Raw genomic sequence first — 57,671 nt, 5'->3', positions numbered from 1 at the left:
GGCACAAAGGGGGTTCGGGGCTTGGACTGTCCATCGTAAAACACCTTATGGTGTTATACGGAGCAGAAGTATATCTGTTAGAAAGCTCTCCAGACGGGAGCACGTTTATATTGGAATTTCCACTTTGATTCTAGGCCCGTACATTCCCTTCGTTAACCTTCGTACCTTGCTTGGTTTAGCCGTTTCAGCGGAATCGCTCATCGTTGCTTCCTTCGTTTATCATTTCATAGATGGCGGCCATATCGACATGTTTGCGGACATGGTCGGCGAGCCGGTCGAAGCTTAGCTCTCGCAGCCTGCCGAACGGCGTTTCCTCTCCGGATAACGGCAATCCTTTGCTTTGCCGCGCATCGTTCAACCAATTGTGACGAAATCTGTCGTTATGAAAAATATGATGGATATACGTGCCCCATATCCGGCCGTCCCGCGATACGACTCCATCCGGGTGATACGATTCCGGCTCGTCTTTCAGACGGCTCGGCCGGATGCGAAACGGCTGCGCGACAGACTCCGTAAAAGCCGTTCTGCCCATATGAATTTCATAGCCTTCCACTGCTGCCGCTTCGCCAAAACCTGTCATGACGCTCCCGGTTACCCGCTCCGTCGTCTTCTCCTTAGCGAACATCGTCTCCATCGGAAAAAGAGCCAGCCCGGCAAGCTCCGGCAAGTCCGATTCGACTCCGTCCGGATCCAGCAGCCTCTCGCCCATCATCTGATAGCCTGCGCAGATACCAGCCGCTCTGCCGCCTGCTTTAATGTGCTTGAGCAGTAACGCCTCAAGACCGGATTCCCTCAGAAACAGCAAATCTTCCACCGTGTTTTTGCTGCCGGGTATAAGGACGATGTCCGGTTCTCCCCACTCACGCACATCGCGCACATAACGGAGGACGACGCCAGGCTCCTGCTGCAGGGGGTCGAAATCAGTAAAGTTCGAGATGCGGGGCAGCCGGATAACGGCAATATCCAGCTCATCGTTCGCAGCTGCGCGCGTGCGGCGGCCTCTGGCATCCAGCGACGCTCCGTCTTCGTCTTCCAGCTGCAGCCCTTCCAAATAAGGCACGACACCAAGCACCGGCTTGCCGATCCGACGCTCCAGCCATTCCAGCCCTGGCGTCAGCAGAGAGACATCTCCGCGAAACTTATTAATAATGATGCCTTTCACCCGGTCCCGCTCTCCCGGCTCCAATATTTCCATCGTGCCGACGACCGATGCGAACACGCCCCCCCGGTCGATATCGGCGACAAGCAGCACAGGAGCGTCGGCCCAGCCGGCAAGACGCATGTTGACGATGTCCCGGTCCTTCAAGTTCACTTCAGCTGGACTGCCCGCTCCTTCAAGCACCACGACGTCATAGGAGTCCCGGAGCCGGGCAAGCGCCTCACGCACAATTACGCCCGCCTTGGGCAAATAGCGCTCCCGGTATTCTCTCGCGTCAAAGTCGGCAAACGGTTTGCCGTGTACGACGACCTGCGACACCATATCCTTCTTCGGCTTCAGCAAGATCGGGTTCATGTCGGTCGTCGCCGCAATGCCGCAAGCGTCAGCCTGCATCCCCTGCGCCCTGCCGATCTCTTTGCCATCGGGCGTCACATAAGAGTTGAGAGACATGTTTTGAGATTTGAACGGAGCGACCCGCTTGCCGTCCTGCTTCAAAATCCGGCAAAACGCCGCCGTAAGCAAGCTTTTGCCGACATCGGACGCCGTTCCCTGCAACATCATCGTTGCCGCAGGACGACGAACGCCTGCACCTGCGCTTCCGCGGGCTGCTCCATATTCGTTGTCGTTCATCACAAAGATCCTCCTTGTTAAAGCAAAATTTGCGGTCTTCGGTTTATAATAGAAAAACAAGCCATTAATCTTCCGTTCTTTTCTTCTACGTCAAAATCATTTCGACTCTTCCCATTAAAACCCTTCTTTATTTTGCAAAATCTAATGAAAGCTAAGCATCTCCGTTGATTCATACAAACAGCAAAAATTCTAAATCCAAGCTTCATAAGGCACGCGGAGCGCTTTGCTGCAAATAATACAGAAAGACCACCGGTTAAGGCGGTCTTTTTGCTCCTGCGTATGGAGGCTTGAAAACTCTTTATTCTAGTTTCATGTAATACAGATTCGTAACGCTATCTTTTGTAATCGTATGTGCTCCCGGCGCAAGAGATACGCTAACAATGCCATTCGTCATCGGATAGCTTGTTCCGTCAATCTTGATTTTGGTGCCGTCTGCCGTATTGAACACCAATGTTAAGGTCGAAGCTTGAGTAGCGGTAAACGAAATGCTGGTCGCACTCTCGATTTTTAAACATTGCGTCAAAGTTAAACCGTTATAGGACACAGTCCCCTTCGATGTAGAAAGGCTCCCTTGAATATTGAAGAAGTCGCTTGCCGTTCCATCTGCGGTAAAGTTATGAATCCGTCCTCCGGTTGTCGGAGTTCCTGTCGGAACCGGCGTTGCCGTAGGCGTTGGAGTCGCTGTCGGCGCAGGTGTCGCCGACGGAGTTGGTGTCGGTGTCGGTTCTGTCGGGATTGAATTTCCCCCAACGGATACAAGCCGAGTGGCGTAGCTGCTTATTTTGGACATCAGCGCTGCATTAAGCGCATACGACGTATCATCAACGGAGTCATTAAACGTCCATGTGAAGTCTCCGTTATTCAGGCGTCCGGCTTCTGCCGTAACCACTTGTTCAACAGCGTTTACGCTATCCATGTTGGATACGTTTACTCCCGTATTGACGCTCGTATCAAAGTTATTATAAGCGGTTCCGCCTACTAATGCTTTGTAAGAGCTTGGAACGGTTTCATTTCTCGATGAAGCTAAGTACGCATCAAATGAGGTTGCATGGGCAGGGGCTGTTCCGGCATTGGAGTTGGCATAGATTAGACTGTCGGCATCGACAATCATGTTGTTATAGGCTTTAATCATGCCTCCGTTCTCGCCCGAGAACGCGCCTTCCCCTAATGCGTCCGTACCCTGCAAGGAGCTCATCATTGGGAACTTGGCATGTCTGAAATAATTAGACTCGACAAAGGCCGAACCTCCTGTTGTAATGCCAACGCCATATTTGGAAATTCCATCAAAGAAGTTATTGTAGATATGAGCGGATGCCACTCTTATACGCGGATGACGGGAGTCCGAATGATCAAACCAGTTATGGTGGAAGGAAACAAAAAATTCAGCCGACTCGCTCAAACCGACAAGCGAAGCTTTTCCTGAATCCCAGTAGTGATTGTACGAGATGGTAATGTAAGTCGATCCCTTTTTTAGGTCTGTGGAGCCATCGCCTTTTGCTTGGTCCGCATCTCCCCCGGCAGTTCCATAGAAAATATCATTGTTATGCACCCATACATTCACATTGCCGGTATCCATGGAGAGTCCATCGTCAGGGAATAACATCAACCCCAGATTTCTTACTTCCAGATTGCCGACATAGCGAAGAAGCAGTCCCCAGCCATACGCATAAGCATCGTCTCCGATCCCTTCGATCGTCGTATTCATTTCCGAGTAATTGCTGTTCCCTTTAACCTCAAGATATCCGCTGCCGTTAAGTTGTCCACTCATGTCATCGTCGGTGATTTGTCCAATCATTCGAATGGCGAGCGGTGTTTTATCGTAACCTTTTTGTCTAAGTACCATAATTTCGCCTAGACCAACAGCTGTTTGCACAGCGCCTGAGCTATTGATTTTCACGTCTAGAGTGACGGTTTGCGCCGTATCCGATGTTACATAGATGACTTGAGCGCCATTCTTGAGCGTTCCATTATCGGTATAAGCGCCCGAACCCGTACCATATTGCGAGTTTGGCGAAAAAGCAAATCCGGATCGGTCGTATGCCGTTACGGATAACGTACTTGTCACAGCGCTTTCCCTTGAACCGCCTGGCAGCATCGCCTCAACCTTTAGGACATAATTGCCGGCTGCCAGTCCTACGGCATCCGCTCTCCAATTGGATGGGTATTTCCGGATTAATTCAGTGTCGATTTGTTGGTACCCAGCATCCGATGCGCTTGCGGGCTTCACGTAAACATTATATCCCTGCGCATTGCTTACAGGCGTCCATTCCACGTATGCCGTTTCATTCCAGCCTCCGCTGCCCGTTATCGCAAGACCGGCAGCATGTACGGTCGGATTGGGTAACCCGCCCACCCATAAGGATACTGCGAGAGAAAACAACAAAACCATACTCGTTACGCTTGCCATTCTTTTCTTCAATTTAGTCCCTCCCATTTTTCACTTGCCGCTCACATGCTTGAAACCGTCTGCAAACAGCTGCATAGCTTCACTATTCACCTCCTCGTATAATCATGTTCCAAAACAACAGCAATTCTCAAACAACCTCAGTATATCTGACTCGAAAACGATTCCGAAACAATCATTTGCTCATATCGCTCTCATCCCGCGGCGTTACTGAGCTAATGATTATGTCGGACGAAATGAATGACACTATTAGCTCCCTAATGTCGTTCCATACAAAGCAAAGGACACCCTCTCGGGTGTCCTTTGCTTTCTACTCAAAACAATCTTAGTCGGCATGACCAATGGCACCGTCCCCCTCGTAAGCCCAGCCTTATTCCTTCACGGCGCCCAGCATAATGCCGGATACGAAGTACTTTTGCAGGAAAGGATATACGATCAACATCGGCACCATGGCGATAAACACCTTGGCCGCATTCAGCGTTCGGTTGGACAGCTCCGACAGCTTCTTATATTGCTCGGGGGTCAGATTGGTGCCGACCGGAATGTTGACGACAAGCTGCTGGATATAGGTCTGGAGCGGATAATTAGCGGAAGTGTTCATCAACACCAACCCGTTAAAGAACTCGTTCCAGTGATACACGCTAATGAACAACGCCACTGCGGCAAGTACGGGAATGGAGCAGGGGATGTACACGCGAAACAGGACCGACCAAGGACCGGCACCGTCGACCACGGCCGCCTCGTTCAGCTCCTTCGGCAAATTGCGGAAGAAGTTCATGATCAGGATCACGTCGAATACCGGTACTCCTCCGCCAAGCACCAACGCCCAGATCGTATCGATCAAATGATAGTTTTGAATGGTGAGATACCACGGGATCAGCCCTCCGTTAAACAGCATGCAGAAGACAAGGATCCACATGAACGTATTGCGCATTTTGAAATCCTTCTTGGGCCTTGCCAGCGGGTAAGCCATTAATACGATCATTAACAAGGAGAACGATGTGCCGAGCACGGTGCGCTGGATGGAAATCCAGAACGCGTTAAAGAACAGGCTGTCGCTGATAATCTCCTTATACGACGACAAGGAGAAGCCGATGGGAAATATCGTAACCAAGCCGGCATTAGCGGCCGATTTCTCGGAGATCGATACACAGAAGGTGTACCAAAGCGGGTATATGCAGCTAACGAGCAGAAGACCGAGGACGATGATATTGGCAATTTCAAACGTCCGCGAGCCTAACGTTATATTTCTGACCAATGCAGCGCCCTCCTTCAGAATACCGTGTAATCGGCATAGCGATACGCCAGTCGATAGGATATGAATATCAATACAAAGCTAATGACCGATTTGAACAATCCGGCCGCCGTCGCGAGCGAGTATTGCAGATTTTGCAGGCCCAGCCGGTACACCCATGTATCCAGAATATCTCCGGTTGAATACACAAGCGGGTTATACAGGTTGTACACTTGGTCGAAGCCGGCGTTCAGCACGTTGCCTAGACTTAAAACGCCCAGCAAAACAACCGTGGTCGACAGCGCAGGCAGCGTGACGTGCCGGATCAACTGCCAGCGATTAGCCCCGTCAATGGCGGCCGCCTCGTACAGATTAAGATTAATGCCCGTTAACGCCGCAAGATAAATAATCGCGCTAAAGCCGAATTCCTTCCACACGTCGGTGCCGATGACGAGCTGCCGGAATATGCCCGCATCCGCCATGAATAGTTTAGGATCGAAGCCGAACATTCCAATAACCGTATTGACAACGCCATAATAGCCGAAGATTCCGATTACGATCGTCGACATAATAACCCACGACAGAAAGTGCGGCAGATAAACGACGGTCTGCACCAGCTTTTTGTAGCGCAAGCTGCGTAGCTCGTTCAGCAGAATGGCAAAGACGAGCGGAACAAGCAAATTGAGCGCGATTTTGCCGACAGCGATGATTAAAGTATTGATGATAACCGTCTTGCTGTCATTAAGCTGAAACATATACTTGAAGTTTTCGAGTCCCACCCAATCGGATTTGAACAGCCCCGCTCCCGGATTGAAATTTTGAAAAGCCATCACAATTCCCGACATTGGCACAATACTGAACATCACAAGCCAGACCATACCCGGCAGCAGCATCAAATAATAGTGTTTCTGATGGCCTATTTTCCTCATTTCGGCTAACCTCCCGTCTTCCGAGAGCAAAGCTTGAGGAAGACACTTAAAACCGCCAGTGCCTTCCGCAAGCTTTCCCAAGGTTATTTCTTCAAGAGCTCTGCGACTTCCGCCGTAATCTCGTCTCCGCCTTGAGCCTTCCAGTCCTTCACGAATTTATCGAAGGAGTCGATGGACGCTTGGCCAAGGATGATTTTCATAACGGTCTCGTCCTCCATCTTCTTCAGGTTGGCCCATTTCGTTTCCATTGTCGGGGTCTGGTTGTAGGTTACGCTAAACACCTTCTTATCGATCGGAATCGTCGTGAACGGACGATCGCCGATCATGATGGAGTACAAGCGCTGGAAGTCGCCGAAGTTAGCTGTGTTGAAGTTGCTGACGTTCAAATCGTCGTACGGAGGCTTAATGACGTCCTTCACCTTTTTCGCATCCGCATACATCAGCTTGTACAGGCTGTTCGGCTTGTTATAATCCTCTGGATCGGTCTCGCCTTTCAGTACTTTCAGAAGCTCGACATACTCGTATTCCGTCTCATTGGCCGCGGCCATAACGTTGCGAAGCGGATACCAGCCCACGGCAACCGACAAATCAAAGGTCGCTTCGTCGCGTACAAGGGCATTATTCATGATCATGATGGCTTTGACGACATCCGGCTTGGCGTTTTTGCTAATAATGGTGTAGGTGCTGCCCGTCGTCTTCATATGCACATTCCACTTGTTATCGTCGGAATAAACCGGATACGCCTGCCAATTGGCAGTCGGATCGTTCTTGAAGGAATCCCCGTTGCCGTAGCCGCCATTCCACCATGGACCGAAGAAAATACCCGTCTGATTGGCATTGATCGGATCTCCTACGTTGTCACGGGTGCCTACCTCGGGATCGATAAGCCCTTTTTTGTACCAGTCAGCCAGCAAAGCCAATGTCTTTTTCGTATTGTCCGACGTCGTTCCATACGATACCGATCCGTCGCCATTATCAAGCCAGTAGCCCGGATATGCATCCATCGCGCCAAAAATCGGATCAAATCCTCCCATATTGTTGGAGGAAACGAGGAAGGTGGAATAAGGGAACGTATTTTTGGAAGGACCGGCAATACCGATCGTTTTGTCCCCGCCAAGCTTGTTGTCGATAAACGCTTTCGCAGCCTTTTCGACATCCGACACCGTTTTCGGCACCGGCAGCTGCAGCTTATCGAGCCAATCTTTGCGAATCCATAAGACATGAACGCCATCGGTATCCACCGTAATGTTCGGAAGCGCAACCATCTTGCCCTCGTAGCTGGCGTTCTCCAATGCACGGCCTTCGGTGCTCGCCATAATGTCCTTCACCTGCGAGGACTGATATTGCTGGAATATATCGGTGATGTCATACAGCAGTCCCGAGCTGGCCGCTTTGGTCATGAAGGAGCGGTCGTCGACGACCATGCCGTCCGGCAGCTTGCCCGATGCGATCGTCAGGCTCACCTTCTGCTTGAAATCGTTGCCGGTAGCCGCGGTCCAATCCACAATGACGTTGATGTTGTACTTTTCCTTGAGGTAACGCGTGTACTGGTTGTTGCTTACGCTGTCGCCTTCCGGCAGCGTTTTGTCCGTCGGGTCCACCACCATGCCGATATGAACATCGACAGGCTCCGGAAATCTGGAGAAGGCCAGGTCATCTCCCGAAAGCGCCGGGCTTTCAGCGTTCGAGTCCGGAGTTGAAGGCGCTTTCAAATTATTCGATGAATCATTGGAAGAAGTACATGCTGTCAAACTTAGACCAAGCAATACGACGGCAAGCAGCAATGCCATATTCCTTTTCATCTAATCCCTCCTTAAAAGAATTGCCAAGCCATTCTTACTTCGTAAGCAATTGCTTCGTTTCTTGCCTCCTCATTGTACATTGGAAGCGGAGAAAAGAAGTCAGACGGATGTGCCGTGTTTTGTGACGGATACGGGGCTGAGGTAGATATTTGTTCGATAATTTGCAATCATTCATCCACCTTGTGGAACTGGGCCCGAAATTCGGAGGGCAAGAGACGGGTCTGTTCATAGAAGAGGTGGGAGAAATACTTGGAGTCGTTGTAGCCTACGGCATGCGCAACCCACGCGATCGACTGATTGGTTTCGCACAGCAGGCGCTCGGCCGCTCTTATCCGCTCTTGCCTTAAGTAATCATTGAACGTCGAACCGGTCAGCTTCTTAAAGCATTGGCAAAAATAGCTTCGGCTCATGTGCACATGATCGGCGACGTTCTCGGCATGCAGCGTATTCGAGGCCTGCTCGCGAATGAACAGCACGGCCTTTAGGATGCTGGTCGTCGTATTGGTAAAATCGGGGGATGCCGCAACCTGCGCATAAACGCGTTTCCTGTAATCGCGCAGCCATTCAACCGCGGACCGGACGTCATTGGCATCAGACGGGAGCTCGGCAGCAAGTAGAATAACGGTCTCCATTTGCGACAACACGCGCATAAACAGCCCTTCCAGACGGCGAAAAGAAACCTTGGCTTCTACGGTCCGTTTGCATAAGCGCTGGAAGACCGATTCATTATATAGCCAGTAGTGCGAGCGCCACTCCTGCTCCAGTCTGCACCACTCTTCTTCCTCCCGTGAGCAGTCGTTTTGCTCGGGGGCAGGCTCAGGCGCGGATAACGCAGGAGGCTTGGCTGAATGATGCGGCATTTCTCCTGTCATTTGCTGCTGGATTCGTTTCAATATTTGCTCGTCGTCCTCGGATTCCAGGCGCACCTTGGATATATAATCGAGCACGCCCATGCGATAAGCCGATTGCACACTCTCGAACTCCTCGTGAAAAGATAAAATAACGGAACGAAGGCTCGGAAATCTTTGCCGCGCGACTTGAAGCAGCTCCATTCCCGACATGACGGGCATCGAGAGATCCACGAACATGAGATCCACCTCATGCCTTTCCATAAACTCCAGCGCCTTCGCGCCGTTCGCCGCTTCTCCAACAACAATCATATCGTGATTGGACCAAGGCATAATCGATATCAATCCTTTGCGGGCAAGCTTGTCATCGTCAACGATTAGTACACGAATCATATCGCTCACTCCTTTCTAGGATGGAGAAAAGGAAGGGTTAACGTAACCGTTGTGCCTTGATTCGGAGTGCTTTCTATACTCATACGGGCTTTATGGCCATAAAATGATTCCAGCATGGATCGAACGTAACGAAGTCCAATCCCCCAGCCTGTCTGCTGCTGATCCGGCGTGTCGCGCTGCAGCAAGGCTAGCGTCTCATAGCTCAGCCCTTTGCCATCGTCGCGGATCACGATGCGCACCATCTGCGCCGTTTCATCAGGCGTAATAGATATTTCCAGCTTTCCGTGATCGTCAAGGCCATGGCACACGGCATTTTCTACGATGGGCTGCAGGATGAACCTCGCGACGGGAGTATCGAGATAGGTCCCTTCCGCAATATCCAGATTCACCTCAAAATCATGACGCATCTGCTGCAGTTCCAGATAAGTTTGCATGACCTCTATTTCCGACCTGAAGGTAGCCGTTTCCTCGGATTTGCCCAAGTTATAGCTCAGCAAAAAAATCAACGAGGAAACGAACTTCTCGATCTCCGCCTGCTTATGCATAACCGCCAGCCACCGTACCGAATTGAGCGTATTCATCAGAAAATGCGGGTTGATCTGGTACGCAAGCTTTTCGATCTCCAGCTGATGACGGCGCTTTTCCTTCTGCTCCACATCCATAATCAGCCGCTGAATTTGCCGCTTCATAATATTAAACTGACCGAATATCCGGTCGAATTCATCGATCCCCGTATGATATCGGCTGTTGCCCATGTATCCCTTGCCAAACGTCCTCATTTCCTTCTCGATCAAACGAAACGGCCTGTTAATGAGCCTCCGCAATACTAGAGTGAGCATAAACATCATCAGGAGGGCAATGGCGAGAATCCAATACATATGGTTTTTCCACGTATAGAGCTCGTGATTGTAATAGGAGACGGGGAGAAGCAGCGTGATGCCGTAGCCGTAATCGCCTGTCGTTCGGTTCCATACGTAATCACGGGTCATACCCGATTCTCCGCTTAGCATGAGACTTTGGCCGGCCGCAAAAGCAGTTGAATTGCTGCTATAGGTTACCAAGCCCGCCGTATCGGTGAAAACAAGCGTATAGGGCATATACAAGCTTTCTGTAAGCGAATTCATATCCGTGGTGATATCCGACTTGGCTTCAACATAAACGACTAGCCGCGTTCCGTCCGAAAATCTAACCTCCCGTGTTACCGACACAACCAAATCATCGCTGAATCGGCATAAAGATTTATGCGGGGACTGGTATTTCAGCTCCCCGATTCCGGCGACGCTCGGCAAAGATTGCAGCGTGAAGTCGCCGCGCAGCGGCAAATTCGAATAAGAAGCTTTCCCGCTTGCGGGATCATAATACATCACCAGCTCCATAGCCGGATTCGAAAACGTAATTAATCCGATATTGTAGGAAATATCGCGCGAAAGAAGACGCTGACTATAAGCGCCCTCGGCAGAGATATACGTCTCCATCAGGTTGCCCACCGTGCCTTCCGGCGTCATCTGCTGCGTAACCTGAAGCAAGTTATTGTACATCTGATTCAACTTTGACGTTTGCTGGTACAGATCAAAAGCCATGGAGGTCTTGATTTTATCGCGCTGCATCGTGTAGATCGCATTGTAGGAAACAGACGCCATTAAGACGGCGCATCCCACAAAGCCAACGGTCAGAAATGCCATAATTCGTTTGCGAAGAGAGGAGAAAAAAAAACGATTGCGCAGCATAGACATGAAGCTGATCTTCCTGCTTGTGGACTTTGTAGATTTCATCGGGCGATTGCCGTTCACCTCCACCACCTCACAACAAGTATGGAACAATATTCGCTGTCTAACAGGTTTATCCTCCCTTGTAAGGAGGAAAGCTACTTTGCACACGAGCAAATAACGATCCGAGAAAAAGCAAAAACCACATCCTTATGCGGATATGGTTTACATTTTGGTGGAGCAGTACATGATCAAACAACTAGGAGGGACGAAAGGATTGTCTTCTCATCCACATCGTTGCAACCCACTTTTCCCCTTTGATCACTGGTGTACCTGCATGCAAGGTGAAATCGTTTAATTCATGACTACTGTAAAAATATTCGAAGTAGACCGCCATGCCTTTGTTAGGAAAAATAGAAATATCAAGCAAAGGGAACGCCGTTTCTCCGCCTTCCTCAACATCATTCAAATACATGATGAGCGTACTAATTCGATTATTGGCACTTGCTCGACTCGTTTCCGCGAAGAAATCATAATGAGGACGATACTCTTGGCCAGGGGTATAAAGCAGAACTTGCAAGCTATCGCCATGCTCGATTGGAATATTCATAATTTGAGAGAATCGCTTCTCGATTCTTGTAATCATCTCATTCTCCTCACAGAACACTCCGCTGCTCGTTCTAATATCATTAACTGCATGATCTCCGCCTATTTTTGAACGTTGCAATTGTTCCCTAGAATGATTAATCAGCTCTTCGCATTCCTCATCGCTAAGCACATTCCCTAATACGACAACCAGAGGTGCCTCATACTTCGCAAGAATTCGAATCTCTCGATCATCCGTCTTAATCGTATTTCCAATATGATCAAATATCGTCTGTTCTTTCTCTGTCGTATTCTCTATCATCCTTATACAGCCCCTAAATTAAGACATCCATCATATAAACATACTATAAAACGGAATCGATTGCTCTACTAAATTCAGAAAAATCAAAATAATCAAACTTCCTGATAACAATAGGATGAGAAAACAAGAGAAGCCCAGTAGTCAAATGGGCTACTGGGTTTCTTAAAAATTGTAATCTAATCTTAAGTTAGCGACTACAGGGCTAAGAAAAACCCCGACCTCTTGCGGTCGGGGCCCATCCATGGTAGAGGCGAGGGGATTTGAACCCCTGTCCCTCACTTTTCGCCGTGTACTCGAATGAATCGAATAACTCGACGACTGTATTTCATTATTGCTGATTAACACAGTGTTCGCCATTAGTTCTGTTTTTCCTTCGGACAAATCGAACAATACGAGCGTTCGCCGTCCGTCCGGTAATAAAGACAGCATGTCTTGCGAATCCGAAGCGGCTGCTCGTATGCGGGAAGCTTCACTTTGGGCGAGTCAAACTTGATCAGCGGATTCGACTTTTCCCCGAACAGGTCGCCGGGCGCCGACAGCAAATAATCGTAATCTTCGCGGATGCGCGCTTGCCTTTTCGGATCGGCAGTCACGTTGATTCCCTTTTCATACAGCCAAAAGACATTAACTGCCGTATTCTCCCACAAAGTAGCGGACGAAATGCGGTTGGCCTTCGAAAGCGAACGCCACAGCCTGGCGATGTTGCCAGCGAACAAGCTCCGAAGAATGTTGTCGCGCCATTCACGGCGGCCATTCTCCGAAGCTTCGCTCACGCTCCAATCGGTCAGCCGGAGCTTCGGCAGCCAGACTCCATCGTCCCTGAGCATGGACTCCACGCTGCAGTTTTCAAGGGCCGCATCCAACCCTTTGCCATACATCGTCATGGCGTAGAGCACCGGCGTTACGGTTAAGTAACTGTACCGTTTGGCGAACAGCGACCCGCCGACCGATCTCTCGGTAGCGCCGAACAACCCGGATACCCGATCGATATAACCGGTACATTCCTGTTCGTCCAGCAGCCGTACAGGTGCTATAGAGTGATTCTTGTCCACCGATGACTCAGAAGTTAACCGGAAATGAGCGGACAATGGTTCAAGCTCTTCTTGCGTAAACGAGGATTGCAAGGCGGTTGGCATATCGTAAGTTCTCCTTTATGGCTTATTGATGGCGGCTGCGGTACAACAGATAAATAAAGAACGGTGCCCCGATGCCTGATACGAACACGCCTGCCGGTATGTCCAACGGCAGAAAGGCGGTTCGCGCCACGACATCCGCCAAAGCCACCATCATGCTGCCGATCAGTGCCGAGACGGGCACTAGGTAACCGAACGCCCGGCCGACCAGCTTCCTGGCTATATGAGGCGCAATGAGGCCGACAAAGCCGATCCCTCCCGCAAACGCAACAGCCGCACCAGCCAGTGCAACACTGATCGTCAGCATGCCGATACGATGCAATTGTATTCTGACGCCCAAGCCCGCTGCCGTCTCGTCGCCCGTCTCCAGAACATTGGCCGATTTCGCGAACAGAAGCGACAGCGGAACGAGCAGCGCGACCCAGGGCAGCAGCGAATAGACATCGCTCCACTTGGCGCCGTATACGCTGCCTGTCATCCATAAATAAGCGCGAGTCGTCGAATATTCGTCGTTCAAGACGATCATCATCGTCGTTAACGCTCCCGTGCACGCCGACAGGCCGATTCCGACCAGCACAAGGCGTACGGGCGTTACGCCTTTTCGCCACGCCAAAGCATAGATAAGAGCAGAGACGGCTGCCGCGCCGACTATGGCCGCGATCGGAAGCCACTTGATGCTGACGCTGCCAGCCAGACGGGTTAAAAAAAACACGGCGGCGAAGGAGGCTCCGCCCGTCACGCCGATGATATCCGGCGAACCCAGCGGATTTCGGACCACTCCCTGCATAATCAATCCCGCGACGCCAAGCGCGGCACCGGCCAGCATGGCCAGAAGCATGCGCGGAAGGCGCAGCGTATGGATGACGAAATTATGTTCGCCGCTTCCCGCTCCGGTAAGATGCTTGACGACATCAAGCGGATTCAGAACTGTACTTCCGGCCGACAGGCCGGCAATAAACAGAATCGCCGACAGGAGGATCAACGTGAATATAACCGTTAACGCTTTCTTTCGCAGTAATTCAGACACCATTTCCGAACGGGTGAAGTGTTTATGCTGAATGTCATTGCTCATATGCGGCCGGACCTCCTCCGTGCAATATAAATAAAGAACGGAGTCCCGATTAATGCCGTCATTACTCCGATCGGCATTTCCTGCGGCATGATTACGAACCTGGCCGCCACGTCGGCAAGCAGCAGCAGACTGCCTCCCAGCAAAGCGCAATACGGGATGATCCACCGATAGTCGATTCCGACCAGCCCGCGCGCGATGTGCGGAATGACCAATCCGACAAAGCCGATAGAACCGCCTACCGCAACGGATCCTCCGGCCAGCAGCACTATGACGGCGATCATGGCTGTTTTGACCCAGAGCGTTTTTTGGCCCAGTCCTTTCGCCACCTCTTCGCCCGATGTCAAAATATTGACCGAGTGACCAAGCAAAAAGGCGGCAATCCATCCTCCCGCCATAAACGGCAAAATCGGCAGCAGCATCTCGACCGTTCTTCCGGCTACGGAGCCGGCCAGCCAGAACAAGACGCTTTGCAGACTTTGCTCGCTCGTCACCAGCACGCCTTGGGTCAACGACACAAATAAGGCAGAGATGGCAGCGCCCGCCAGCACAAACTTCATCGGCGACATTCCGCCTCTGCCGGTCGAACCGAGAGCATAAACCATCAGAGCGGCTGCAGCAGCCCCCGCAAAGGCTATCCACATATATTGTATTAACGAACTGACCGAAAAAAAGGCAGCCGCTGCCACGATAAAAAAGATCGCCCCGGAATTAATGCCGAATATACTGGGAGAAGCCAGCTGATTTTTCGTTAACGCCTGAAGGAGCGCCCCGGCAATAGCCAGGCTCGCTCCAATGACTGCGGCGATAAGCGCACGCGAAAGACGTGATGTCGTAATAATGACATGCTCCTGAACGGAAGCGTCATAACGGAACAAGGCTTCCCAGACCGTTCCCGGTTTGATCTGCGTCTGGCCGAAAGCCAGACTTGCGGCAAAGGCGGCCGCAAAGATGAGCAGCGTCAACGCCAAGCCTGCCCATTTGTAAGCTGTCCGGCGGAAAAGATGCGTCATTATTATTTCTCCAGTTCAAAATGCTCGTACAGTTGATCCAGCATGAGGTGAGCGGACTTGTAGCCGCCGCCCAAATTCCATACGACTTCGTCGATCTGGTAAACCTGATTGGCTTTGACGGCGTCAAGACTTTGCCACAGCGGGTGATTCGTCCATTCCTCGTACGTTTTTTGTACCGCTTCTTCGTTGCTTGGATCGGACAGGAAGACGAAGAATACGTCCCCGTTCATGCTTGGAATGCTTTCTTTATCCGTAAGTTTTACGACGACTGTTCCTTTAGCAGCTTCTTCTTGCTGGTACTCGGATTGGACGAAGCCGAGCTCGTGCAGAATATCTCCGGCGTAACCCGTCACGTAAATGCGCGCATGATCCGCTCTAAAGTTCAGCACCGATGTTTCGATCGGCCATTGATCGCCCAGTTTAGCCGCTATTTTTTGCTTGAAGTCGGCCACGCGAGTATCCCAACCGGCAAGAAGCTTAGTTGCTTCGGCTTCCTTGTTCAGCGCTTGCCCCATCAGTTGAACCGTATCTTTGAATTTAAACACGGTCTCGTGCGTAACCGTCGGAGCGATTTGGGACAGCTGCTCATAAACCTCTTCATGACGAAGCTTGGATGCGATAATTAAGTCCGGTTTCAGCTTCGCGATTTCCTCGAGGTTCGGCTGCGTCTCCTCGCCGACGAGCGGAACGCCGTCCAGATCCGCTTTCAAATATTCGTAAACCGGTAATTCTGCCCACGATTCAACAATGCCGACAGGCTTGACGCCCAGAGCGACAGCCACATCGGTCGCTCCTTGATACAACGTGACGACTCTTTGCGGCGTACCGGTAATCTTGGTTGTACCCATGGCATGCTCGATGACTCGTTCCTGGTTTTCTTGCGATTCGGCATTGTTTCCGCTGCCTGCTTGACTTTCGTTTCCGCCGGAATTCTGCTCTTGCTGCTGATTAGATTGTTCTTCCGGCTGGCTTGCTCCGCAACCGGAGATAATGAGTGCGAACATCAGCACAAATGCCGTTACCGCCATAAGCTTTTTTGACTTGAACATCCTGATTTTCTCCCCTTCTTGATTCCTGTATAAGTATTATCGATAATAATCATTCTCATTATTGCCTGAAAACAAACTCGAATCCGTCTAGGATACGAGTTATTCGTGTGATAATGATTATCATTACAAGAATGATGTTAGTCGAGATCAACCCGGATGTCAAGCTTATTCGAGAAAAAACAAGGCAGAAACATAGATCTTGCTTCTTCATCGGCTATGTAGAAAAAATGATTAACATAATGAACCTAATAATAACCTTATCTTAAAGCAACATGTGTCGACAAAGCAAAAACCACATCCTCATGCGGATGTGGTTTACATTTGGTGGAGGCGAGGGGATTTGAACCCCTGTCCGAAGATCACGCCACACAGGCTTCTACGGGTGTAGTCACGGTATTGATGTCACCCGAGCGTCGTCCCGTAACCGACTACGCGTTGGGTCAGCCTGATTATCTTCTTCCGTCGACCCCAGGCGGAGACCGAAGCGGCGTATCCCACTACTTGTTAGCCCCTAGTCTAGTCACATGGGCGATGCTAGGTAGGAGCACGCTCACAGGTTATTAAGCTGCGAAAGCGTAAGTTTGTTGTTGTTTGCCATTTAATAGGCTTTAGCGTTGATGAAGCAGACGACTCCCTGCTACCCGCAACCCGCGCTCGTACTATCCCCGTCGAATCCAAGAACGCCCCCATTTTGGCATAAACACTAGGCCGTTGATAATTATCAACCCCGATGTTTAGCGTCAATGAAGCTTCAGGATTAGCGAGCAACAACAGCTGATGAATGTCCAGCAGGCTTGTTATTGTTCAGTTGAGCTTGCGTTGTATTGCCTTTGCTACTGCTTTAGTATAACACGAATGTTCGGCTAATGCTCGTCATTGTTGTTGGCAACAATGGCTTATACCATCCATGGAAATGCTGCATCTATCTGGCGACCTTCTGTTTCTCGCGCAGCGCACGCTGAATATCGCGCTGTGCATCGCGCTTAGCAGCCGTATCGCGCTTATCGTATTGCTTCTTACCTTTGCCCAGTCCAATAAGCAGCTTTGCGTAACCGTTGCGCACATAAATCTTAAGCGGCACGATTGCATAGCCCTCTTGCTTGGACAGACCATACAGCTTATGAATCTGAGACTTATGCAACAGCAGCTTGCGCGCTCGCGTCGGATCGGTTGGATTATGAATATTGCCTTGCTCGAACGGGCTGATATGCATATTATGAATGAATATTTCACCATGCCGGATCGTTGCGAAAGCATCGCTTATATTCGCTCTGCCATTGCGCAGCGACTTGATCTCTGTGCCCGTTAGAACCATTCCCGCTTCAAAGGTATCCTCGATGAAGTAGTCATGGGAAGCTTTCTTGTTCTGGGCTAATTGCTTGCCGTCGGCTTTCTTGCCCATGCCGGTCACCTCAACTTTGCAGCGTAAAATGTTTATATCCAGAAATTTATTGTAACAACTTTGTATGGGGAAAGCAAGAAGCCCCCAGTCCCTATATACACAAAAACCGCCCTTAGCCCTAGGGGCTAAGGACGGTTCCGTTCAACGAGTAAGCTATTACAGCTTAACTACGTTTTCTGCTTGTGGTCCACGGTTGCCTTGAACAACGTTGAACTCAACGCGTTGGCCTTCTTCAAGAGTTTTGAAGCCTTCGCCAGTGATTGCGGAGAAGTGAACGAATACGTCGTTTCCGCCTTCAACTTCGATGAAGCCAAAACCTTTCTCTGCGTTAAACCATTTAACTGTACCTTGTTGCATGTGTAAAAACCTCCAAAAAAATAATATTAATATGCGCCTGGTTTGTCTTTAAACAAAAAATTCACACATTGGAAAGGGTTTCATGACTATAATGATACCCTTTTCAATATGTGAATTCAGGTTCATATCATCGATTGACTTGAGTATACTATTCCCACCATTAAAAAGCAAGCGACAAGCCCAAATATAAATATAATTTCCCATTTTGTCCAATACACGGCGCATTCCTTAGGACTCCTGATCGAATGCGCCGCAATCACCCTAAGCGCTTATTTACGCTTCTTCCGGACAAAGGCTGCGGTCGCGTTGCCGCCTCCGCCGCCACCCTTCTTCTTGCGTTTCTTCTTGCCCTCGCCTGCGCCGGCAGCATCGGCTCCAGGCTGACCGCCGCCGGAACGATTGGCATTGAATACTCCGCCAGGCGTCGCGTTTTTCCGTTTGCCGCCTCCTTGGCCGCCGCCGCCGTTCCGGCTAAAACCGACCGAATGCCCGGTGTTAGGGGCCGAGCTGCTGCGTCCGCCTCGGATCGGCAATCCCCACATATCGGTTTGCTGCCCTTTGCCGGCTTCGCCGCCTTCTGCAGAATCGGCTCGCGGCCCAGCGTCCCCATGATCGTTTCCAGGCCCATCGGCGAGCTTCCACGATGCCCGCTCCTCGCGCGCTTGCTCGCTGCCCGTTGCGACAGCACCAGCAGCCCCCGCACCGTTACCGCCGCGGCCACGCCGCTTGCTGCCCTGGCCAGCTACTGCGCCGCCGCTCGGAAGCCACGGGTTCCCCCCGTGGCCACTGCCGCCGGCTTCGCCTCCGCGGCCCGCGCCGCTGCCGCCGGCGCGACCCCCGCGACCGCCCGCTGCGCCCGGTCGGTCACCGCCACGCCCGCGACCGCCCGCTCCGCCTGGGCGGTCTCCGCCGCGGCCGCCGTCCGCGCGCGCGGCAAAGCCGCCGCGCTTCTTGCCGCCGCGACCGCCGACGCCGAATCCCGCGTCGGCAATGCCTTTCATCGCGCCGCCTCGCGGCTTCATATCGACAAGTTCGAAGTCGATTGTATGATCCGCCATGTCCACCCGCGCGATTCGAATCTTCGCTTCGTCGCCGATGCGATAGATCTTCGACGTACGCTCGCCGATAAGCACCATATGCTGCTCATGGAAGTGGTAATAATCGTCGGACATATCGCTTAGACGAATCAGTCCCTCGACCGTATTTTCCAGCTCGATGAACATCCCGAAGCTTGTTACGCTGCTAATAATACCTTCGAACTCTTCGCCGACTTTATCGAGCATCAGCTCGCATTTCTTAAGCTGCTCCGTATCGCGTTCTGCATCGACAGCCACCCGCTCGCGCTCGGACGAGTGCTGCGCGATCTCCGGCATCCTAGCCGTCAGCGCCTCGTGACGCGACTCCGTCAAATGTCCGCCGCCCTCAAGCACCTCGCGAATGACGCGATGAATGACAAGATCGGGGTAACGGCGGATTGGCGACGTGAAATGGGAGTAGAATTCAGCTGCGAGACCAAAGTGGCCAAGGCTTTCCGAGTCATACTTCGCCTGCTTCATGGAGCGCAGCATCATCGTCGAGATGACCGTCGCTTCCTTCGTTCCTTGAATCTCCTCCAACAGCGTCTGCAGCGCCCGCGGATGAACGGAATTGCCCTTGCCCTTCACCACATAGCCGAAGTTGGACGCGAACTGCATGAACGTCAGCAGCTTCTCCTGATTGGGGTCTTCATGAATCCGGTACAAGAACGGCACGCGCAGCCAATGGAAATGCTCGGCCACCGTCTCGTTCGCCACGAGCATGAATTCCTCGATGATCTGCTCCGCAACTGAACGTTCGCGTTTAACGATATCGACCGCTTTGCCCGTTTCGTCGACGATAACCTTCGACTCCACGAAGTCGAAGTCGATCGCGCCGCGCTTCATCCGCTTCGAGCGAAGCCGCATCGCAAGCTGCTCCATTAGCGCGAACATATCGAGCAGATCCGTGTAACGCTCCTTCAGTTCCGTCTGCGGCTCTTCTTCCGTCGCCGTCAGAATCTTACGAACGTTCGTGTAAGTCATGCGCTCCTTCGTGCGGATGACGCTCGTGAACACATCATGCCTCACGCGCTTCAGCGTCTTCGCATCGAACTCCATCTCGCACGACAGCGTCAGCCGGTCGACCTTCGGATGAAGCGAGCATATGCCGTTCGACAAACGATGCGGCAGCATCGGGATAACCCGGTCCACCAAGTAGACGCTGCAACCGCGTCGGTATGCTTCCTGATCAAGCTCGGACTTCTCGCGCACATAGTATCCGACGTCGGCAATGTGTACGCCAAGCAGGAAGTTGCCGTTCTCCAGCCGCTTCACATGAACCGCATCGTCCAAGTCCTTCGCATCTTCGCCGTCGATCGTCACGATGACTTCGCCGCGCAGATCGCGTCTGCCCTGCTCGATTATTTCTTCCTCCGTAATCTCGTCCGGCGCGGCTTCCGCCTCCGCCATCACCTCGTCCGGGAAACTTTCCGGCAATTGATGCTTGCGAATAATCGACAAAATATCGACGCCCGGGTCATCCTTATGCCCCAATACTTCGACAATTTCCCCTTCCGCGGCGGAGCGGCCTTCCGGATACGACACAATGCGCACCACGACCTTCTGTCCCGAAACCGCCCCTTCGAATCCGCCTTTAGGGATAAAAATATCCCGATTAATCCGTTTGTCATCCGGTACGACGAACGCATAGGACTCGTGGTTCTCGAACGTGCCGACGATCTGCGTAACCGCCCGCTGAACGATCCGAACGACCTCGCCCTCCATCCGTCCGCCGCCTTCGCTCTTGGACGTAATACGAACAAGCAAAATATCGCCGTTCATCGCGCTTTTCAGGTCGTTGGCGTGAATATATACGTCCGGGTGATCCTTCTCGTCGGGCAACAGGAATCCGAAGCCCTTCGCATGAGCCTGCAGCTTGCCGCGCAGCAGATTCATCCGTTCCGGCACGCCGTACAGCTCATTGCGCGTCCGTACGATCTTCCCTTCATCCTCAAGCTGATTGAGCAGCTTCAGAAATTGCTTGAATTCCGCTGCGCCTTCAATGCCGAAGTGCTTCTCAAGCTCCTGATAGGTCATCGGCTTATACGCCGTCTCCCTCATGAAATCAAGCAGTTCCTGCTCGTGATTTATCATTATCGCTATTTCTCCTCATACACCAACTGCCTTATTCTAGTATGATCTGCAGAAGGCTGATAGATTATCATATACCATGTAGTATACACGAAATAGCAGTCAAGCATCCGCGACAAGGAGCAGAAAAAACAAAAAAAGCAGGGAAAATTCCCCTGCTTTCTGCATGTATTCATTATTGTTGGACGAAATAAGAAACGACTAGTGACAGAACAAAAAATCCGACTGCCAATATGATCGTCAGGCGCTGCAAGAACAAATCCAGACCGCGCGCTTTTTGTTTGCCGAACAAGTGCTCCGCACCGCCCGTGATTGCTCCGGACAAGCCTGCGCTCTTACCCTTTTGCAGCAAAACGACGCCGATAAGGCCAATTGCGAATATAACAAGCACAATTTTCAAAGCGATTTCCATTTATTCCACCTCCAGCGTAGGTGCTCCGTAAAAACACATAAGCTGATTTTATCATAGCTGGGCACAGATTACAATAGGACAACCCAGCGCCCGCTTACTGAACGTAACCCAATTTTCGGAAATAGTCGTAATTGTTCTGCGCGCTCTCAAACGAACTTACCGCGAATTGCTCCTGCTCCGCGAAAATATACCGAATGCCGGCGCTGTCCGCCGTCTGGATCAGCTTGTCATAACCGACCTTTCCCCGCCCGATCTCCGTATCTTTGCGCCCATGGTCGAAGTCCCTCGCATGAATCATAGTGATTCGATCTTTGTATTTGTGGATGTAAACTTCCGGTTCGTACCCCGCCATATGCACCCACCCCAAATTGAGCTCCAACGTCATCAGTTCCTTCGGCACTTGCTGCATTAGATGATCGAGCACGGTCTTCCCTTCGATCAGCTTAAATTCATCCTCGTGATTATGAAAGCCGTATTTCATCCCCATCTCCTGGGCTTTCTCGGCGCATTTGGTAAGTACATCGACGAGATGCTTCACATCCTCCATTGCCGGCTCCTCCGGCAGCGGTACCCATGGGGTAATGATGAAGTCAATCTCCGCCTCCTTCGCGTACTCCAGTTGCGCGACGAACCTAGGGAGCAAATTTTGCATATCGTTGAAGTGAAGCGAAATATGCGCCGAAGGCGCCGCCAGACCAAGTTGATTCAGCTTACTCCTTAGCTCCTTGGCCGGCACGTTGAAGAAACCGGTCAGTTCTACCGCCTTGTAGCCAATCTTCGCGACCTCTTCCAACGTCCCCAGTAAATCGATCTCCGCCTGATCGCGCAGCGAATACATTTGCATACCGATAATCGGCTTGTCCAATTCCATCTGCGTCTCTATTCCCATCTCCTGCCCCCCTGCACATTCACATATGGATATGGGATTAGACTCCCCCTCTCCAACGTCGTTCATAACCTACAATCGCCCACCATCCGGGCAAAAAAAAAAAGGACGGCACCAGGCCGTCCTCCCTCATACGCTTACGTAACTTGCTTTAAGCGTCTTATTTGAAGTTTTTCAAGTTGTAGAATGCTGCTTTGCCGCCGTATTGAGCAGTCGAACCAAGCTGGTCCTCAATGCGAAGCAATTGGTTGTATTTCGCAACGCGGTCCGTACGGGACGGAGCGCCTGTTTTGATTTGGCCGGCGTTCGTTGCAACGGCGATGTCAGCGATTGTGCTGTCTTCGCTCTCGCCGGAACGGTGGGAGATAACCGCTGTGTAACCAGCGCGTTTTGCCATTTCGATCGCGTCGAACGTTTCAGTAAGCGTACCGATTTGGTTAACTTTAACCAAGATCGAGTTGCCTACGCCTTTCTCGATACCGTCGGACAGACGCTCCGTGTTCGTTACGAACAAGTCGTCGCCAACGAGTTGAACTTTGCTTCCGATCTTCTCAGTGAGCAATTTCCAACCTTCCCAGTCGTCTTCGGAGCAGCCGTCTTCGATCGATACGATCGGGTACTTGACTACCCACGAAGCAAGCAGGTCTACGAACTCGGATGGCGAGAACGATTTGCCTTCGCCGGCAAGCACGTATTTGCCGTCTTTGAAGAATTCGGTCGAAGCAACGTCCATACCGAGGAATACGTCAACGCCCGGCTTGTAGCCTGCGCGCTCGATAGCGGAGATGATCGTAGTGATTGCTTCTTCGTTCGAACCAAGGTTAGGAGCAAAGCCGCCTTCGTCGCCTACAGCCGTGTTAAGGCCTTTGTCATGCAATACGGCTTTCAGGTTGTGGAAGATTTCAGCGCCGATACGAAGCGCTTCTTTGAAGCTTTCGGCACCGACAGGAAGAACCATGAATTCTTGAACGTCGATGTTGTTGTCGGCATGCTCGCCGCCGTTGATGATGTTCATCATCGGTACAGGAAGCGTCTTAGCGTTGAATCCGCCAAGGTAAGTATAAAGAGGTACATCTAAAGCGTCAGCCGCAGCGCGAGCTACTGCCATTGATACGGCAAGGATTGCGTTAGCGCCAAGCTTCGCTTTGTTAGGAGTACCGTCAAGTTGGATCATTTTACGGTCGATTGCGACTTGATCAAGAGCGTCCAGACCGATTACTTCAGGAGCGATGATTGTGTTCACGTTCTCAACGGCTTTCAGAACGCCTTTGCCGAGGTAACGGGATTTGTCGCCGTCACGAAGCTCAACAGCTTCGTAAGCGCCGGTCGATGCGCCGGATGGCACGATCGCGCGGCCTTTGCCGCCGGACTCAAGGGATACTTCTACTTCAACAGTCGGGTTGCCGCGGGAGTCAAGAACTTCGCGTGCGTATACGTCAACGATAATAGACATGGATAAAACACTCCTTTTTATTTGTTGGATTTCATTGCTGGCATTACTTGTTGATTAAAGTCAAGCCCGTCATCTCAGCAGGCTGATTCAGCTCGCTCAGATCCAGGAACGTCGGCGCGATGTCGGCCAGGATGCCGCCTTCGCGAAGCGTTGCGCCCGCTTTCGTCACGATCAGCGGAACCGGATTCGTCGTATGCGCCGTAAACGGACGGCCATTCTCGTCGAATACCATATCCGCGTTGCCATGGTCGGCCGTAATGATGCATACGCCGCCTTGCGCCAGCACGGCTTCTACGACTTTGCCCAGGCATTCGTCCGTCGCTTCAACCGCTTTGATCGTCGGCTCCAGCATGCCGGAGTGACCGACCATGTCGGGGTTGGCGAAGTTCAGAATAATCGCGTCGTGTACACCGGATTCGATCTCGCGAACCGTCGATTCCGCAAGCTCGTAAGCGCTCATCTCAGGCTTCAGATCGTACGTTGCGACCTTCGGCGAGTTGATCAGCACGCGCGTCTCGCCCGGAAGCTCCGCGTCGCGTCCGCCGCTGAAGAAGAACGTGACATGCGGATATTTCTCGGTCTCGGCCGTACGAAGCTGCTTCTTGTTGTTCTGCGCGAGCACTTCGCCAAGCGTGTTGTCGAGGTTCTTCGGTGAATACGCAACGTAGCCGCCTACGGTTTCGCTGAACAACGTCAAGCAGACGAAGTACAGGTTAACCGGGTGGCTCGCGCCGCGATCGAAGCCGCGGAAGTCCTCGTTCGTAAATACTTGCGACAATTGGATCGCGCGGTCGGGACGGAAGTTGAAGAATATAACGGCATCTTCGGACTCTACCAGACCGACCGGCTTATTGCCTTCGCTTACGATAACCGTTGGCATAACGAATTCATCATAAACCGATTTCTCGTACGATTCAACTACCGCCTTAATCGGATCCGTATATTGAGGTCCTTCGCCGTAAACCATGGCGCGGTAAGACTTCTCCGTACGCTCCCAGCGCTTGTCGCGGTCCATCGCGTAGTAACGGCCTTGAACCGTTGCGATGCGGCCAACGCCGACTTCCTCGATCTTCGCCTGCAGCCGCTCCAGGTAACCCTTCGCGCTGTCCGGCGATACGTCGCGTCCGTCGAGGAACGCGTGGATGTATACCTCTTCGAGCTCTTCTTTCTTCGCCAGCTCAAGCAAGGCGAACAAGTGCTCAATATGGCTATGAACGCCGCCGTCGGAGAGAAGACCGTACAGATGAAGCTTCTTGCCGTTTGCTTTTACATGGCGGACGGCGCCAAGAATCGTCTCATTGTCGAAAAACTCGCGGTCGCGAATCGACTTGCTGATCCGGGTCAAATCCTGGTAAACGATTCGTCCAGCGCCGATGTTCAAGTGGCCAACCTCTGAGTTGCCCATTTGACCTTCCGGCAGGCCGACCGCTTCGCCGGAAGCCGTCAATGTCGTGTGCGGGTAAGTCGACCAGTAACGGTCGTAGTTCGGCTTGTTCGCTTGGGCAACCGCATTGCCGGTTACGTCGTCGCGAAGGCCGAAGCCGTCAAGAATGATTAACGCTACAGGTTTCGGAGCAGCCATCTTACTTGGCCCCCTCGACCAAAGCGATATAGGAAGCAGGCTCAAGGCTTGCGCCGCCTACAAGAGCACCGTCGATGTCCGCTTGGCCCATGTATTCCGCTACGTTGTTCGGCTTCACGCTGCCGCCGTATTGGATGCGAACCGCATCAGCAGTTGCTTGGTCATACAGAGCGGATACAACGTCGCGGATATATCCGATAACGTCTTGCGCGTCTTCGGAAGTCGACGATTTGCCGGTTCCGATCGCCCAGATCGGCTCGTATGCGATAACGACTTCAGCCGCTTTCGAAGCCGACAGCCCTTGGAATACCGCTTCGGTTTGCACTTTGCACACGTCTTTCGTTTGTCCGGCTTCGCGCTCTTCGAGCTTCTCGCCTACGCAGACGATCGGCAGCAAGCCGTTTTTGAACGAAGCATGAACCTTTTTATTAACGATCTCATCCGATTCCGCGAAGTAAGCGCGGCGCTCGGAGTGGCCGATAATAACGTATTTCACGCCAAGATCCTTCAGCATGACGCCGCTGATCTCGCCCGTGAATGCGCCGTTGTCTTCGAAGTGAACGTTTTGCGCGCCAATAGCGATCGACGTGCCTTTCGCCGCTTCAATAAGGGCAGGAAGCGTTGTGAATGGAGCGCAGATCACGCTCTCCACGCCGTCTACTTCCGCTTTGCCTTTCACTTCGGAGAAGAAGGATACCGCTTCGGAAACGGTTTTGAACATTTTCCAGTTGCCCGCAATAATCGGTTTTCTGCTCATGCTATTACCTCCTAATGGAATTCTTATTTATCGTTAAGGGCTACAACGCCCGGGAGTACTTTGCCTTCCATGAACTCAAGGGAAGCGCCGCCGCCAGTCGAGATGAAGTCCATTTTGTCAGCCAGGTGGAATTTCTCGGCTGCCGCAGCCGAGTCGCCGCCGCCGATAACCGTATAGCCGGACGTTTCCGCACATGCGCGAGCTACTGCTTGCGTTCCGTGGGAGAAAGGCTCGATTTCGAATACGCCCATCGGTCCGTTCCATACAACGAGCTTGGAGTTTTTGATAACGTCTGCATACAGCTCGCGAGTCTTAGGTCCGATGTCGATGCCTTCCCATTCGGCAGGAATGCCGTCTACGTCAACGATTTGCGTATTAGCGTTCGCGCTGAAGTCGTCTGTTACAACGATATCAACAGGGATCAGGAAGTTTTTGCCGAGCTTCTTCGCTTTCTCTATGAACTCAAGCGCCAGATCAAGCTTGCTGTTGTCTACGAGCGATTTGCCGATTTCATGGCCTTGCGCCTTGAAGAATGTGTAGGACAAGCCGCCGCCGATGATGATGTTGTCGGCAATTTCAAGCATTTTGTCAATAACCGCGATTTTGTCTTTTACTTTCGAACCGCCTACGATCGCCGTGAAAGGACGCTCAGGGTTGTTCAATGCTTTGCCTAGAACTTCAAGCTCTCTCTCCATCAGAAGACCGGATACGGCCGGCAGCAAGTGCGCAATGCCTTCCGTCGAAGCATGCGCGCGGTGAGCAGCGCCGAATGCGTCGTTGACGAACAGATCAGCCAGTTTGGCGAAAGCTTTCGCCAGCTCGGGATCGTTCTTTTCTTCGCCTTCGTAGAAGCGTACGTTCTCAAGGAGCAATACGTCGCCGTTGTTTAGAGCCGCTACTTGCGCTTCTACGGCTTCGCCGATAGCTTCGTTAGCCTTTGTTACCGGTTTACCCAGAAGCTCGGACAGACGCGCTGCGGAAGCCGTATGACGAAGCTCTTCTACCACTTGACCGTTTGGACGGCCAAGGTGAGACGCAAGAATCACTTTAGCGCCTTTGTCGATCAGGAAGTTGATCGTTGGAAGCGTCTCGCGGATCCGTTTGTCATCCGTAATTTTTCCGTTCTCGAGCGGCACGTTGAAATCAACGCGTACAAATACCCGTTTGCCTGCCAGTTCAGCTACGTCGCGTACACTTTTCTTGTTCATCGAAAAAAACCTCCCAGAAATTCTCAAAGTAAGCTAGCCGTATGCATCTATCACATTGATGAAGTAAGTAGTAATTATTGAAAAAAAGAAAAGAGCGTTCCTTCGTCAAGAAGAAACGCCCTCATGGTCCAAGTCCCCAAAAGGGCGCGAACTTAAGAGCCGAAGCGCCCAGCGGAGCAGGGTGCCTCGGCCCGTTCGCCTTCTTTTCTTACAGACCTTTGCTTGCGATATATGCAGCAAGATCAACTACGCGGTTCGAGTAGCCCCACTCGTTGTCGTACCAGGAAATAACTTTCACCATGTTGCCTTCGACAACCATCGTCGACAGACCGTCGATAGTGGAGGAAGCAGGGTCGCTATTGTAATCGCTCGATACAAGCGGCAATTCGTTGTAGTTCAAGATGCCTTTCAAAGCGCCTTCGGAAGCATCTTTAAGCGCTGCGTTAACTTCTTCAACCGTAACGTTGACTTTCAGTTCTGCAACAAGGTCAGTAACCGAAACGTTAGGTGTAGGTACGCGCATAGCCATACCGTTCAATTTGCCTTTCAGCTCAGGCAATACGAGGGAAACGGCTTTCGCAGCGCCAGTCGACGAAGGGATGATGTTTTCTGCGGCAGCGCGAGCGCGGCGCAGGTCTTTGTGTGGAACGTCAAGTACGGATTGGTCGTTTGTGTACGAGTGAATCGTCGTCATCATACCTTTAACGATACCGAATTTGTCGTTCAATACTTTTGCGAATGGTGCTAGGCAGTTCGTTGTGCAAGAAGCGTTGGAGATAATCGTGTGCGCGGATGCATCGTATTTATCTTCGTTAACGCCCATAACAACCGTGATGTCTTCGTTAGTAGCCGGTGCGGAGATGATAACTTTTTTAGCGCCGCCTTGAAGGTGAAGCTCGGCTTTTTCTTTCGCCGTGAAGATACCAGTCGATTCGACTACGATTTCAGCGCCTACGGAAGCCCAAGGAAGGTCAGCCGGGTTACGCTCAGCGAACACTTTGATTTCAACGCCGTTTACGATCAAAGCGCCTTCTTTAGCTTCTACTGTTGCGTCAAGAGTGCCGTGAGTCGTGTCATATTTAAGAAGGTGAGCCAGTGTGTTCGTGTCCGTAAGATCGTTCACTGCCACGATTTGTACATCAGGGTTGTTCAGTGCTGCGCGGAATACGTTACGGCCGATACGACCAAAACCATTAATACCTACTTTAACCATTGTTAATTCCTCCTAAGCATTTTTGGGATAAGGCAATTTATTTCAAGACGTCTTGCCTGCGGCAGGTTGCCCTGTCCGGCAATAACGTCATGACCACTACATTAAGTAACTTTTTGCTCTTGTTCAATTATAGCTACGATCTCTAGCGCGGCAGCTTCGTCCGTCACAAGCACATCGTTATGACCGAATCGCATCACGGCTGCGATCGCTTCGCCTTTGCTCTTGCCTCCGGCAACGCCTATAACAACTTCAGTCTTTACAATATCCTCGAGCCGTAATCCTACCGTTTGCATTTTGTGCACCACAGCGCCGTTTCGGTCAAAATAAAATCCGAACGACTCCGCCAATGCCCCTTCTGCCGCCATTTCATCAATGACGTCCTGCTCCAGCCGTCTTCGCCTAGCCATAACCATCGCATCCCCGATACCGTGGACGACGATTCTGGCGCTTCGGATGACATCTACAATCTCGCGAATGTTAGGCTCTTGCATAATCGACGAGAAAGCTTCCTCGCCCAGATGATCCGGGACATGAAGCAAGCGGTATTGCGCGCCCGTGCGCTTCGCCATCGTCGAAGCGATCGTATTCGCCTGGTAGTCGAGGCTCTCGCCCAGCCCGCCCCTGGCAGGCACGAACCAATTCGTCTTGAGCGCGGTAGAGGTTGATAAATGATTCGCGACTTGGGCAATCGTTGTTCCGCCGGTTACGGCAACGACATCATTAGGCTGCATCAGCTTGCGAAGTACTTGCGCGCTAGCACGGCCGAGCTCCCGCTTCGTCTGTGCCGAGCTTTCGGAATCCCCGGCAACGATAACAACTTGCGATAACCCAAAGCGAGTGCGGATTCGATCTTCAAGCTCCGACAGACCGAACATCGTCTTATAGACCGGTTCCAACTGCTCCAGAAGCTCTCTGCCAGCATCCGTAATGCGGATGCCGCTCGAATGAACATCGAGTAAGCCTTGTGCCTTCAGAAACTCGATCTCCGTGCGCAGCACGCGTTCCGTCAGCGATAACGCCGAGGCGAGCGTACGGCGTCCGATAAGCTCTGTCAGCATGACCTGGTGCAGAATCGAATACCTCTTTCTCATTACATCCAGAAGATCCGGCACAAGCTGCTGCTGCAGTTCAATGATCTGACGCATCTTATCCTTCACTCCACCCGTTATATGAGACTTCAGCTTCTTTACCTGGGACACGAAACGTCCCTCTATAACATTTGTAGTCCCACCTCCTATATTATCGGAAATTCGAGATGGCCGCAAGAGCTTAAAACCTACTGAAAGCGATTACTGTCACGATTTTCACAAATTTAATTTAAGGAAGTCGCTTGCTTTCTAGCCGCTATTGTCATATAATCACCTTTGCTACTGTTTTTTGCGCCCGTGGTCCAATGGATATGACGTAGGCCTCCGGAGCCTGAGATCTAGGTTCGATTCCTAGCGGGCGCGCCACTTACCTTTTCCAAGCACTACATAACGCATACCTATTAAGGCCATCCCGATGATGTTGAATCGGAATGGCCTTTTTTATTGAATTCGTTCACCTTCAGCACTGATGTAACGGCATTTCGGGAAATTAAATTCGCATACTCGGCCAGCATTGGCTCATTAGCGTCATTTCGGGAAACTAATTTGACTCTCATTGCCTCACCGGGCGTTAATGGATCATTTAGTTCGACGAAATCGAACTATAAGGGCAACTTTGTTACCTTTCCCTATCTGCTCGCTGTGCAATCAATGCTCATTATTACTTCTGGTGTCAGATCCGCCACCGCGAACGCAACACTACACATAGCTTGCCCCGTATCTCAATTGGGCCAAAACCTTGATAAAGCGGCCTCTTATTCCTTGTCCGATAATTAGTCAGACAATTTGTCTGACTATCTTTGACTTTTGAGTTTCCATCCGTTATTATGAGAATACGATTTAACCATTTTCGTTCATGTTGAAGGAGGGGGCTTGCGTTGGATATGAATTTCGTTCCTATGGTTATTGAGCAAAGCAATCGCGGAGAGCGTGCCTATGACATTTACTCTCGGTTGTTGAAGGATCGCATTATTTTTCTTGGATCAGGTGTAAACGACGTGGTGGCTAATTCCATCATCGCGCAAATGCTGTTCCTTGCGGCGGATGATCCCGAGAAGGACATATCTCTTTACATTAACAGCCCAGGCGGCTCGATTACGGCCGGCATGGCGATCTATGATACGATGCAATACATTAAGCCGGACGTATCGACTATCTGCGTCGGTATGGCCGCTTCGATGGGTGCATTCCTGCTGACGGCAGGCGCGATAGGCAAGCGTTATGCGCTTCCGAACAGCGAAGTAATGATTCACCAGCCGCTTGGCGGCGCTGAGGGACAAGCGAGCGACATCGAGATTCGCGCGCGTCGCATTATCAAGATGCGCGATCATCTCAATGGCATTCTTGCCGAGCGCAGCGGTCAGCCGCTTAGCCGTATCGAGCAAGACACCGATCGCGACTACTTCATGAGCGCAGCGGAAGCGAAGGAATACGGCCTTGTTGACAAAGTAATCGAGAAGGTTGTCTAATAATAACCTTCCAAGAAATTAGAAAAGGCGGCACAAGGACAATCCTTGTGCCGCCTTTTTTCGTTGCCGCTAAACGGCTATATTGGACTTTTGCATTATAGAAAGTCACTTTGAAGTCAATGAAACGGCTATATTGGATTTTCGCAGCAACTTCGCTCTCGAATAGTCACCAGACGCTCCCACCGTGGAGAGTTAGTGCAGATATCCAACATAGGTTTAGAATCCCCTTAAATCTGCCGAAGTTAATGCCATTATCCAATGTAGCTATTTCCACTCTCCCTAAGCCAGCCATTCATCGCTTCATAGGTCGCCTCTTCTTCACCCTTTACTCATTATCTATCCACATTCCACCTCCGCAAAACCTTTTATCCACATAGTTATCAACATTCTATTCACATTTATCCACAATTGGTCTAATAACTTTCTATTCAAACCTGCCGAAATGCAAAAAAGCCTACCCGATCTTACGATCGAAATAGACTTCTTTCATCGATAATCAATGAATTATTGATTTTCAAGTTCCTCTTTGCTAACAAGAGCGACTAAAGCGTTTACAGCCTGCTCCGCGTCCGAACCTTCTGCACTTATGGATACTTCAGTGCCGGAGCTGATCGCGAGACTCATAATGCCCATGATCGATTTCGCATTAACTTTTTTGTCGTCTTTCTCTACAAATACCTCGGAGGAAAATTTGTTCGCTTCTTGTACGAATAACGCTGCAGGTCTTGCATGAAGCCCCGTCTTCAGACGAACGACAACCGGAAGCCTTGTCATGGAAACCATACCCCCTATATTATACTCATTCATAAGCGTCGGACTGCTCAGCCAACGACCGCGAAGGCAAGCAACGTTCAACGCAGAAATATAAGCTTGTATAAGATTTAGACTTATACTTCTTATCTTTGGTGATTAGATCATTTTGCATTATTATAACATTATACCAGCGGTTGCACTAGGTGAAAAGCTAACTGCCGCGTATTTTTTCCGCAAGTTCGTCGATTTTGCGCAAACGATGGTTGACGCCCGACTTACTTACCTTGCCTCTAAGCATTTCGCCGACCTCTGTCAGATTCATATCGGGATGCTGCAGCCGGATTTCGGCTACTTCCTTCAGCTTCTCAGGGAGACTGTCGAGGCCGATCTCTTTCTGCAGCAGCTTGATATTATCGATCTGACGGACGGCCGCTCCGATCGTCTTGTTCAGATTCGCCGTCTCGCAATTGACGATCCGGTTGACGGAGTTGCGCATATCGCGCATAATCCGTACATCCTCGAACTTGAACAACGCCTGATGCGCGCCGATAATGTTGAGCAGCTCAATGATTTTCTCGCCTTCCTTGATATACAGGATGAAGCCTTTTTTCCGTTCAATGCATCTCGCATTTAGGTCGAACTTATTGGCCAGCTCCACAAGCGCCGTGCAATGCTCCTCATACAGTGTTGCAATTTCCAGATGATAAGATGAGCCCTCCGGATTGTTGACCGAGCCTCCGGCCAGGAAAGCGCCTCTCAGGTAAGACCGTTTGCAGCACGGCTTGCGAATGATCTCCTTATCGATGCCGTTATTGAACATGAAGCCCTCCGACACGATTCCGAGCTCGCTTAGTATTTCCTGTACTCCCGAAGGAATCCGAACGATATACACATTGTTTTTCTTCAGGCGCATTTTCTTGCGCACAAGCAGCTCAATATGCATATCGTAATGCTTCTTAAGCAGAGAGTAGATTCTTCTGGCGATTGCCGCATTTTCAGTCGAGATGTCGAGGACGACCTTGCGGCTGGATACGCTGACCGAGCCGTTCATCCGTAATAGCGCGGACAGCTCTGCACGCTCACAGCAGCTATCGGCTTCAATTAGGGTTAGCTCTTTTTTTGTTTGTGCCGCAAAAGACATCGTTCATCACCTCTTTCTAAGCATCCAGTTCTCTACCAGTTTATAGATATGATGGCTCAAACGTTCGGCATCATGCCGCAAAAAAGTCCGGAACAGCACAAGGCGATCCGCTATGACCTGATAACCGCGGCGCGTTACCTCGTCCAAGTCGAGATGAACGGCCTTAGAGCCCATCTCCGCGTACTTGCTTTCAATCTGCGGCGGAATCTCTCCGTCGTTGACGATGACATAATCGAACAAATGATGACCGATATGCCGATGTACGGCTTCCAAGTGATCGCTAACCGAATAGTTGTCCGTCTCGCCCGGCTGCGTCATTACATTGCATACAAACAGCTTCACTGCATTTGATCCAATGATCGCTTCTGCGAGCTTCGGGACGAGCAGGTTCGGAATAATGCTCGTGTACAAGCTTCCCGGACCGAACAGGATCGCGTCTGCCTGCTCAATCGCTTCTACCGCCTCAGGCAAAGCTTCCACATCGCTCGGTTCGATAAATACCCGCTTAATGGCCTGGCCGGCCTTGGGTATCATCGATTCACCCGTTACAATTGAGCCGTCGGCCATTTCCGCCTTCAGCACGATCGCCTGATTGGCGGCGGGCAGCACCCGTCCTCGAACGGCCAGAACGCGGCTTAGCTCACGCACGCCAGTTACGAAGTCGCCGGAAATATCCGTCATGGCCGCTAGCATTAGGTTGCCTAAACTATGCCCGGCTAATCCTGTTCCGCTATTAAATCGGTACTGAAGCACCTCGGTAAGCAGCGGCTCGGCGTCCGCAAGCGCCATAAGCACGTTGCGTATGTCGCCGGGCGGCGGAATTTGAAGCTCATTGCGCAAAATGCCGGAGCTCCCCCCGTCGTCGGCAACCGTTACGATAGCCGTAATGTCGAGCGGCTTCTCCTTCAATCCTCGCAGCATGACAGAAAGCCCCGTACCGCCGCCGATTACGACGATTTTAGGGCGTCTTAAAATTTTATGCCTTGTTTGCATCGTCTCACCCCGTCAATGCTTGTCACGATCGGCATCGCGATGGCTGACACGAATGCGTTCCGTATCGCTGCTGCCGAGCATGCGTCCCAAATATTCGGCGATCGCGACAGAGCGATGCTTGCCGCCCGTACAGCCGATCCCGATGACAACCTGGCTTTTCCCTTCCTTGCGGTAGAGAGGAATAAGGAATTGCAGCATGTCGAGCAGCTTGGTTAGAAATTGTTGTGTTTCGGGCCACTTCATCACATATTCGTAGACATCCGGATTTTGTCCCGTATTCGGACGCAGATGTTCGATATAATGCGGGTTCGGAAGGAAACGAACGTCGTAGATGAGGTCGGCATCGATAGGTATGCCGTACTTGAAGCCGAAGGAGGTTACGTTCACGGAGAGACTGTTCTGTTCCAAATTCGTAAACCGCGATATAATACGTTCCTTCAGCTGGCCCGGTTTCAATATGGTCGTATCGATCACCTGCGAGGCCGAGCCCTTCAGATCCTCCAGCATCCGGCGTTCGTTGCGGATACCTTCCAGCGGCATGCCCTCCGGCGCAAGCGGATGACGGCGGCGACTCTCCTTGTAACGCTGAACGAGCACCTCGTCCGTTGCGTCCAGGAACAGAATCTCGCAGTCGATCGTGTAATGATCCTTGATGAATGCCAGCGATTCCGCCAAGGCATCGAAAAACTCGCGCCCCCTCAGGTCGATCACGAGCGCGACCTTGCCGATCTTGCCGTTCGACTGATCGATCAACTCGGCGAACTTCGGAATAAGCACCGGCGGCAGGTTGTCGACGCAGAAGAAGCCGAGATCCTCGAGGCTCTGCACGGCAATCGTTTTGCCCGCGCCCGACATTCCTGTAATAATGACAAGCTTCGCAACTGTAACGGCCGTCTCCATGTTGGACCAACCTCCTTAAAGGTTTTGCGAATGCAAAACCTACTTCGTAAGCATAAGCTAAGGTTTTGCGAATGCAAAACCTACTTCTACCATAACTGGCTGTAGCCGCCCGTAGGCGGCGCAGCTCATGTTGCTTCTTAATAAGTAAAGACTAGCCTCTAAGAATAAGTCCGGCAGCGCCTACAACGCCAGCGTTATTGCCGAGTGTAGCCGCAACGATCTTCACGTTTTCTTTCGCTTGATCTTGCGTGTATTTCTCGAATACTTCGCGGATTTGATCGAACAGGAAGTCGCCCGCCTTCGATACGCCGCCGCCAATAATAAAGTATTGCGGATTAAGGATGATCGCCATCATTGCCATCGACTTGCCCAAGTAGTAAGCAGCACGGCTTACGATGCGGGAAGCGACCTCATCGCCCGCTTTGGCAGCATCGATAACGTCCTTCGCCATGATGTTTTCAACATGCGACAGATTCGTGCGGTCGCCGCGTTCTACGGCGTCCTTCGCCATGCGAATGATGCCCGTTGCGGAAGATACCGTCTCGAGACAGCCCATCTTGCCGCAGCCGCACCCAATCGCTTCCAGATCGGGAACGATGGACATATGACCGAGTTCGCCCGCCATGCCTGCGAAACCTTCTACGATTTTACCATTTATAATAATACCGCCGCCAACGCCGGTGCCGAGCGTATAGCATACGCATTGGTCGATGCCTTTGCCTGCTCCGCCCCATGCTTCGCCAAGCGCAGCTACGTTCGCGTCGTTATTGACTTTGACTGTTTTGTTCAGTTGTTTCTCCAAATAAGACTTCAAATCGACATTTTCGATTTTCAAGTTAGGAGCGAATTTAATAATGCCGTTAGGAATATCAAGAAAACCGGCGATGCCAACGCCTACGCCGTCAACTTGTTCCCACTCATAAGACGATTCGTCTACAATGGCGCGTGCATAGGTCGCGATATTATGAAGGATAGTGTCCGTTCCTTTACTTGTCTCTGTCGGGCCCTCATATGTCTGGAGCAGCTGTCCCTCCGCGTTGCAAATTCCTACTTTAATTGCAGTACCGCCGACATCGACGCCAACGTAAATCTTCTCAGACATCACTAGTCCACCTCATCAATAATGTTAAACTTCTCTGTACCCACTATAAGCGTTGTTCATGCTGTCGTCAACAATGTAGAATGCTGGTAAAACAAGCTGTTCAAGCACTTATCAAGCTCTTTGCGTGCACCGATTCCATCATAACCCGTATGCAGTCACCGTTAAATGAATTTTCCCTCATAATCGAATATTTCGAGGCGAGCTATGTTGGATATTTGAACCACGCAGCATAGTCCCGATATGAAATAAAAAGAGCTGCACCTGCTAAACATCGCTTAGCCGATACAGCCCCTATTCACTTTAACGATTAAACCGACTTGCTCCAGTCATGCGTAATGCTGCCTTCGAGGAAACGTTCGCAGTCGAGCGCCGCCATACAGCCGCTTCCCGCAGCCGTGATCGCTTGGCGGTACTTGCTGTCCTGTACGTCCCCGCATGCGAATACGCCTGCTATGTTCGTCTCGGAGCTGCCCGGCTTCACCTTAATGTAGCCATGCTCGTCCGTATCGATCTGGCCGTTCAGGAACTTCGTATTCGGCGTATGGCCGATCGCGATGAAGATACCGTCCGTCTCGATAACGTCCTCTTGGCCTGTTGCGTTATCGCGAACCTTCAAGCCGGTAACGCCCATGCCGCTTGCGACTACCTCAATCGGCGTGCGATTCAGGCTCCAGCTTATTTTCTCGTTCTCGCGAGCGCGGTCCTGCATAATCTTCGATGCGCGAAGCTCATCGCGGCGGTTGACCAGCTCGACGTTCGACGCGAAGCGAGTCAGGAAGTTAGCTTCCTCCATCGCCGAATCGCCGCCGCCGACCACGATAATCTTTTTGCCGCGGAAGAAGAAGCCGTCGCATGTCGCGCAAGTGCTGACGCCGCGTCCGACATTGTCTTTCTCGCCCGGAATGCCGAGGTACTTCGCCGATGCGCCGGTCGAGATTATGACGCTCTCGCCAATCAGCTCTCCGTGACCTTCTACTTGTAGCTTGAACGGACGTTCCGACAGGTCGACGCTGTTGACCCAGCCCGTAATAAATTTGGCGCCGAAGCGCTCCGCTTGCTTGCGCATATTTTCCATAAGCTCCGGTCCCATGATGCCTTCCGGGAATCCGGGGAAGTTCTCGACTTCCGTCGTCGTCGTCAGTTGGCCGCCAGGCTCCGGTCCTTCGATAATAAGCGGCTCCATATTGGCGCGAGCCAAGTAAATAGCTGCAGTCAGTCCGGCAGGGCCGGTACCGATAATAATCGATTTGTACATATATATCACCTCATCTATAGTTTGTCTCGCTCGATTCTACATACGGTTAAAGCCTATTCATCCGTAGAATTCGAAGAAAACACCGAGCTTACCGACTTCATCTTTTCCTTAATGCCGCACACGCCGTCGATCGTCTTCACGTTCTTGCTTACCGTAGCAATCGATGTGCCGTAACGCATAGAAACTTCATGGTACGAGATCGCGCGGCGATGCATCTTGGCCGTCAAATATTCCAGTGCCGCTGCCCAGCCCTCCGGCTTGCTCAGCTTCGGTACATCCGGATACACCCGCGACAAAAATTCGACCCACAGCGTCATGAGGTCATGCTGCTGGACAAGGTCATACTGCTTATTCATACGATTCATCGCCATCTCGACGACGGCCTGCCATTTCTCATCCCACACAGGCAGACGCGAAGGCACCCGGTTCGGCTCAATGACCGTATCCTTACTTTCCAATACCGCATGCAGCGGCTCTTGAACGCCGATCGTCCGCAATACGAATATCGCGATCCGCTTCAAATAGTCGTCTTCGTCCCGCTCCAGCAGAAAAGCGCGCAGCACATCCTTTACTTCGCTGTCGGCAATCATGCCGAGCGCTTGAATGACCTGCAGCTTCGTATGCTGATCGCCATGGCGCAGCGCCCAGAAGAAGGAAGATCGAACGAGCGGGTCCCGCTTCAGATGATCGGGAATGCCGTCAGACGACTTTTCCCATAGCTTGAACTGCTCCTCGAACGGTAAATGATAATGGTAGCTTACATGGCCGGTCTGATTGCCGCTGCGGATATGTTCCAGCTGCTCCATATAATACTGCGGGATGCCCGACATCGGATCAAGCTTGATCGCCTGCTTCCATAGACGCTCCGCTTCCTGGAGCCGTCCGATGTTGCAGGAAGCTACAGCCGCGTAATGGTACAGGCATGGATCCTGATGAAGCTCGGCATCCTTCAGCAGTCTTGAGAAGTGACGGTGCGCGGAGCTGTGCTCTCCTAAGATACCCATTGTCGTAGCGAGTTTAAACACATGCTCTTGATGGAAAGGAGCCGTCTTTTTCAACAGCTCAACGAGCGGACGCAGATTTTTCTCGTCGCCCTCGTGCTGGTAGAAAATCGCAAGGTTGCAAAGCGCATGCAAATTGCCCGACTCAATAGCTAACACCTCTTGAATCGTCTCCATCGCCTTTTCGAACATGCCCATGTAATAATAAGCGAGCGCCAGATTGTTTCTCGCCGCGAGAAAATCAGGTTGCTGCTGCGTGATTTGCTCCAATATGCGGACCGCTTCCGTGAACTTGCCTTCCTCGAGCAGCGTTCGCGCTTGATCGTGCTCGATCATACCCTCGCGCGACTTAATGTTTTTCAATTGGGTCGGGCGCTCCAGCTCGTAATGAAGCAGATCCATCATATCTTCCGCCTCATCGAGAAACTGGCCGTCGGGGTCTTCCTCCAAATATTGAATTAGCGAGCCTTCGGCCGCCTCGTACTGTTCCATATTCGCATAATTGTTCGCCATATAGAAATGGCATTCCGTCATCGATGGATCGAGCTCGTCTACGATCATGCTCAAGATCCGGTTCGATTCCTCATAATTGCCCATTTCCGATAAGATGCCGGCCATATTGCAATGGTTAACTGGATTATCAGGTTCGTATTCAACGGCGCGCCGAAAATATTTGAGGGCCTTGTCGTAATGGAATCGATCCAGCGAACGAACAGCCCGTTCAAAGAAAAACGTAGCGTCCCATTGAATCGGTATTACCTTCGTTTGCTTATCGACAGCCACAAGTCTCTTCTCTTTCACTAGCAAGGCACCTCCCGTTACTTCCGATTTTCTAAGATTATACCATAGCGCCGCCTATCCTAACACGAAAGAATATGTGGGAAAAATCGCGGACGGCATGCGAGCCGCCCGCGATTTTTCGCGGCAAACCTATTCTTTTGGGCATATGGGCATGGCCAGCCGAATATTACACGCCGTTGTTCTTGAACAACGTGCTGATCGAGCCGCCCTCCAAAATGATCCGTGTCGCTTCCGCAAGCAGTGGCGCCACAGACAACACTTTGAATCGCTCCGGCGTCGATTCCGGCAACAGAATCGAGTCGGTCACGATAACTTCTTTTATGGATGGATGATCCAAACGCTCAATGGCATTACCGGAGAACAGCGGATGCGTCGCGCATACGTACACGTCTTCCGCGCCGCGCTCCTTCAGGCTTTCCACAACATTGACGATCGTCGTGCCGGTATCGATCAAGTCCTCGATAATGATCGGGGTTTGACCTTCTACATCGCCGATAACATGCGTTATGGAGGATTCGTTGTGCGCTGGGCGCTTCTTGATCATGATCGCAAACGAAGTGTCCAGGTAGTTAGCCAGCTTCTCCGCGGTCGAAGCACGACCTGCATCCGGCGATACGACGACCGGATTTTTGATGTTTTTGGCTTTCAGGTAATCGCTGATCAGATCAAGCGCCGTCATGTGGTCAACCGGGATGTTGAAGAAGCCTTGAATCGCCGGTGCATGCAAATCGATCGTAATGACGCGGTTCGCGCCAACCGTCGTAAGCACGTCAGCCAACATTTTCGCCGAGATCGGCTCCCGCGGAGCTGCCTTGCGTTCCTGACGAGCATAGCCGTAATAAGGCATGATGATGTTGACCGTTCTCGCCGAAGCGCGCTTAGCCGCATCGATCATCACGAGCAATTCTACAAAATGCTCGTTGATCGGATGCGAGAACGATTGAACGAGAAACACGTCGCAGTTACGAATCGTTTCCTCGTAGTGAACGTAAATCTCTCCGCTTTTGAAACGAGACATCTTGATTGCACCGAGTGATAGACCAAGCTCTGCACTGATTTTTTGAGCCAATACCGGATTGGACGAACCCGAAAATATACGCACCTTGTCGCTTACCATGATACCCTCCTGAGCGTTTAAACCAATAAATTTTACTTATCGAGTACTGTCGCCTGCCGAATATTATTCGACAAACCTTGTCTTATTCTATCCTATTATACATCGAATTTACGATAATTCAAAAATCAATCAGCATTATTTTTCGACAATTAAATGTCGCTAGCTGCGTATAGCCCACTTCCTTAAGCGCTGCGCGCGCTTCTTCCAAATATTGACCGAGTCTCTCCGGCTGATGGGCGTCCGAGCCTATCGTCAGCGGAATCCCGAGTTCATAAGCATATTCGAGCATTCGGCGGCTTGGGAACATCTCCTTCACCGGCGTCCGGAGACCGGATGCGTTCAGCTCGATCGCAAGACCGTGCTTCTTCACCGCTTCGAGCGCGGCGTTCTCAAGATGGGTTACATCCTCATCCGGCTTGAAGCCGAACCGCTTGATAACGTCAATATGGCCGATGTAATCGTAAAAGCCCGTTGCCGCCGCTTTCATAACCGCATCGTAATACTGCTCGTACACCGCAAGCTTGTTCTTGCCTTCCCAGCCCGCGGTCTGACGGAAGTCGGTAATGTCCCATTCGCCCAGAAAATGAACCGAGCCGATCACATAATCCCAAGGGTACGCCTTCACGATACGCTCGATCTGCTCCTCGCAGCCTTCGATGTAGTCGCCTTCCAGGCCGACCCGAACATCGATCTGCCCCTTGTACTTCTCCTTCAGAGCAAGACATTCCTCGACATAACGCGGAAGCTCCTCCATCGGCATCGCCATCTCCGGCAGGTAAGTTGCCGGATCAACATGCAGCAACGGCATATGGTCGGAAAGGCCGATCTGCGCAAGTCCGATCTCGATGCCCTTCTTCACGTACTCTTCAAGCTCGCCTACCGCGTGGCCGCAGCGGGCATGATGGGTATGATAATCGATAAACATGAGCATTCCGGCCTTTCGTAGCTTATTCATTTGTAAAATGAGAATTTGATAATTCTTGATAATTCGATAGCCAGCAGGTTATCTCATTTTGTTCGTCGTCGGCTTTCCTACGCGGCCGCTTAGCTCGCGCATCACGTCGTCAAGCGGCAGCTTGCGCTCGCGCAGAAGCACCATCAGATGGAAGATAAGATCGCTTGCCTCGCTGCGAAGCTCGTCGTTGTCTTGGTTCTTAGCCGCGATAATGACCTCGGACGCTTCTTCGCCGATTTTCTTCAGGATCTTGTCTACGCCCTTCTCGAACAGGTACGTCGTGTAAGCGCCGTCCGGACGCTCCGCATCGCGCTGCGCGATGACGCTCTCCAGATGGCCGAGCATCGCGAAGCGCTCCGCTGCAGGCTCTGCGGATTCCGCAGCTTCAGTCGATGCGCCTTGCACCTCGATCGCATTGTAGAAGCAGCTATATCGGCCTGTATGGCAAGCCGGACCTTGCTGCTCCACGCGAAGCAGCAGCGTATCGCCGTCGCAGTCGTAGGACATGGAGACGATGCGCTGCGTATGTCCGCTGGTCGCCCCCTTGTTCCATAGCTCGCTGCGCGAGCGGCTCCAATACCAGGTGACGCCGGATTCTATAGACAGCTTAAGCGATTCCTCATTCATGTACGCGAGCATGAGCACTTCCTTGCTCTGAGCGTCCTGAACGACGGCCGGAATTAGTCCTGCCGCATCCCATTTGATTTGTGTAAGCAGCTCGTTGTAATTGTTGACCGTCATCGAACTTCTACTCCCTTCAGACGCAAATCGTCCTTAACCTCGCGTATCGTCATTTCTTTATAGTGGAAAATCGTCGCCGCAAGCGCCGCGTCCGCGTGCGCCTGTTGGAACACCTCGCTGAAGTGCTCGACCCGTCCGGCTCCGCCGGAGGCGATGACCGGAATGCCTAGCGAATCGGATACCGCTTGCGTCAGCTTCACGTCGAAGCCGTCCTTCGTTCCGTCCGCATCCATGCTAGTCAACAGGATTTCCCCTGCGCCGAGACGCTCGACCTCGCGTGCCCATTCCAGCGCGCGTATGCCCGTCGTCTGACGGCCGCCATGCGTGTACACTTCCCATTCGCCCCATTCCGGGTTGAACTTCGCGTCGATGGCTACGACGATACACTGCGAGCCGAACTTACGGGCACCTTCAGATACGAGCCCCTTGTTCTTAACCGCTGCCGTATTAATGCCGATTTTGTCCGCTCCCGCGCGCAGCAGCCGCTTCATATCGTCCACATGGGAGATGCCGCCGCCAACCGTGAACGGAATCGTAATTTCGCCAGCCGTCCGCTTCACGACCTCAATCATCGTCGCGCGTCCTTCGACCGACGCCGAAATATCCAGAAACACAAGCTCGTCTGCACCCTCGCGGTCATAAGTAGCCGCAAGTTCGACCGGATCGCCCGCATCGCGAAGATTCACGAAGTTGACGCCCTTTACGACCCGGCCGTCCTTCACGTCGAGACACGGTATGATACGTTTCGCCAGCATGTTGCCCTCTCCTTTATATGCCCTGGCCGCTTCCAAGCTGAATAGATTGACTGCGCTTCGCTTTGGCCGGGCCTTCTATCGCTATATCCGTTCGTTATACTTGCTGCTGCAGCCGCGGGCTGCCGGTCAGCGCCAAGAAATTGCCGAGCAGCTGCATGCCGAGCTCGCCGCTTTTCTCCGGATGGAACTGCATGCCATACACGTTGCCGCGTCCGACGATCGCCGTCACTTGTTGATTGTAGTCGGTCGTTGCAAGCAGGTCGCTCGCCAGCTCCGGCTTCACATGGAAGGAGTGAACGAAATACACATGTCCTTCTTCAAGCCCTTCGAACAATGGCGATTGCGCCTGCGAGAACGAAAGCTTATTCCAGCCCATATGCGGCACTTTATAATCGCCTTGGAATCGAACGGCCTTGCCAGGAAGAAGGTTCAACCCTTCGTTCCGGCCGTATTCCTCGCTCTCGCTGAACAGAAGCTGCATGCCGAGGCAGATGCCCAGCATCGGCTTGCCTGATGCCGCATAGAACTTCGCCACCTCGTCCAGCTTCGTGTTGCGCAGGTTCTGCATCGCGTCGCCGAATGCGCCAACCCCGGGCAATATCGCGCCGTCCGCCTCCAGAATGCGCTGCGGGTCTGCGGTGATGACGGCCTCGAACCCGAGTCGTTCAACCGCTTTGCTTACGCTATGCAGATTGCCCATGCCATAATCTATAATCGCAATCATCTACAGCACTCCCTTCGTTGAAGGCACTCCTTGTACGCGAGGATCGATGCTCGTCGCTTCGTCGATCGCACGGCCGAGCGCTTTGAATACCGCTTCGATCATGTGATGCGTGTTTTTGCCGTAGTGCACGATAACATGCAGCGTAATGCGCGACTCCAGCGCGAGCTTCCATAGGAACTCGTGGACGAGCTCCGTAGTGAAGCTTCCGACCTGCGCCGACGGGTATTCCGCGCGGTATTCGAAGTGGGGACGGTTGCTGACGTCGATAATGACCTGCGCGAGCGCCTCATCCATCGGTACGAATACACTCGCGTAACGCTTTATGCCGCGCTTGTCGCCCAGCGCCTCGCGAAGCGTCTGGCCTAAACAGATGCCGATGTCTTCAACGGTATGGTGATCGTCGATGTCGATGTCGCCGCGCGCCTCGACTTGCAGGTTGAATTGTCCGTGCTTCGTGAACAGGTCGAGCATATGGTTCAGGAAAGGCACATCGGTATCGATCTTCGTCTCGCCTGTTCCGTCCACCGCGAACGACAGCTTAATGTCCGTTTCATTCGTCTTGCGCACGACCGACGCCTCGCGCACTCTAATATCCGCCACTGTAATTCCTTCTTTCTGTTTATATTGGTTGGTTAGTTAGTTTGGGTTGGGTTGTCATCGCATGTTGCGTTCGTGTTTAGTGTCCTTTCGGGACACTAATTCGGCGTTGGACTCGAAAAGCTGTTCATCAATATCGGCATTTAGGGCAATTAAATGGGCCATTTCAGCGTCTAAGCCAAAATACGTCCAATTAGTTTCCCAAAATACCGCTATTGGACGATTCAGCGTCTACCGCCGAATTTAGTTTGATAAAATGCCGCTAATTGGTCAATCAAAACTGATTTATTGAAGCCCGCGTTCCTTCTCCAACCGGATTTCGATCGCGCGAGCGTGTCCCTCTAATCCCTCATGGCGAGCGAGCGTGATGATCTTATCGCCATTCGCCATCAGCGCTTCCTTGCTGTAGTAGATCAAGCTCGACTTCTTGAGGAAGTCGTCGACGTTGACCGGCGAGGAGAAGCGAGCCGTACCGTTTGTCGGTATGATGTGATTCGGTCCGGCGAAATAATCGCCGACCGGCTCCGAGCTGTACGGGCCGAGAAAGATCGCGCCCGCGTTCTGGATGAGGCCGAGCAGGCTCATCGGATCGGCCGTCAGCACTTCCAAGTGCTCAGGCGCCAACTGGTTGACGACGTCGATGCCGTCCTTCAGCGAGTCGACGAGCAGCGCTGCGCCGTAGTTGTCTACCGAGCTGCGGGCGATCGCCTCGCGCGGCAGCGTTGCGAGCTGGCGCTCGACTTCAGCGGCGACAGCCTCGGCCAGCTTCGTCGACGGCGTAATGAGGATCGCCGACGACATCTCGTCGTGCTCGGCCTGCGACAGCAGGTCGGCAGCGACGTAAGATGCGTCCGCCGTGTCATCGGCTAGGACGACGATTTCGCTTGGGCCGGCGATGCTGTCGATATCGACGGCGCCGAATACGGCGCGCTTAGCCAGCGCCACGTAGATATTGCCCGGTCCGCAGATCTTGTCGACCGGGGCAATCGTAGCCGTGCCGAACGCAAGCGCGGCAATGGCTTGTGCGCCTCCGACCCGGTACATCTCCTTGACGCCAGATTCCGCGGCGGCAACGAGAATATACGGGTCGATGCCTTCCTTGCCGCCAGTGGCCGGCGGCGTTACCATCACGATCTCCGGCACGCCGGCTACTTGTGCCGGAATGACGTTCATGAGCACAGACGACGGATAAGCCGCCTTGCCTCCGGGCACGTATACGCCGACCCGCTTCAGCGGTCGCAATATTTGCCCGAGCAGCGTCCCGTCGGGCTGCAGGTCCATCCACGAGACGCGCATCTGCTTCTCGTGGAAAGCCCTAATGTTCACGGCCGCCTCGCGGATGGCCGTGAGGAATGCGGCGTCGACCTTCGCGTACGCCGCCTCGATCTCCTGCTGCGTCACGCGAAGCGACGCCGCATCCAGCTTCACGCGGTCATGCTGCTCGGTATACTTAAGCAGCGCCGCGTCTCCTTCCGTTCGGACCGCCTCGACAATGGTCCGAACGACCTCGTTCTGCTCCGGCGAGCCGTACTCGACCTCGCGCTTCAAACCAAACTGCTCCGCTTTCATAATGCGCATACGATAGCGCTCCTTTCCTCACTCGTTCTCTAGTGCTATCTTCGTTTTAAGCCTTCGCCGCAAGCGTCTCCTGCAGCAAATCGCATAAGCTTTGAATGCTGTCGTTCTTCATCCGGTAGCTGACCCGGTTGGCGATCAGTCGGCTTGTAATGCCGAAGATCGATTCCATCTCCACCAGCCCGTTCTCGCGAAGCGTCTGCCCCGTTTCCACCATATCGACGATCCGGTCGGCAAGGCCGATCAGCGGCGCAAGCTCGATCGAGCCGTTCAGCTTAATGACCTCGACCTGCTGGCCGAGCTCGCGGAAGTAAGCCGAAGCGACGTTCGGGTACTTCGTAGCAACGCGAGGATTGATCGTCGGCTTCCAATCCGGCATTCCGATAACCGACATCCGGCATTTCGCAATACCTAGATCGAGCAGCTCATAGACGTCCTTGTTCTCTTCCATCAGTACGTCTTTGCCGACGATGCCAATATCGGCCACGCCGTATTCCACGTAAGTCGGCACGTCGACCGGCTTCGCCATAATGAACTCCATCTTGGCTTCAGGCAGTTCAATAATGAGCTTGCGCGTATCGTCGAAGTCGCTAGGAATCGGCAATCCCGCTTCGCGGAACAGCTTCGAAGCCTGCTTGTAGATGCGGCCTTTCGGCATCGCCACTTTCAATATTTGCTTGTTGTCTCCGCTCATGTGGCGCTGCCTCCTTTCAGAACAAAATCATCGAATCCCGTATATGCAATGCCTTTATAAGTGAACGGCTCCTCTACAACGCCGCGCAAGCGGATCGCCTTATAGGCCTCCATGCTTTCCTCATTAACCCGCTCCGTCACAACCTTAACTCCCTCGCCCCGCAGCTCCTGCGCTTTCGCCAGAGCTTCGGAACGCCCCGTCGCGTCATAGACGATCAGCGTTCTCTGAACCGCTTCATCCGCCTCGTTGCCGAGAAGCTCCAGAATACGCGTCGTCTTGAGCGCGAAGCCCGTCGCCGGCGCCTTGCGCCCAAATTGCGACAGCAGATTGTCGTAGCGGCCGCCGCTTGCGACCGGGAATCCAAGATCAGCCGCATAACCCTCGAAAGTCATGCCTGTATAATAAGAGAAATCTCCAATCATCGTAAGATCGATGAGCACATGCTCGCATACGCCGTACGCCTTCAGCACATCCCAAATCTCGCATAGATGGCTGATCGACTCGCGCGCCTTTGCATTGCCGCTTAGCTGCAGCGCGTGATCGCATATTTCCTGTCCGCCGCGCAGTCTAAGGATGCCCTCCAGCTCTCGCTGTACCGGCTCGTCAAGCGCCAGCTTGCGCAATTGCTCGCGGTAGCCGACATAGTCCCGACCGAGCAAGCAAGCTTTGAGCTGCTCCTGCGCTTCTTCGCGGCCCGTCAGCGTCTCCTCGAACAGTCCGTTCAGGAAACCGACATGGCCAATCGCAATCTTGAACCGTTCCACGCCTGCCGCCTTCAACGACGCAATCGCCAGCGCGACGACCTCGGCATCCGCTTCCGCCGACGAATCGCCCACCAGCTCAACGCCCGTTTGGAAAAACTCCGCCTCGCGGCCCGCTTCCTCTTCGATCGCACGGAATACGTTCGAGTGGTACGACAACCGCAGCGGGAAGTCGGCATCCTTCAATAGAGACGCGACAACGCGCGCAATCGGCGACGTCATATCGGAGCGCAGCACGAGCGTCGTGCCGCGATTGTTAAGCAGCTTGAACAACTTCTGGTCGGACGTCGAGCTTGCGACGCCTACCGTATCGTAATATTCCATCGTCGGAGTCATAATTTGCTCATAGCCCCAGCCTTGCATGCAAGCGAGCACCTGGCGCTCAATATGGCGAAGCTTCGCCACCGCTCCCGGCAAATAATCTTTAACGCCTATCGGCTTCTCAAATACTTTTGGTTTGGACATTCGTTATCACCTTCGGTTACTTTAGTATATTAAAGCATTACCATGTTACCAGTCTAACAAATTAAAGATATTAGTCGTAATATTAGCATGAATAACCGCGCTCCGTCAAGACAATAAACGCCCTTCTCGCCCACAGCGCTCTAACAACAAGGAAGCCCCTGCGAACGAATATAATCCGTCCGCCTGGGGCTTTCCCATCACTATTTCGTTGCCGTTCTGCCGGCTAATGAATAATATGCTTCATGCGATCGTCGATATCCGGCTGGGTATCGCCCCGCTTAATCTCGCGCATCGGATTGCCTCCAACGAAGCTGCCTGCCGGCACATCCTTATGGACGACCGAGCCGGCAGCGACGACCGCTCCGTCACCTATCGTGACGCCCGGCAATATCGTCGTGTTGGCACCGATCATCACATTCGAGCCGATCACGACATCGCCAAGCCGATATTCCTTGATCAAATACTCATGGGTCAATATCGTCGTATTATACCCGATAATCGAATTATTGCCGACCTTGATTCGCTCGGGGAAAAATACGTCCACCATCACCATCAGGGCGAACGCCGTCTTCTCGCCTATCTTCATGCCCAGAACGCGCCGGTAGATGAAGTTTTTGGTCGGCAAGCTCGGACAATAACGCGCCAGCTGGATAAAGATGAAGTTGCGTACCGCCTTCACGCGGCTTACCGTTTTGTACACCTGCCAAAGGGCGTTCGGCCCTTCCACCTGGTATCGGTCAACGTTTCGCAAACGGCTCGCTCTCCATTCCGACGAACGCGTACAGATCGCGCATATCATGAAGGATATGCTGCGCTCCTGCTTCGCTCAGCAGCTTCTCGCCTTTCAGCGACCAAGCGACGCCAACGGCAACCGTACCCGCCGCTACCGCAGACTTGATATCGACGACGCTATCGCCGACCATCAACGTCGTGGCCGGATCGGCGCCCAGCAGCGCGATCGCCTTATTGACCGGCTCCGGATGCGGCTTCGGATTCGTCACATCGTCGATCGTAATGATCGCATCGACATAATCGAATATGCCGACGAACTTCAGCCCCTTCTCCGTCGTAAGGCGCATCTTCGTCGTAACGACACCGATCTGTATGCCTTTGTCGTGAAGATTGCGCAATACATCGACGACATATTCGAAAGGCTTGACGAGCTCGTCATGCAGTCGAAGGTTAACCTCGCGATAAGCTGCAACGAGATGCGACACTTCCTCCAGGCCGGAGAACCGCTTCAATTGGTCGGTCAGCGGCTCGCCCATGCTCGGGATAATATGCTCCCTGCCGAAACCTTCCTCCGCTACGCCCTTCAGCGCTTCTATGAACGAGCGTATGATGAGCTCATTGGTGTCCAGAATCGTGCCATCCAGATCGAAGAGCATCGTACGTATATTGCCTGTCATCCATTCAAACCTCCCAAAACGCTTCGCAGACGATTAAGAAGCCGCCTGCTGCTATTGTTCTTTTCCCTTAGTTGCAGACGTTCCGCTCTCGCCATCTATTATTGTATCCTGGGCAACCTTCTCAGGCTTGCTCGATACGATCGGATCGGAATAACGGGCAATAGCCAGTCCAGATCTGCGACGTACGATGACGAAGATGATTGCGCCCACGATCAACAGCAAAGCAAGCATCTGCGATATTCTAATATTGCCGTAAGCCGGATCCAAATAACCTTCCTCGAACACGACGGTCATCGGAGACCATAGCGCATCAATGAACGACGCCAGCCATTTCGGTCCTGCGAAGCCCAAGCTGTCCGTACGAAGCGCCTCGATAAAGAAGCGGCCGATGGAATACCAAATGAAATAAGCGGCCATCAGTTCGCCGGCACGCAGGAAGCGTTGACGGCGCAAAATAAACAGAATCGCGATTCCAACCAAGCTCCAGAGCGATTCATAAAGAAAAGCCGGGTGATGGAATACGCCATTGATATTCATTTGATTCACGATAAAAGCTGGAATATGAAGCGTCTCCCGCAGGAAGCTCTCTTCAACCGGGCCGCCGTACGCCTCCTGGTTCATGAAGTTGCCCCAGCGCCCGATCATTTGACCGGCCAGCAGCGACGGAACGCAAATATCGACGATGCGCAGGAAACTATAGCCTTTTGCCCGGAAATAGAAATATCCGCATATAAACGCGCCTATAAGAGCGCCATAGATGGCGATGCCGCCTTCCCATATTTTGAACACATCAAGGAAATTGTCTTTGTAGTCATCCCAAGTGAACGCTACATAATAGATTCGCGCTCCGATAATAGCCGATGGAACGCCAAGAAGCAGCAGGTCCATGAAGAAATCCGGCTTAATGCCGAATCGCTTGCCTTCTTGTACTGCGAGCAGCAGGCCGACCAAGGCCGCCGTGCCCAGAATAATGCCGTACCAATGAACAGCTATACTGCCGATTGTGAACGCAATCGGATTAATGAGCAAAGTTTCCATTCACGCTTATCTCCTTTGTTATCAATCTCAATCGTAATCGTCCATATCGTCCGCGATCGTTTCGGTCAGCTTGTTCGTGAATTGCAGCGCCGCATTGTAGCCCATCCGTTTCAAGCGGAAATTCATCGCCGCCACCTCGATAATGACTGCCAAGTTACGACCTGGACGAACGGGAACCGTGACGAGAGGGATGTCCGTATCGATAATGCGCGTCGTCTCCTCATCGAGTCCCAGACGATCGTATTGCTTATCCTGCTGCCAGTTCTCCAGCTTAATCACGAGTCCGATCCGCTTCTGCGTTCTGACCGCGCCCGCGCCGAATAGCGTCATCACGTTAATGATGCCCAGTCCGCGAATCTCGAGCAAATGGCGGATTAGCTCCGGCGCGCTGCCATGCAGCTGTCCGTCGGACGTCTGACGAATTTCAACCGCATCGTCGGCTACGAGCCGATGTCCGCGCTTCACGAGCTCCAGCGCCGTCTCGCTCTTGCCGATGCCGCTTCCCCCGGTAATAAGCATGCCCACGCCGTAGACGTCGACGAGAACGCCATGAATCGTCGCGGTCGGAGCAAGCTTCTTCTCCAGGAAGTCGGTAATCCGGCTGGATAGAATCGTTGTCGCCACATTGCTGCGCAACACCGGAATGTTCGATGCGTTCGATTGCTGCACGAGCTCTTCCGGCGCTTCAAGCCCTCTTGTCAAAATAATGCACGGCGTCTCCTCGTTGCACAGCCACGCCATACGATCCTTGCGCTCTTCGCTCTCTAGCGTGCTTAAGAACGATATTTCCGTCCGTCCTAGCAGCTGTACGCGTTCGCTCGGATAGTAGTGGAAATAGCCTGCCATCTCCAATCCCGGACGATACAGATCGTCAACCGTAATTGCACGCTTCAGCCCATCTTCTCCAGCGACAATTTCGAGTTGAAATTGCTGGACGAGCTCAGACACCTTTACTTTCTTCGCCATCGTATGGCCTCCTCTTATGACAACTGCAGCATGCTGTTATGTAAGTATGTATCCAATGTCTTCATCGTAAAGGAAAAAGACGCCGAACGCAACGTTTCGGCGCTGCCCGGCGTCCTCTTCTTATTTAATCGTAATGCTGATCGGCTCCAAAATATAGCCCGGGTACTGCTTCACGCGGAACGTTAGCGGCTGTACGTAATCCGCCTTCGGAATTTTGAAGTAATAACGGGCCGGCTCTGATCCGCCCGACTCAATCTTCGTGCCGTCCTTATCCAATAGCGAATACGATTTTCCGCTGGCATCCGTGAAGCTGCCATTATACTCGAAGAACGTATAGCCCAACTTCTGCTCCGTCTCATCCAGGTCTGCCATGTCGAGCTGCAGGATATAGCCGTCCTTCTCTTCCTGCTTCCCGTGATAAGTAATGCGCTTATCCGGCGTTTCGCTCGTCTCGCCTGTCTCCGTATTGATCACAAACAACCGATCCCGCTGTGACATATACGCTCCGTCCGCTTCAAGCGCAAGCTGCTTAGGTTTGGCAAAATAGCTGCTCTGGAAATGGTAAACCATCTCATCGTTATAATCGCCCATTCCCGTCTTCCACGTGTAGATGCGTCCTTTCTCATCCTTAAGTACCGCATCGATCATACCGTTCGTTTGCAGCGTATTGTCTGGATCGGCCTTAACGGTCACTCTCACCTGAAGAGGTGTGATAACCGCGCTTTCCACCGTTAACCGCTGACCGTCAAGCTCGATAACCTCATTCACCGCAATCTCTTCACGCATGCCAGCGAATTTGGAATGATCAATCGGAACGTTAGTTCGGAGCCATTGATCCTTCAGCTTCACATTCAAATCAACGTTTTCCGGCATAGCTTCGCCTTCTTGAAGAGAAACATCGAAATAATCATACATGACGGATCCCGCTCCTTCCTTATCCCCTCTAAATTGTGAAAAACCGATCACGCCGCGCACCCCCTCACCGTTATCCTTCAACAGCTTAAAGTCCTCGATCTCCGTCTCACTCGTTATGCCCGGCCCTTCGCCTGTATACAAAATCACAAGCCGGTTATCATCGGCAATCACGCCGTTAACCGTCAGCTTGAAACCGTTCTTCTCATCGGTCAAGCTCATAGGCTGAATGAATTCATTGTCGAGTGCGGACACGAGCGTCTTATCGCCTTCGACCAGCTCTACAAAATCGCCAAAACCCGGAATTTCCTTCATGATTGCCGCAAAGGAAGGAGACACGCGAACGAATGCCGTCAGCAGCAGCAGGACACACGCCGCCGATAGGCCAAGCTTTAGACTTAGCCGCTTCCGGCTCATCCTGACGGTATGCCTGCGCCCCCTCTCAAGACCGTTCCGAAGGGCAGCATCAAGTCTTTCGTCTTCCATTGGCAACATTTGCAAATCGGCCTGCTCCCGATCAATCTGCAGCATCGCCTCGACCAGCTGCCTCTCTCTTCCCGATTCCTCGCACATAGGCTTCCACCTCCTCGGTCTTCGTCATATCGCTTCGCAGCAGCTTCAATGCCTTATTCAACCATGTCCGTATTGTGCCATCCGGCTTCTCGAGCAACTCGGCTATTTCCATAATCGTCCTATCGCGATAATACTTCAGTACGACGACCATCCGATAATTGGCAGGCAGTGCCTGCACTTGGGCGGCCATGTCGAGCCTTGCTGCCGCATCTTCCTCTTCGTCATTCGCTTCTACGGTTCTCTGCATGCGGCTAGCATCTATAGTAGACTGCTGTTGCTCTCGCTTTCGCTTCTTCTTCTCGTCCATGCACACCCGAATCAATATTCGAATCGTCCATGTCGTGAAGTACTTCGCCTCGCGCAGCGTTCGGCGCTTCGCCCATACGCGGCAAACCGTTTCCTGAATCGCCTCGATCGCATCCTCCTCATTGCGCATATAAGCGAAGGCGATGCCGTAAAGCTGGCGCTTATCCATATCAATGCGCCGGAGCAGCGCCTCCTCATCGCCCCTAATGGCCGCCGAAGCGTACTCATCCCGATCCTCCATGCCTTCCCTCCCCGTCCGTACATCCATACTGATTAGACGCGCAAGCGCCAGAAACGGTTTTACGTATAGAAACAAAAAAAGAGTCGCCTGGATTATCCAGGCGACTCTCGTTAGATCGAAGTGTTACACTTCGAAAATGTTCAATTCGGACTCTTTGTCGAACAAATGAACTTTGTTCATGTCAAGAGCAAGCTTAACGCTTGTGCCGTCACGAAGACCGGAACGTCCGTCTACGCGAGCGATAACCGTGTCAGTTCCGATACCGTTCAGGTACAGGTACATTTCGTGACCAAGGTTCTCGGCGACCTCTACGTGTGCGTTAACGATTGTGTTCGGGGAAGCTTCCAAGAACACAGGCTCCTCGTGAAGATCTTCTGGACGAATGCCAAGAATAACTTCTTTGCCGATGTAGCCTTTCGAACGAAGCAGTGCCGATTTGCCTTCAGGAACGACAACGTCTACGCCAGCCGCTTTGAATTTAACCGTTCCGCCTTGCTCCGTCAACGTTCCGTTGATGAAGTTCATCGAAGGAGCGCCGATAAAGCCGGCTACGAAGATGTTAACAGGGTGGTTGTAAAGTTGTTCAGGGGAATCCGTTTGTTGAATGAAGCCGTCCTTCATAACAACGATACGGTCGCCCATCGTCATTGCTTCGATTTGGTCATGCGTTACGTAAATTGTAGTCGTCTCAAGACGCTTCGTTAGTTTGCTGATTTCAGCGCGCATTTGTCCACGAAGTTTCGCATCCAAGTTGGAGAGCGGCTCATCCATCAAGAATACTTGCGGCTCACGTACGATCGCGCGTCCCAAAGCGACACGTTGACGTTGACCGCCGGAAAGAGCTTTTGGTTTACGCTCGAGCAAATGCTCAATATCAAGAATTTTAGCAGCTTCACGAACGCGTTTGTCGATGTCTGCTTTTTTGAATTTACGAAGTTTAAGGCCGAACGCCATGTTTTGGTAAACGTTCATGTGCGGGTACAACGCGTAGGATTGGAATACCATCGCGATGTCGCGGTCTTTAGGAGCTACGTCGTTTACAAGACGGTCGCCGATGAACAGTTTGCCTTCAGAAATTTCTTCCAAGCCAGCGATCATACGAAGAGTTGTCGATTTACCGCAACCGGACGGTCCTACCAATACGAGGAATTCTTTGTCCTTGATGTCTAAGTTAACGTCAGTAACCGATGCTTTGTCGGTACCCGGGTATTTCTTGTAAATATTCTCTAAACGTACGCCTGCCATGATAAGTTTCCCCCTAGAAAGAAATTTCGTTATGCACTTATCTTATCCGATGTAAGCGTTTGTGACTATGCACATACTATACAAAAAAACTAATTTCTTTTCGTAACTTTGTACAATAGCAATATAATTTTAACGAGTACGGCATCGCGAAACTGACGAACATCAAGCCCGGTTTCCTGCTTCAGCTTATCAAGCCGGTATAGGAGCGTGTTGCGGTGAATGTACAGCTTCTTGGCGGTTTCGCTCACATTGCAGTCCAACGTGAAGAACGTCTCCAGCGTACTCAGCATCTCCGGCTCGACGAACATATCGGCCCGCTTCAGCGATTGCTCCAAATATTTGGAACGCTGCATCTCGGGGATTGCATTGAGCAGCCGCTCGAGTTGGAGCATCCAAGGCATATGAATATTCGTCCCGACATGGAACTTGCGTCCGAGATTGATCGTCTCTCGCAGCAGAATAGTCGTCTCCACGATACCTTTGGCCGGCGTCGCAGGATGAGCGACCGCTAGATGGCACTCGCCTATCCACTCGCTGGCCAGCATCTCGTGCAGCCCTGAGCAGATCGACTCCAGGCTGTCCTCGAGCGTCTCCTCCTCAAGGTCGTCGAACGAATCCGTTTCTTCATCGCGCAGGAGCGACATTGGACCCCATATGAGCCATTCCTGGCTCTTAAGCGGAATAAGCAGTACATCGTCGGACAAGAAGGAACGAAGCAGCTTCTCCAGCTCGGAGAATGTCGCAAGCTTCGTGTTCGATTGCTCGGTTACGAGCAGGAACGGAATCATATCATTAAATAACCGGCTGCCGACAACAAGATGATCCGGCAGCGAATAAGCCGGTTCGGCCTCTTCAAGCTGTAGTTGGATCCACTCGCTAAGTTTGAGCGCATTACGTTCCGTTTCCGAAATGGAAGACATTTTCTTAGACTCGGCTTCTCCCCCACTTACGAGCTGGAGTGTCCAGCTAATAAGGTCCTTTTCAGGTTGACTGAGCCCGGAAGGTTCAATATCTAGAAGTTCAACGGTATGCTCGGACAGCGCAGCGACGAAATGCAGCTTATTCTGCTTCTCCGCCCGCTGGCCCTCGACCGGATTATAAGCGTTCAGTTCTGCCGGCCATAGCGCTTCGGCGCCTTTGACCACTTCCGCCCATTCCGTAATGGAAATCGTATGTACATGAATCGGACAATTTAAAATGTGCTGCAGCGGCTTCAACCAATCTGTCGTGCTCATTTCGCTCTTCTCCAATCTCCTCGGCTGAGTGCCGCTCTACGGCTAAAGAAAACGCCTTTTTAACATCATTGTACCATAACGACAAGCCAAGTTCAGCCAATCGCCAGCAAAAGGATGATCGACATCAGCGCGAACAGAGCGGAGATCAAGTATAAGAACGACACGGTTTGGACTTGATTCAGCCCCCACTTCATCAGCGTATGGTGGGTATGGAGCTTGTCCGCATGATGAAGGCCTTTGCCGCTAATCAGTCTGCGCAGCATAACAAAGGACGTATCCAAGATTGGCAGTCCAAGTGCAAGCAGCGGAACGAGCATCGAGATGAAGGTCGCGCGCTTGAGTGTACCATCCACCGCAATTACGGCAAGCGTATACCCAAGGAACGTCGCTCCGGCATCGCCCATGAATATACGCGCCGGGTAGAAGTTGTGAATAAGGAAGCCGATGGAGACGCCGGCTGCAATAACGGCGAGCATCGCCGCATCGGGCCTACCCGTCATGAGGGCCGCCGCCAGGAGCGTTAAGGAAGACAGCGTACAGACGCCGGAAGCAAGACCGTCCACCCCGTCGATAAAGTTAATCATATTGATCAGGGCGAACACCCATAAGGTCGTAGCGAGCCACGAGAACCAGCCCTCGAACGAATAGAAATGGCCATTAATAGGGCTTGCAATGCCGGCCATCTGTATACGGAAAATCGACGGCACGGATGCTGCCGCCAAATAAATGATCACGCGCGGCCACACCGGGAATTCGCGGCCTGTCGCCTTCCATGCATCATCGATCAGCCCGACTGCGACCAGCACGAAGCCCCCGATAACAATCGTCCAGCTCAGCGGCGTTAATCCGACGAACAGCAGCATCGTCCCTACGCAACCGGCAAAAATAGCCGCTCCCCCCATAAGGGGAATCGGCTTGCGGTGGATTTTGCGCGTTGTCGGACGGTCGACGAAGCCTAGCCTCAATGCAAGCTTCCTAAGCGGCGGTACTGTAACAAAAACAATCGCAAAGCTGATTAATGCCGCTAACCCATACATCATGTCCATTACCCCTCCGGAAGAAGCCTTTGTACCATTGTTCCCCAGCGAAGCAAAAATAAAAGAGGCAATTATTATTCCTTATGCAAATGGCAGAATGGGCAACTGAAAATCCTAAAAAGGGCTAAATAAGAACACAAAAAAACCGAAGATCAATGATCTCCGGTTATATCTTTTAAGGATAAAAATGATGAGCCATGAAGGACTCGAACCTTCGACACCCTGATTAAAAGTCAGGTGCTCTACCAACTGAGCTAATGGCTCTTGATGTGGGAAATGATGGAGGATGATGGATTCGAACCACCGAACCGTTAGGAAGAGATTTACAGTCTCCCGCGTTTGGCCACTTCGCTAATCCTCCACATTATTATTTCTGTCTGCCAAAAGCAGAAAAAAATAAAGTGGTGGCTCGGGACGGAATCGAACCGCCGACACGAGGATTTTCAGTCCTCTGCTCTACCGACTGAGCTACCGAGCCTTACTTTAAATAAAAAATGGCGGAGCTGACGGGATTCGAACCCGCGGTCTCCTGCGTGACAGGCAGGCATGTTAGGCCTCTACACCACAGCTCCAAGTTTAGATGGTGGAGGATGACGGGATCGAACCGCCGACCCTCTGCTTGTAAGGCAGATGCTCTCCCAGCTGAGCTAATCCTCCACAATAGGTATTGCAAGTAAAGAAAGGTAATGGTAGCGGCGAAGGGGATCGAACCCCCGACCTCACGGGTATGAACCGTACGCTCTAGCCAGCTGAGCTACACCGCCACGCTTATTCCCCGAATGCTTGTCTCTTCTGAACGTTCGGGGACGTTCACAAGGTCAGGTAATGGCATCGCCAAATGCCTTTACAATGATATTGCTTAAGCCGAACTAGTCAGCTTACCGCAACAGACATTGCGCCCTGAAAACTGGATACGAAAGATTGTCTTGCCGAACTTTAGCTGTTGCCTACAGGTTGTATGGACCGTATAAGCGTTTTAGGATAAGCCCTCGACCGATTAGTATTCGTCAGCTACACACATTGCTGTGCTTCCACCCCGAACCTATCAACCTCGTCGTCTTCAAGGGGTCTTACATACTGGGAAATCTCATCTTGAGGGGGGCTTCACG

At 52.1% G+C, this 57,671-nt stretch carries 50 protein-coding genes, 7 tRNA genes, 1 rRNA gene and 1 other RNA gene (1 of these 59 running past the window's edge); 3 read left to right on the top strand and 56 right to left on the bottom strand.

Going from position 1 to position 57,671, the window contains the following annotated elements; genetic code table 11:
• Positions 1–128, top strand: the 3' end of a protein-coding gene (locus J2T14_RS21220; RefSeq protein WP_307473952.1) for a sensor histidine kinase. 910 nt of this gene lie to the left of the window's left edge; the window shows 128 of its 1,038 coding nt (coding positions 911–1,038); its start codon lies off the left edge, out of view; it ends in the stop codon at positions 126–128.
• 56 nt (positions 129–184) lie between these two features.
• On the opposite strand, the gene J2T14_RS21215 is transcribed toward J2T14_RS21220, so the two are convergent.
• The 24 genes from J2T14_RS21215 to J2T14_RS21100 all read right to left on the bottom strand — a co-directional run bounded on the left by J2T14_RS21215 (position 185) and on the right by J2T14_RS21100 (position 29,858).
• Positions 185–1,789, bottom strand: coding sequence for a cobyric acid synthase (locus tag J2T14_RS21215; protein WP_307473950.1), 1,605 nt, complete (start codon positions 1,787–1,789; stop codon positions 185–187).
• A 298-nt stretch (positions 1,790–2,087) separates the two neighbouring features.
• Positions 2,088–4,178, bottom strand: a complete 2,091-nt coding sequence (locus J2T14_RS21210; protein WP_373458188.1) for a pectate lyase family protein — start codon at positions 4,176–4,178, stop codon at positions 2,088–2,090.
• Positions 4,179–4,563: 385 nt separating this feature from the next.
• Positions 4,564–5,451: a carbohydrate ABC transporter permease gene (locus J2T14_RS21205; RefSeq protein ID WP_307473946.1), complete on the bottom strand. Its 888-nt coding sequence runs from the start codon at positions 5,449–5,451 to the stop codon at positions 4,564–4,566.
• 14 nt (positions 5,452–5,465) lie between these two features.
• Positions 5,466–6,356: an ABC transporter permease gene (locus J2T14_RS21200; protein ID WP_307473943.1), complete on the bottom strand. Its 891-nt coding sequence runs from the start codon at positions 6,354–6,356 to the stop codon at positions 5,466–5,468.
• 83 nt (positions 6,357–6,439) lie between these two features.
• Positions 6,440–8,158: an extracellular solute-binding protein gene (locus J2T14_RS21195; RefSeq protein WP_307473941.1), complete on the bottom strand. Its 1,719-nt coding sequence runs from the start codon at positions 8,156–8,158 to the stop codon at positions 6,440–6,442.
• A gap of 167 nt (positions 8,159–8,325) precedes the next feature.
• Positions 8,326–9,399, bottom strand: a complete 1,074-nt coding sequence (locus tag J2T14_RS21190; protein ID WP_307473939.1) for a response regulator transcription factor — start codon at positions 9,397–9,399, stop codon at positions 8,326–8,328.
• A gap of 5 nt (positions 9,400–9,404) precedes the next feature.
• Positions 9,405–11,132, bottom strand: a complete 1,728-nt coding sequence (locus J2T14_RS21185) for a sensor histidine kinase (RefSeq protein WP_307473937.1) — start codon at positions 11,130–11,132, stop codon at positions 9,405–9,407.
• Between the two features lie 232 nt (positions 11,133–11,364).
• Positions 11,365–12,012 (bottom strand): 2OG-Fe(II) oxygenase, encoded by a 648-nt coding sequence (locus J2T14_RS21180; RefSeq protein WP_307473936.1) that lies wholly within the window; start codon positions 12,010–12,012, stop codon positions 11,365–11,367.
• A 356-nt stretch (positions 12,013–12,368) separates the two neighbouring features.
• On the bottom strand, positions 12,369–13,148 hold the full coding sequence (locus J2T14_RS21175; RefSeq protein WP_307473934.1) for an IucA/IucC family C-terminal-domain containing protein: 780 nt from the start codon (positions 13,146–13,148) through the stop codon (positions 12,369–12,371).
• A gap of 22 nt (positions 13,149–13,170) precedes the next feature.
• The gene (locus tag J2T14_RS21170) at positions 13,171–14,217 is read right to left on the bottom strand and encodes a FecCD family ABC transporter permease (RefSeq protein WP_307473932.1); all 1,047 of its coding nucleotides are present in this window, start codon (positions 14,215–14,217) and stop codon (positions 13,171–13,173) included.
• Positions 14,214–15,227 carry a FecCD family ABC transporter permease gene (locus J2T14_RS21165; RefSeq protein ID WP_307473930.1) on the bottom strand — a complete coding sequence of 338 codons (1,014 nt, stop codon included), beginning with the start codon at positions 15,225–15,227 and terminating at the stop codon, positions 14,214–14,216. Before J2T14_RS21165 ends, J2T14_RS21170 begins: the two co-directional genes overlap by 4 nt.
• Before the next feature lie 2 nt (positions 15,228–15,229).
• Positions 15,230–16,276 (bottom strand): ABC transporter substrate-binding protein, encoded by a 1,047-nt coding sequence (locus tag J2T14_RS21160; protein WP_307473928.1) that lies wholly within the window; start codon positions 16,274–16,276, stop codon positions 15,230–15,232.
• Between the two features lie 322 nt (positions 16,277–16,598).
• Positions 16,599–16,964, bottom strand: a transfer-messenger RNA (tmRNA) gene (gene ssrA / locus J2T14_RS21155).
• A gap of 234 nt (positions 16,965–17,198) precedes the next feature.
• Positions 17,199–17,678, bottom strand: coding sequence for an SsrA-binding protein SmpB (gene smpB / locus J2T14_RS21150; protein WP_307207884.1), 480 nt, complete (start codon positions 17,676–17,678; stop codon positions 17,199–17,201).
• A gap of 156 nt (positions 17,679–17,834) precedes the next feature.
• On the bottom strand, positions 17,835–18,035 hold the full coding sequence (locus tag J2T14_RS21145; RefSeq protein WP_028609190.1) for a cold-shock protein: 201 nt from the start codon (positions 18,033–18,035) through the stop codon (positions 17,835–17,837).
• A 269-nt stretch (positions 18,036–18,304) separates the two neighbouring features.
• On the bottom strand, positions 18,305–21,202 hold the full coding sequence (rnr, locus tag J2T14_RS21140) for a ribonuclease R (protein ID WP_444939715.1): 2,898 nt from the start codon (positions 21,200–21,202) through the stop codon (positions 18,305–18,307).
• A gap of 175 nt (positions 21,203–21,377) precedes the next feature.
• The gene (secG, locus tag J2T14_RS21135; RefSeq protein ID WP_307207887.1) at positions 21,378–21,614 is read right to left on the bottom strand and encodes a preprotein translocase subunit SecG; all 237 of its coding nucleotides are present in this window, start codon (positions 21,612–21,614) and stop codon (positions 21,378–21,380) included.
• Between the two features lie 94 nt (positions 21,615–21,708).
• Positions 21,709–22,503 (bottom strand): sugar phosphate isomerase/epimerase family protein, encoded by a 795-nt coding sequence (locus J2T14_RS21130; protein WP_307473923.1) that lies wholly within the window; start codon positions 22,501–22,503, stop codon positions 21,709–21,711.
• A 157-nt stretch (positions 22,504–22,660) separates the two neighbouring features.
• A complete protein-coding gene (gene eno / locus J2T14_RS21125) occupies positions 22,661–23,953 on the bottom strand; it encodes a phosphopyruvate hydratase (protein ID WP_307473921.1) in 1,293 nt (430 codons plus the stop codon).
• A gap of 43 nt (positions 23,954–23,996) precedes the next feature.
• On the bottom strand, positions 23,997–25,535 hold the full coding sequence (gpmI, locus tag J2T14_RS21120) for a 2,3-bisphosphoglycerate-independent phosphoglycerate mutase (protein ID WP_307473919.1): 1,539 nt from the start codon (positions 25,533–25,535) through the stop codon (positions 23,997–23,999).
• Between the two features lies 1 nt (position 25,536).
• Positions 25,537–26,292: a triose-phosphate isomerase gene (gene tpiA / locus J2T14_RS21115; protein WP_307473917.1), complete on the bottom strand. Its 756-nt coding sequence runs from the start codon at positions 26,290–26,292 to the stop codon at positions 25,537–25,539.
• Between the two features lie 23 nt (positions 26,293–26,315).
• Positions 26,316–27,500 (bottom strand): phosphoglycerate kinase, encoded by a 1,185-nt coding sequence (locus J2T14_RS21110; protein WP_307207892.1) that lies wholly within the window; start codon positions 27,498–27,500, stop codon positions 26,316–26,318.
• Positions 27,501–27,708: 208 nt separating this feature from the next.
• On the bottom strand, positions 27,709–28,713 hold the full coding sequence (gene gap, locus J2T14_RS21105; RefSeq protein WP_307207893.1) for a type I glyceraldehyde-3-phosphate dehydrogenase: 1,005 nt from the start codon (positions 28,711–28,713) through the stop codon (positions 27,709–27,711).
• 101 nt (positions 28,714–28,814) lie between these two features.
• On the bottom strand, positions 28,815–29,858 hold the full coding sequence (locus tag J2T14_RS21100; protein WP_307207924.1) for a sugar-binding transcriptional regulator: 1,044 nt from the start codon (positions 29,856–29,858) through the stop codon (positions 28,815–28,817).
• A gap of 234 nt (positions 29,859–30,092) precedes the next feature.
• Between J2T14_RS21100 and J2T14_RS21095 the strand changes: the two genes are divergently transcribed.
• Both J2T14_RS21095 and clpP read left to right on the top strand, forming a co-directional pair.
• Positions 30,093–30,167 (top strand) — tRNA-Arg (locus tag J2T14_RS21095).
• Between the two features lie 518 nt (positions 30,168–30,685).
• Positions 30,686–31,270 carry an ATP-dependent Clp endopeptidase proteolytic subunit ClpP gene (gene clpP / locus J2T14_RS21090; RefSeq protein WP_307207925.1) on the top strand — a complete coding sequence of 195 codons (585 nt, stop codon included), beginning with the start codon at positions 30,686–30,688 and terminating at the stop codon, positions 31,268–31,270.
• 504 nt (positions 31,271–31,774) lie between these two features.
• On the opposite strand, the gene J2T14_RS21085 is transcribed toward clpP, so the two are convergent.
• From J2T14_RS21085 to J2T14_RS20930, 32 genes are all read right to left on the bottom strand, one after another.
• Positions 31,775–32,044, bottom strand: a complete 270-nt coding sequence (locus J2T14_RS21085) for an HPr family phosphocarrier protein (RefSeq protein WP_028609180.1) — start codon at positions 32,042–32,044, stop codon at positions 31,775–31,777.
• Between the two features lie 190 nt (positions 32,045–32,234).
• Positions 32,235–33,164 carry a DNA-binding protein WhiA gene (gene whiA, locus J2T14_RS21080; RefSeq protein WP_307473915.1) on the bottom strand — a complete coding sequence of 310 codons (930 nt, stop codon included), beginning with the start codon at positions 33,162–33,164 and terminating at the stop codon, positions 32,235–32,237.
• A 6-nt stretch (positions 33,165–33,170) separates the two neighbouring features.
• On the bottom strand, positions 33,171–34,157 hold the full coding sequence (locus tag J2T14_RS21075; RefSeq protein WP_307207895.1) for a gluconeogenesis factor YvcK family protein: 987 nt from the start codon (positions 34,155–34,157) through the stop codon (positions 33,171–33,173).
• A gap of 12 nt (positions 34,158–34,169) precedes the next feature.
• On the bottom strand, positions 34,170–35,057 hold the full coding sequence (gene rapZ / locus J2T14_RS21070) for an RNase adapter RapZ (protein WP_307207896.1): 888 nt from the start codon (positions 35,055–35,057) through the stop codon (positions 34,170–34,172).
• A gap of 151 nt (positions 35,058–35,208) precedes the next feature.
• On the bottom strand, positions 35,209–36,159 hold the full coding sequence (locus J2T14_RS21065; protein WP_307473913.1) for an ROK family glucokinase: 951 nt from the start codon (positions 36,157–36,159) through the stop codon (positions 35,209–35,211).
• A 307-nt stretch (positions 36,160–36,466) separates the two neighbouring features.
• Complete coding sequence (gene trxB, locus J2T14_RS21060) at positions 36,467–37,414, bottom strand: thioredoxin-disulfide reductase (protein WP_307207899.1); 948 nt, start codon at positions 37,412–37,414, stop codon at positions 36,467–36,469.
• Between the two features lie 53 nt (positions 37,415–37,467).
• Entirely contained in the window at positions 37,468–39,216 is a 1,749-nt protein-coding gene (locus J2T14_RS21055; protein WP_307473911.1) for a tetratricopeptide repeat protein, read from the bottom strand.
• Positions 39,217–39,382: 166 nt separating this feature from the next.
• Positions 39,383–40,333 (bottom strand): ribose-phosphate diphosphokinase, encoded by a 951-nt coding sequence (locus J2T14_RS21050; protein ID WP_307207901.1) that lies wholly within the window; start codon positions 40,331–40,333, stop codon positions 39,383–39,385.
• A gap of 118 nt (positions 40,334–40,451) precedes the next feature.
• The gene (hisJ, locus tag J2T14_RS21045) at positions 40,452–41,258 is read right to left on the bottom strand and encodes a histidinol-phosphatase HisJ (protein ID WP_307473909.1); all 807 of its coding nucleotides are present in this window, start codon (positions 41,256–41,258) and stop codon (positions 40,452–40,454) included.
• Positions 41,259–41,336: 78 nt separating this feature from the next.
• Complete coding sequence (gene hisIE, locus J2T14_RS21040) at positions 41,337–42,029, bottom strand: bifunctional phosphoribosyl-AMP cyclohydrolase/phosphoribosyl-ATP diphosphatase HisIE (RefSeq protein ID WP_307473907.1); 693 nt, start codon at positions 42,027–42,029, stop codon at positions 41,337–41,339.
• Positions 42,026–42,784, bottom strand: a complete 759-nt coding sequence (hisF, locus tag J2T14_RS21035; protein WP_307207903.1) for an imidazole glycerol phosphate synthase subunit HisF — start codon at positions 42,782–42,784, stop codon at positions 42,026–42,028. The genes hisIE and hisF overlap by 4 nt, the downstream gene beginning before the upstream one ends.
• A gap of 94 nt (positions 42,785–42,878) precedes the next feature.
• A complete protein-coding gene (hisH, locus tag J2T14_RS21030; RefSeq protein WP_307473905.1) occupies positions 42,879–43,508 on the bottom strand; it encodes an imidazole glycerol phosphate synthase subunit HisH in 630 nt (209 codons plus the stop codon).
• Positions 43,509–44,108, bottom strand: coding sequence for an imidazoleglycerol-phosphate dehydratase HisB (gene hisB, locus J2T14_RS21025; protein ID WP_307207906.1), 600 nt, complete (start codon positions 44,106–44,108; stop codon positions 43,509–43,511). It lies immediately after the preceding gene.
• Positions 44,109–44,390: 282 nt separating this feature from the next.
• Positions 44,391–45,683: a histidinol dehydrogenase gene (gene hisD, locus J2T14_RS21020; RefSeq protein ID WP_307473902.1), complete on the bottom strand. Its 1,293-nt coding sequence runs from the start codon at positions 45,681–45,683 to the stop codon at positions 44,391–44,393.
• Positions 45,684–45,729: 46 nt separating this feature from the next.
• Entirely contained in the window at positions 45,730–46,374 is a 645-nt protein-coding gene (gene hisG / locus J2T14_RS21015) for an ATP phosphoribosyltransferase (RefSeq protein WP_307207908.1), read from the bottom strand.
• Positions 46,371–47,600, bottom strand: a complete 1,230-nt coding sequence (locus J2T14_RS21010) for an ATP phosphoribosyltransferase regulatory subunit (protein WP_307473900.1) — start codon at positions 47,598–47,600, stop codon at positions 46,371–46,373. The genes hisG and J2T14_RS21010 overlap by 4 nt, the downstream gene beginning before the upstream one ends.
• Positions 47,601–47,823: 223 nt before the next feature.
• The gene (locus J2T14_RS21005) at positions 47,824–48,351 is read right to left on the bottom strand and encodes an acyltransferase (RefSeq protein WP_307473898.1); all 528 of its coding nucleotides are present in this window, start codon (positions 48,349–48,351) and stop codon (positions 47,824–47,826) included.
• A complete protein-coding gene (ppaX, locus tag J2T14_RS21000; RefSeq protein ID WP_307473895.1) occupies positions 48,338–49,009 on the bottom strand; it encodes a pyrophosphatase PpaX in 672 nt (223 codons plus the stop codon). The genes J2T14_RS21005 and ppaX overlap by 14 nt, the downstream gene beginning before the upstream one ends.
• A 51-nt stretch (positions 49,010–49,060) precedes the next feature.
• On the bottom strand, positions 49,061–50,047 hold the full coding sequence (gene lgt / locus J2T14_RS20995; protein ID WP_307473893.1) for a prolipoprotein diacylglyceryl transferase: 987 nt from the start codon (positions 50,045–50,047) through the stop codon (positions 49,061–49,063).
• Between the two features lie 27 nt (positions 50,048–50,074).
• Positions 50,075–51,013 carry an HPr(Ser) kinase/phosphatase gene (hprK, locus tag J2T14_RS20990; protein ID WP_307473891.1) on the bottom strand — a complete coding sequence of 313 codons (939 nt, stop codon included), beginning with the start codon at positions 51,011–51,013 and terminating at the stop codon, positions 50,075–50,077.
• Between the two features lie 120 nt (positions 51,014–51,133).
• The gene (locus J2T14_RS20985) at positions 51,134–52,498 is read right to left on the bottom strand and encodes a DUF4179 domain-containing protein (protein ID WP_307473888.1); all 1,365 of its coding nucleotides are present in this window, start codon (positions 52,496–52,498) and stop codon (positions 51,134–51,136) included.
• A complete protein-coding gene (locus J2T14_RS20980; RefSeq protein ID WP_307473886.1) occupies positions 52,443–53,120 on the bottom strand; it encodes a sigma-70 family RNA polymerase sigma factor in 678 nt (225 codons plus the stop codon). Before J2T14_RS20980 ends, J2T14_RS20985 begins: the two co-directional genes overlap by 56 nt.
• Positions 53,121–53,168: 48 nt before the next feature.
• Positions 53,169–54,290, bottom strand: a complete 1,122-nt coding sequence (locus J2T14_RS20975) for an ABC transporter ATP-binding protein (RefSeq protein WP_307207916.1) — start codon at positions 54,288–54,290, stop codon at positions 53,169–53,171.
• A gap of 89 nt (positions 54,291–54,379) precedes the next feature.
• The gene (locus J2T14_RS20970; RefSeq protein WP_307473884.1) at positions 54,380–55,525 is read right to left on the bottom strand and encodes a PucR family transcriptional regulator; all 1,146 of its coding nucleotides are present in this window, start codon (positions 55,523–55,525) and stop codon (positions 54,380–54,382) included.
• A 92-nt stretch (positions 55,526–55,617) separates the two neighbouring features.
• On the bottom strand, positions 55,618–56,565 hold the full coding sequence (locus tag J2T14_RS20965) for an MraY family glycosyltransferase (RefSeq protein ID WP_307207919.1): 948 nt from the start codon (positions 56,563–56,565) through the stop codon (positions 55,618–55,620).
• A gap of 188 nt (positions 56,566–56,753) precedes the next feature.
• Positions 56,754–56,826: transfer RNA gene (locus J2T14_RS20960), tRNA-Lys, on the bottom strand.
• Positions 56,827–56,842: 16 nt separating this feature from the next.
• Positions 56,843–56,923, bottom strand: a tRNA-Tyr gene (locus tag J2T14_RS20955).
• A gap of 41 nt (positions 56,924–56,964) precedes the next feature.
• Positions 56,965–57,040, bottom strand: a tRNA-Phe gene (locus tag J2T14_RS20950).
• A gap of 17 nt (positions 57,041–57,057) precedes the next feature.
• A tRNA-Asp gene (locus tag J2T14_RS20945) sits at positions 57,058–57,134 on the bottom strand.
• 9 nt (positions 57,135–57,143) lie between these two features.
• Positions 57,144–57,219: transfer RNA gene (locus J2T14_RS20940), tRNA-Val, on the bottom strand.
• A gap of 30 nt (positions 57,220–57,249) precedes the next feature.
• Positions 57,250–57,326 (bottom strand) — tRNA-Met (locus J2T14_RS20935).
• Between the two features lie 213 nt (positions 57,327–57,539).
• A 23S ribosomal RNA gene (locus J2T14_RS20930) occupies positions 57,540–57,671 on the bottom strand; the annotation flags it as partial.

Origin of the sequence: Paenibacillus harenae, assembly GCF_030812415.1 — a bacterium.
Classification (GTDB): domain Bacteria; phylum Bacillota; class Bacilli; order Paenibacillales; family Paenibacillaceae; genus Pristimantibacillus; species Pristimantibacillus harenae_A.
The sequence above is the reverse complement of the archived record's forward strand: the minus strand, read 5'-3'. Positions and strand labels throughout refer to the sequence as shown.

Coding starts and splice junctions, on each gene's coding strand:
- J2T14_RS21065 (WP_307473913.1), bottom strand. CDS start 36,159: ATGTCTGAGAAGATTTACGTTGGCGTCGATGTCGGCGGTACTGCAATT.
- J2T14_RS21085 (WP_028609180.1), bottom strand. CDS start 32,044: ATGACAAGGCTTCCGGTTGTCGTTCGTCTGAAGACGGGGCTTCATGCA.
- hisD (WP_307473902.1), bottom strand. CDS start 45,683: ATGCGCATTATGAAAGCGGAGCAGTTTGGTTTGAAGCGCGAGGTCGAG.
- clpP (WP_307207925.1), top strand. CDS start 30,686: ATGAATTTCGTTCCTATGGTTATTGAGCAAAGCAATCGCGGAGAGCGT.
- J2T14_RS21180 (WP_307473936.1), bottom strand. CDS start 12,012: ATGATAGAGAATACGACAGAGAAAGAACAGACGATATTTGATCATATT.
- J2T14_RS20970 (WP_307473884.1), bottom strand. CDS start 55,525: ATGAGCACGACAGATTGGTTGAAGCCGCTGCAGCACATTTTAAATTGT.
- J2T14_RS21210 (WP_373458188.1), bottom strand. CDS start 4,178: ATGGTTTTGTTGTTTTCTCTCGCAGTATCCTTATGGGTGGGCGGGTTA.
- J2T14_RS21130 (WP_307473923.1), bottom strand. CDS start 22,503: ATGGGAATAGAGACGCAGATGGAATTGGACAAGCCGATTATCGGTATG.
- J2T14_RS21170 (WP_307473932.1), bottom strand. CDS start 14,217: ATGAGCAATGACATTCAGCATAAACACTTCACCCGTTCGGAAATGGTG.
- hisJ (WP_307473909.1), bottom strand. CDS start 41,258: ATGTTTATCGATTATCATACCCATCATGCCCGCTGCGGCCACGCGGTA.
- J2T14_RS21185 (WP_307473937.1), bottom strand. CDS start 11,132: ATGTCTATGCTGCGCAATCGTTTTTTTTTCTCCTCTCTTCGCAAACGA.
- tpiA (WP_307473917.1), bottom strand. CDS start 26,292: ATGAGCAGAAAACCGATTATTGCGGGCAACTGGAAAATGTTCAAAACC.
- rapZ (WP_307207896.1), bottom strand. CDS start 35,057: ATGGAGACGGCCGTTACAGTTGCGAAGCTTGTCATTATTACAGGAATG.
- J2T14_RS21010 (WP_307473900.1), bottom strand. CDS start 47,600: ATGTCCAAACCAAAAGTATTTGAGAAGCCGATAGGCGTTAAAGATTAT.
- J2T14_RS21075 (WP_307207895.1), bottom strand. CDS start 34,157: ATGCAAACAAGGCATAAAATTTTAAGACGCCCTAAAATCGTCGTAATC.
- J2T14_RS20965 (WP_307207919.1), bottom strand. CDS start 56,565: ATGATGTATGGGTTAGCGGCATTAATCAGCTTTGCGATTGTTTTTGTT.
- hisH (WP_307473905.1), bottom strand. CDS start 43,508: ATGATTGCGATTATAGATTATGGCATGGGCAATCTGCATAGCGTAAGC.
- eno (WP_307473921.1), bottom strand. CDS start 23,953: ATGTCTATTATCGTTGACGTATACGCACGCGAAGTTCTTGACTCCCGC.
- hisG (WP_307207908.1), bottom strand. CDS start 46,374: ATGAGCGGAGACAACAAGCAAATATTGAAAGTGGCGATGCCGAAAGGC.
- hisF (WP_307207903.1), bottom strand. CDS start 42,784: ATGCTGGCGAAACGTATCATACCGTGTCTCGACGTGAAGGACGGCCGG.
- J2T14_RS21195 (WP_307473941.1), bottom strand. CDS start 8,158: ATGAAAAGGAATATGGCATTGCTGCTTGCCGTCGTATTGCTTGGTCTA.
- J2T14_RS21175 (WP_307473934.1), bottom strand. CDS start 13,148: ATGCCAACCGCCTTGCAATCCTCGTTTACGCAAGAAGAGCTTGAACCA.
- whiA (WP_307473915.1), bottom strand. CDS start 33,164: ATGTCTTTTGCGGCACAAACAAAAAAAGAGCTAACCCTAATTGAAGCC.
- gap (WP_307207893.1), bottom strand. CDS start 28,713: ATGGTTAAAGTAGGTATTAATGGTTTTGGTCGTATCGGCCGTAACGTA.
- J2T14_RS20985 (WP_307473888.1), bottom strand. CDS start 52,498: ATGTGCGAGGAATCGGGAAGAGAGAGGCAGCTGGTCGAGGCGATGCTG.
- J2T14_RS21215 (WP_307473950.1), bottom strand. CDS start 1,789: ATGAACGACAACGAATATGGAGCAGCCCGCGGAAGCGCAGGTGCAGGC.
- smpB (WP_307207884.1), bottom strand. CDS start 17,678: ATGGGCAAGAAAGCCGACGGCAAGCAATTAGCCCAGAACAAGAAAGCT.
- hprK (WP_307473891.1), bottom strand. CDS start 51,013: ATGGCGAAGAAAGTAAAGGTGTCTGAGCTCGTCCAGCAATTTCAACTC.
- J2T14_RS21050 (WP_307207901.1), bottom strand. CDS start 40,333: ATGGTAAGCGACAAGGTGCGTATATTTTCGGGTTCGTCCAATCCGGTA.
- lgt (WP_307473893.1), bottom strand. CDS start 50,047: ATGGAAACTTTGCTCATTAATCCGATTGCGTTCACAATCGGCAGTATA.
- secG (WP_307207887.1), bottom strand. CDS start 21,614: ATGGAAATCGCTTTGAAAATTGTGCTTGTTATATTCGCAATTGGCCTT.
- J2T14_RS21190 (WP_307473939.1), bottom strand. CDS start 9,399: ATGATTCGTGTACTAATCGTTGACGATGACAAGCTTGCCCGCAAAGGA.
- J2T14_RS21100 (WP_307207924.1), bottom strand. CDS start 29,858: ATGCGTCAGATCATTGAACTGCAGCAGCAGCTTGTGCCGGATCTTCTG.
- J2T14_RS21110 (WP_307207892.1), bottom strand. CDS start 27,500: ATGAACAAGAAAAGTGTACGCGACGTAGCTGAACTGGCAGGCAAACGG.
- J2T14_RS21145 (WP_028609190.1), bottom strand. CDS start 18,035: ATGCAACAAGGTACAGTTAAATGGTTTAACGCAGAGAAAGGTTTTGGC.
- ppaX (WP_307473895.1), bottom strand. CDS start 49,009: ATGACAGGCAATATACGTACGATGCTCTTCGATCTGGATGGCACGATT.
- trxB (WP_307207899.1), bottom strand. CDS start 37,414: ATGTACAAATCGATTATTATCGGTACCGGCCCTGCCGGACTGACTGCA.
- gpmI (WP_307473919.1), bottom strand. CDS start 25,535: ATGGCTGCTCCGAAACCTGTAGCGTTAATCATTCTTGACGGCTTCGGC.
- J2T14_RS20975 (WP_307207916.1), bottom strand. CDS start 54,290: ATGGCAGGCGTACGTTTAGAGAATATTTACAAGAAATACCCGGGTACC.
- hisIE (WP_307473907.1), bottom strand. CDS start 42,029: ATGACGGTCAACAATTACAACGAGCTGCTTACACAAATCAAATGGGAT.
- J2T14_RS21165 (WP_307473930.1), bottom strand. CDS start 15,227: ATGACGCATCTTTTCCGCCGGACAGCTTACAAATGGGCAGGCTTGGCG.
- J2T14_RS21200 (WP_307473943.1), bottom strand. CDS start 6,356: ATGAGGAAAATAGGCCATCAGAAACACTATTATTTGATGCTGCTGCCG.
- J2T14_RS21160 (WP_307473928.1), bottom strand. CDS start 16,276: ATGTTCAAGTCAAAAAAGCTTATGGCGGTAACGGCATTTGTGCTGATG.